This window comes from Brevibacillus massiliensis, assembly GCF_000311785.1.
Taxonomy (GTDB): domain Bacteria; phylum Bacillota; class Bacilli; order Brevibacillales; family Brevibacillaceae; genus Brevibacillus_C; species Brevibacillus_C massiliensis.
In genome coordinates, this window is the sequence record NZ_HE978542.1 from 140,178 (window position 1) to 197,848 (window position 57,671).

Consider the following 57,671-nt stretch of genomic DNA (forward strand, 5'->3'; position numbering starts at 1 on the left):
AGTCTAAAGGCCGGGGTTTTTCTTACTGTCTACAAAATGGGGTCTTGACCAGTCCAGATGCAGGGTTGTACTCATAGATGCCCTAGTCACGATCACGCTGCAGGATCATAAACGTCCCCGTCGCGTGGACGATCAACTGCTCCTGATCGTCGAATACCTTTCCCTCGCAGATGACAAGTGTCCGGCCGCGATGAATGATCGTCGCTTCCGAACGGAGCGCCTTTCCCTTGCCTGGGCGTATGTAGTTTACCTTCAATTCAGTCGTGACCGCATATTCCCCCTGCGGCAGCGAGAGATTGACCAGAGATCCGATTGTACAGTCGACGAGGGTCGCGGAAATCCCGCCATGGACGATTCCCAATTCATTCAACATGTAGGGTGTGATCGGAACGATAAACTGGTATGTCCGCTCGTCCACAAACCTGCCGTCAAGACCGAGAAATCCCGACGGATACGCCCTGCCCGATTCGCGTCTTTGCCGGATGGCCTGCATCGCAAGCCGCAGAATCTCTTGCTCCTCTTCCGTGCTGTTGGTTAAAATCTCTTGCAAATCCGCTAACACTTTTGTTTCCTCCATTCGTTATCCATTTGCAGCATGCACTTAGCGTTTTTGCCGCATCAGCCGATTGACCGTCTCGCGGCGAACCCCAATCAATTGGCCGATCTCCTCCTGCGTCAGCAGCTGGTTGATCGACATTCCCTGGAAATACTGGTCAAACCACTGCTGCAGCAGGTCCAGCCGCTTCTTGGGCGACGGAGGGGTCAATTGGTCGATCCGCCGCTGCATCATCCTCAATTTTCCCTGCAGCGACAAGGCCACTTCCCGATAGCGTTCCGGATGTTCGGCCAGTTCCTGGTACCATGCTTCTGCGGGAATGACTTCTACTTCTGTCGTCATCAAAGCGACAGCCGTACCGTGATACTCCTTGGGCGTAATCAGTGAATGGTGGGGAATCAACTCACCGGGAAGCAGCAGATTAAAGAGAAAGGGCATTCCGTCTTCCTGAAGCCGAACCACTTTCAATAGGCCGCTCTTCACCTCGTACAGCGGGCCGTTTTCCCCCTGACGAAACAGTACCTCACCTTTATGCAAAATCACTTGATCCACCTCTTTGCCAGACGTAACGATTCGCATGACAGGACTGCCCTGTGTTCCATAGTATCAAATATCGTGAGGTTGCAACAATGGAAACGGCACAGACTCGATCACGTCAGGCTGTCTCATCCGCTGCAGCCAAGGGGCGAAAGCGGCGCATACCCTCTCTCCATTCGCTGAAAAAACAGCAACCGGGCCCCTCCATCGAGACGGCCCGGTCTGTTTTTACTACTGCAGCATTTCCATTTCGCTAAAGGGATAGTAGCGGAACACAGCCTTGCCGATAATCTCGCTCTCATCGACAAACGGTGTCGGCCACAGATGGGAATCGTAACTGTTGTTCCGGTTGTCCCCCAAGAAGAAAAATTTCCCTTCCGGCACCGTAATCGGGCCGTAATCATAGTTCATCGGTTCTTCAATGTAGGGCTCGTCTATTTTCTCGCCATTGCGGTAGAGCGCGCCGTCGCGAATTTCTATCGTGTCCCCTCCCACGCCGATCAGGCGCTTGATCAATCGATCGTATTCGCTTTTAAACGGCGGCTTGAAGACGACGATATCCCCGTCACGCAAATCGCTCGGGTCAATCATTTTTTCGATAAACAGCCGATCGTTAATCTGAAGTGTCGGGATCATCGAACCGGAGGGAATTTTTGCCGCCTCCCCGACAAACGAGCGGAAAGACAGGCTTAGCACGAAAGCAATCGCAATCGGCGGAATCCACTCCCCTATCACTTTCAACAGCCTTCTCATCGCACTCCTCCTTCTCTCTCTACTTTCTTTTACGAGCCAACGCAGGAAAAGATTTCAGGAAAAACAGACCATTCCCGTTCTTTTTTGTGACAACTCATAAAAAAACGGCTGGAAATATAATTTTCTTTGCGTTGCCGGGTGATGGAACGGTATTATTAATAGTGTAGAATGTTTCGAAGGGAGCCAACAATATGACGAGACGAAGAAGTGACATGATCAAGAAAGGGATGGACCGGGCCCCGCACCGCAGTCTGCTGCGTGCTGCAGGTGTCAAAGAAGAGGATTTTGACAAACCGTTTATCGCCATCTGCAACTCATACATCGACATCATTCCAGGCCATGTTCACCTGCAGGAGTTTGGCAAGCTGGTGAAAGAAGCAGTACGGGCCGCCGGGGGCGTTCCTTTTGAATTCAATACAATCGGTGTTGACGACGGGATTGCCATGGGCCACATCGGCATGCGCTACTCCCTGCCAAGCCGGGAAATTATCGCTGACAGCCTGGAAACGGTCGTGTCGGCACACTGGTTTGACGGTCTCATCTGTATTCCGAACTGTGACAAAATTACGCCAGGGATGATGATGGGCGCTCTTCGGGTCAATATCCCGACAATTTTCATCACCGGCGGACCGATGGCTGCCGGAAAGACAAAAGACGGCCGCAGCATTTCGCTTTCTTCCGTCTTTGAAGGGGTGGGCGCCCGCCAGGCCGGTCTCATCGACGACGATCAACTGAAAGAGTTGGAACAGTTCGGCTGCCCGACCTGCGGATCCTGCTCCGGCATGTTTACCGCCAACTCGATGAACTGCCTGGCCGAGGTACTGGGCCTCGCTCTTCCCGGAAACGGCACCATCCTTGCAACTTCGCCAGAGCGCAGGGAACTGGTAAAATCGACCGCGGCTTACCTCATGGAACTGATCGAGCGCGACATCAAACCTCGCGATATCATCACGCTTGAGGCGCTGGACGATGCCTTTGCCCTCGACATGGCGATGGGCGGATCCACCAACACCGTGCTTCATACGCTGGCGCTCGCCCATGAAGCGGGAGTGGAATATCCGATCGAAAGAATCAACCAAATAGCGGAACGCATCCCGCACCTCTGCAAGCTGGCTCCGGCTTCCGACTACCACATCGAAGACTGCCACCGCGCCGGCGGCGTCTCCGCCATCCTGAAAGAGCTGTCCAAAAAGGAAGGGGCGCTGCACCTCGACCGAATTACGGTTACCGGCAAAACCCTCGGAGAAAATATCGCCGATGCGGAAATCACCGATGAAGCCGTGATCCGCCGTCTGGATAATCCGTACAGCGAACGGGGCGGTCTGGCCGTTCTGTTCGGCAACCTCGCTCCGCAGGGCTCGATCATTAAAGCAGGGGCAGTCGACGGGTCGATCAAAAAGCACGAGGGTCCGGCCATCTGCTTTGATTCACAAGAAGAAGCGCTGGCGGGCATCGCGAACGGCAAAGTAAAAGAAGGACATGTTGTCGTCATTCGTTACGAGGGGCCAAAAGGCGGTCCGGGCATGCCTGAAATGCTGGCTCCGACCTCCCAAATTGTCGGGATGGGACTGGGAACCAAAGTTGCTCTGGTAACGGACGGACGATTCTCCGGCGCTTCCCGCGGCATCAGCGTGGGACACATCTCCCCGGAAGCGGCCGAAGGAGGTCCGCTGGCATTCGTGCAGGACGGCGATATCATCACCATCGACATCGAGGAGCGCAGCATCCATTTGAACGTGTCGGCGGACGAGCTGGAAAAACGCAAAGCAGCTTGGCAAGGTTTTGAGCCGAAAGTAAAAACCGGCTACCTGGCCCGCTATTCACAACTGGTCACCAATGCAAGCATGGGCGGCATCATGAAGATTTAACCCTTCGGGCAAACGGAAACCCCAGAGAGCGAAGCACTCTCTGGGGTTTCTCTCGCGGCTATCGATCAGGTCGTCATAACTCCTGTTTTTTGTATGGCATGTTCCCAACTCGGATAGTAGTAGAGGGCGTTTTTCATCAATTCCGGGTGCGACTTTTTTACATACTTTTTGCTGAGTGATTCTCCGTTGCCATGCAACCGTTTAATTTGAGCAATGACTTCCTCCGAACTCATACTCATTTCCACTTTTCATCACTCCTTTTCGAACTTATTCTTAGTTATCTCCAGCCTCGTCATATCTAAACGTGAAAAAACAACTCTTCTTTGAAAGAGGAGTTGTTTTTTCATAGAGAGGTACATCAATTGTTTTTTGTCCAGATCTGCACGTTTTTCGTCTTCGCGTCCCACTCCACTTTCGCTTTTCCTTCTGTAGCGAGACTGATAAAATCGTGGGCGACAAAGGTCGTCCCCGCAATCACTCTGGGCTTATCCGACAGCGTGACCGGGCGGCCATTGATTTCAGCCGACGGGGTATCTGTCGACAGCCGGACGGTTTGCTTGTCGCGCCGCATGGTAACCACTCTGGTCCCGTCATCCCACTCTACCTTCCAGCCCATCTTCTCGAAGATGGCTTTCAGCGGAACGAATACCTTATCGCCTGCGTCAATCGGCAATCGACTGAGATACATGCCGCGATTGTCCAGGAAGACTTGTATTTCCTTCTTGCCCAGTGATATCAACCCAAGATCTTCCGTCAAGCAGTACATATTCCCGTTATGGCCGATCACGATGGATGAAGAAGTAAACAGATCATTATCTCTTACCAGTACGAAGCGCTCTTTCCCGTACTTGTCAAGGGAGTACAGATTGCCCGCGGTATTGCTGAAGTAGACGTTTCCCTGCCGGTCCGAGCTTACGTCATAGAGATCCAACTGATTTTTAGGACCCGTACGGTACTCCCACTTCACACGGCCGGACTTGTCTACGTCGAGAATGCCATTCGTATCAAAATTCAGGTAGATGCCGCCCTCCCCGTCATTGGGAATGCCCAGATCATCGATTTTTTGCTGGTCGAGCCAATCATTATTGTCTTGGACGGTGCCGTCACGGCCGTCCAGCAGCCTCGCCCCCGAAGAAGAAAGCAAGACGATCATGCCCGACTTGGCCACGTAAAAATCCTGATAGTCGTTCACCAATTTTTTCTGCCACAAGAGTTTGCCCCCGCGGTCAATTCCGTAAATATGGTGGTCCTTGGTGGTGACGTAGCTGTTTCCCTGGTTGTCTCTCCTGATCTTGAGGATGTTATTCTCCGTAATAATCGAATCGCGGTACTTGGTCAGGACGGATTTGGCGATCTGCTTGTTCGTCCACCGGATCTCCCCCGCGGGTGAAATGCCGATGATCCCGCCGTCGGTCAGCGCGGTCACACTGCCGAACTCGTCCACGTCGAAGTAGACGTCGGCGATGCTGACAAGATTGGGCACCTCCAGCTTCCACTGCTGCTTTCCTTCTCGGCTCAGAGCCACGATGCCGGGCTTGTTGGCCTGCAAGCGAGAGTCCTGCTCTCTTTCGACCCCCTCGATTAAAACGTAAAGAACGCCGTCCTTCCCCATATACAGCTCCGGGAAACCGCGCAATCCCGTAGTTTCGAGATTGTACGTCCATTTCTCTTCGCCATTTTCAAATATAGCGTGTACTACATTGTTTATGTCGACAAAGTACATGTCTCCAGCCTGATCGGCAACCAGGTTGGACACTTGATCCATTTCTACTCTCCACTTTATTTCGAAGTGTTCAGCTCCGCGGAGCGCCGGCTGTTTGCGCTTCACACCGTCATTTCCGGGAAGCTTGATATCCAGGGGCTGATCCTTGCCGACAGGCAGGTGAACGCCGCCCGCTTGTGCACTTTGGTCTGCTGCGTATGTAATTCCAGGCTGTACGATGAGTAACGCCGTTGCCAGAAAGCCTATCTTCCATTTCCACAACATCAACTTCCCACTGGTCCTCCCTTCCATTTTTTGTGCATGACAGCGAGATCAAGTCACTATCTTTTCTATATTACTAAAAACAGGAAAAAGATTCAATTGTGATCGAGTTGAAAAAGATGAGACTTTTGATTAAAGTAGGAATGGTATTCTCTTTTTGCTCATACACAAGGAGGTTTCTATGCGTTTACGCAATATACCGGGGGCGGAAGAAGCGCTTCGCCAGTACCCCACATTCGTCGAATACCCCGCTTCTTACAAAGGCCGCTGGCATGAGCGCTTCGGCAACCGCCATCCGATTCATCTGGAGATCGGCTGCGGAAAAGGAAGATTCATCACGACGCTTGCCGAACAAAACCCGGACATCAATTACATCGCACTGGAAGTGCAGGCAGAAGTCATCTATCGCGCTGCCCAGCGGACAGAGCAGCGAGACATCCCTAATCTGGCGCTTGTCCAGTACAACGCCAAGATGCTCACGGATTTGTTTGCGCCGGGCGAGATCAGCCGAATCTACCTGAACTTTAGCGATCCGTGGCCCAAGAAAAGACATGCAAAACGGCGCCTGACTGCTTCGGCTTTTCTCAGGATGTACAAACAGGTGCTTCCGGAAAACGGCGAAATTCACGTAAAGACGGACAACGAAGGCTTGTTTGAATTCTCGCTCAATCAGTTTGCGGCAGAGCGCTTCCAATTGCAAAACATCACCTTTGATCTGCATCATTCAGAATGGGCGGCCGGAAACGTGATGACGGAGTACGAGCAGCGCTTCTCCGAACGCGGACAGCGGATTTACCGGCTGGAAGCGATTGTTCAACCATAATCTGCCTCGATCAGACAAGCCGAGCCAGGCAGAACAGATCGTGTGATGCCACATCTGAAATCCCCGATCTCCCGGTAAAAATATTGAGGCGGCTGCACCCTGCCGAAGCAGGGAAGCAGCCGCTCATCATCGTATGATCCCATGCATCACCGCCTGTTTGAGGACTGATCTTTTCTTCTCCAGGCTTTCTGTCATGGGTTATTCTTCCAATTGGCTCAACTTCTCTTCCGCGTACCAGTTATCTAAAACTTTTCCCTGCAGAACTTTCCCCTCGATAAACTCTACCTGCCGTTCGGTGAATTGCGACTTCCAGTCGATTTCCAATTCTTTCGCCAGCTTTACAACCGTGAGCAGTTCAGACCAGGCGACATAACGCTTATACCAGAAAAACTGGGGCTGTTCGTTCATGTAGGGGTACAGGTCATCAAAATCAGTGTGTTTACAGTCAAGGGCGCGTTCAAACAAAACTTTGGCTTGTTGTAGTTTTTCCTCAAAAAACAGTTCCAGTGATTGCCGTTCAACGTTTGTCATCAATTATCCCCTCCTGTTCCTCATGGAACCAACCGGCCCCAGCATCAAATGAAATATCGGTCTTACCGTTCATTGTAACACGCCAGCCGCGGCTGTGGAAATAGTCCAACAATTGACAAAGCAAAAATTCCTGGGACAGCGAGATTAAAATCGATCGCCACCGCACGGGGCGATGACGATCGACATGGCATCAATTCCAAGGATCAGCGCTAGGGCTGGGTGCCTTCAGGTGGCGGAGGGGGCAGTACGATTCCGCCGGATTGGTTTCCAGGCCCGTTGGACTGGTTTCCTCCCCATTCCGGAATATCGGGCGGCGGGTTGCCATTTCCATTGTTCCCGCCAGTGCCATCGTAACCGCCATTCCCGCCGTTTCCGGAATCCCTTCCTGTACCGGAAGAGCTGTCCCCGCTTTGAACTGGCGGGAGCTGCTGGTTGCCACCATTCTGATCGCCCGGGAAATGATTATTTCCTTGCCCGCCGTTGTTAACTCCGTCTCCGGAATGATCCCCCTCAAGCTGATCACCGTCATTCAACAGCTGCTCAAGCTGTGACATATCCACTTCCGCGATGTTGGACGGCGGCCCTTCATTTCCGTCGGCATCGCGTGGAACCACGATGTACTTGTAAAGAACCGGCTCAATGATCGGATCTACATAAGTGTTGTCCTTGATACCGGAGGCAATCAGTTCTTTTGCTTCCGGATTGTCCTTGAATCGGTACAGGTCATACGTCAGGTCCAGACCTTCGTTCCCGATCCAGTTGATGACCACTTTTGGCTTCTGGTTCTCCATCGCCAACACTGCGGCCAGCTTCGGCGCAGTCATTTCCACTTTCTGTTTCTCGTGCTTGATTGCGCCCTCAGGAGGCGTAAACTGACCGGCTCTCGTGCCTTTCAGCCCCTGGTCGAAAACAGCCTTAAACAGATCGGCGGTTTTGCCGCTTCCGTCGGCCATCACGTTTTGCTTGTCTTCGCGGTCAAACCCCATCCAGACAGCGGCCACGTATTGCGGTGTATAACCTACAAACCAGGCGTCCTTATTGTACTTTGTACTATTTGCAAACACTTCGGACTGGGTCGTTCCCGTCTTGCCGGCTACCGGACGGCCGCCGCTCAAGCGGGCTCTGGAGCCGATCCCGTCGGTTACGACGCCCTCGAGCATGCTGTGCATTTCCCAGGCAGCCTGCGGCGAGATTACGTCGGTTCGCTGGGGTTCCACAGTGGCGACAGTGCTCCCCCGGTCATCGACTATTTTGGTGATCGCGTAGGCATGTACCATCGTCCCTTTGTTCACGAAGGCCGTGTACGCCTGGGCCATCTGCAGCGGAGATACGCCGTTCGTCAAACCGCCCAGTGCAATCGCCAGGTTGCGGTCCTGCGGGTCGAGCTGAATGCCGAATTTTTTAATGTAATCCAATCCTGTTTCCACACCGATCTGGTCTAACAGCCAGACCGCCGGAATATTTAGCGACTGGTTGACGGCCGTGTACATGTCGACAGTATCGCTGTACTTGTTGTTCCAGTTCCTCGGAGAGTACCCGTTGAAGCTCTGCTTCTGGTTGCTGAGCCGCGAGTACATGTTCCATTTGCCGGTATCCAGCGCCGGCGCGTAAACCGCCAGCGGCTTAAACGTCGACCCCGGCTGGCGCCGCATGTCGGTCGCCAGGTTAAACCCTTTGGCTACGTAGTCTCGCCCGCCCATCATGCCGGCGATGCCGCCGGTGTTCGGATCGATGACGATCATGCTGGACAGCACCTTTTGCGTTTGGCCGTCTTTCGGGAACAGCTTGTCGTTGCTGTAGGCATCTACCATCGCATCCTGCATCTTCGGATCGAGCGAGGTGTAGATCTTCCATCCTCCCCGGTACAGCATGTCTTCGCTGATGCCGTACAGCTTTTCCGCTTCCTGCATGACGTAGTCGACGTATGCCTGATATCCTTTTTTCATGCCTTGCTGCGCCGATTCATGCGGTTCTTTTGGCAGCGGTTCGGCTTGGGCCTTTTCCTTTTCTTCCGGCGTAATATAGCCTTGTTCCGCCATCAGCCGCAAAATCGTGTCCCGCCGTTCCTTGGCCCGGTCGGGATGGGCAAACGGCGAGTAATACGCCGGAGCCTTGGGGATCGCCGCCAGTGTAGCCATTTCCGCAGTCGTCAACGTGGACAAATCGTCTTTGCCGAAATAGTATTTGGCCGCGTCCTTGACTCCAAATATCCCGTGGTTGAGATAAATCTTGTTCAGGTACATTTCCATGATCTCGTCTTTGGAAAATTTGCGTTCGAGATTAATCGCGATGCTTGCTTCCTTCGTCTTCCGCCAGAACGTCTTTTCGTGGGAGAGGAATACGTTTTTGGCGAGCTGCTGGGTAATCGTGCTGCCGCCCTCAACAGCGCCGCCTGATTTAATGTCTTTGATGATAGCTCCGGCGACCCTGACGAAGTCGATTCCATTGTGATCAAAGAAGCGTTTGTCTTCTACAGCAATAAAAGCGTCGACGAGCTTCTCCGGTATCTCATTGAACTTGACGTAATCGCGGGTTCCTTCTTTGTTCAATTCGATGATCGGCTGCCCGTCTTTGTCCAGCAGAACTGTCGGATCCAGCTTCAAATCCTCCAGCTTCTGCATGTCTATCATCTTCTCTCCGGCGAAGAGAAGCGAGAAATACCCCCCAAATACACTTAAAATCAGAAAAACGATAAATGAAGCGGCAAACATCAGCCATCTGTTTTTCTTTACGATCTTCTTCTTGGCCTTTGCCATGCAATACCTCCTGGTCTCTTACCTCTCCATCACTTTAGACGATTGAACCGTGAAAAAGTTTCTGCAAATAGGTCCAGGCTCCCGCCGATCAGCGATTCAAAGGGACTGAAATAGGAGCTTTTCTTATATTTTCACAGGCATCTCGAAATGTCCATGGAAAAAAGGCACAAAAAAGCCTATCCCTCACAGGTCTGGGACAGGCTGTCGATGAACTGGAAAATTCCCGTTTATTTCAGCAGCTTTTCTGCTGTTTCCACCACATTTTCCACTGTAAATCCGTATTCGCTCATGATTTTTTCACCAGGAGCCGAGGCGCCGAATTGATTGATGGCAATCACGGAACCGCCATCGCCGGTGTAACGTTCCCAGCCAAGCGGCGACGCCATTTCCACGGCGACACGGGCTTTTACCCCCTGGCGGAATCACTTCGTCGCGGTAGGCTTGCGGCTGGCGTTCGAACAGCTCCCAACTCGGCATGCTGACAACCCGTGCCGCCACGCCGCGCTCGGTCAAGACTTCCCACGCCTTGAGACAAAGGGATACTTCCGACCCTGTTGCCAGCAAAAGCAGTTCCGGGCTGCCATTCTTCGCATCGGCTACCACATAGGCGCCCTTGGCCACCCCATCAGCGGCACGAGCGGCATTCTCCGCCAGTACCGGCAGGTTTTGCCGCGACAGAACCAGTGCGACCGGTTCATCCACGGAAGAAATGGCATAACGCCAAGCAGCGTTCGTTTCATAAGCATCTGCCGGGCGCAGTACCGTCAGACCTGGCATGGCCCGCAGCGAAGCCAGCTGCTCGATCGGTTCGTGGGTCGGACCGTCCTCGCCGACGGCAATCGAATCGTGCGTGAACACGTACGTCACCGGCAGCTTCATCAAGGCAGACAGGCGGACCGCCGGACGAACGTAATCGGAGAAGACGAAGAACGTGCCTCCGTACACTTTTAGACCGCCGTGCAGGGCCATTCCGTTCAGGGCAGCGCCCATGGCAAATTCGCGGACGCCAAACCAGATGTTGCGCCCTTCGTAACTGCCGGGGAGAAAATTGCCTTCCCCTTTCATCAGCGTGTTGTTGGAGCCTGCCAGGTCGGCCGATCCGCCAAACAGATTCGGCAGCTTGCCAGCCAGCGCGTTGATCACTTTTCCGGAGGCTGCCCGCGTCGCCAGTTTGCTGCCGGCCTCGTAGCCCGGCAGTTCACTGTCCCATCCTGCCGGCAGTTTTCCGTTCATCGCCAGGGTCAACTGTTCGGCCAGTTCGGGATATGCCTTGGCGTATTCGGCAAAGCGGCTCTGCCACTCGCTCTCTTGCTTGGCGCCCGCCTCAGCCACTTTCGCGTAGAAGCTGGCCACTTCTTCCGGAACGTAGAACTCGCGGTCTGCCGCCCATTGGTAAGCTTGCTTCGTCAAAGCCGCCTCTTCCTTGCCCAGCGGAGCACCGTGGGAGGCGGAGGAGCCTGCCTTGTTGGGACTGCCGTAGCCGATGGTCGTCTTCACTTCGATCAGCGTCGGCCGATCCGATTCAGCCCGCGCCTGTTCGATGGCCGCTTCGATGGCAGCCAGATCGTTGCCGTCTTCTACGCGCAGATACTGCCAGCCGTACGACTGGTAGCGCATGGCCACGTTTTCCGAAAAGGACAGGCTGAGCTCCCCGTCCAGTGAAATATCGTTGGAATCGTACAGGACGATCAATTTCCCCAGTTTCAGATGGCCGGCGAGAGAACTAGCTTCGCCCGACACGCCTTCCATCAGGTCACCGTCGCCGCAGATGACATAGGTGTAGTGGTTGATCAGATCGTATTGCTCGCGGTTGTACACAGCAGCAAGGTGTTTTTCGGCCATCGCCATTCCGACTGCCATGGCAATTCCTTGTCCAAGGGGACCTGTCGTCGCGTCGACGCCCGGCGTGTGCCCGTACTCAGGGTGTCCAGGAGTGCGGCTTCCCCACTGCCGGAAGTTTCGCAAATCTTCTATGGATACGTCGTACTTCATCAAGTGGAGCATCGCGTAGAGCAGCATGGAACCGTGTCCGGCGGACAGGACGAAGCGGTCCCGGTTGATCCAGCCGGGATTTTGCGGGTTTACCTTCATAAAGCGGCTCCACAGGACGTGAGCCATGGGTGCTGCGCCCATCGGCATACCCGGATGTCCCGAGTTGGCCTTTTCAATGGCGTCAATCGCAAGCGTCCGCAAAGTATTGATCGCTAATAGATCTACAGATGATTGCTGTGTAGTCATTCCACATTTTCCCCCCTGCGAATTGTTGGCAGTGTGATTATATCACAGCTTGACTGGCTTTCCTATCGCGGAGTCGCTCATTCTTTTTTCAACCGCTGGCGAACGGCTATCATCGCCTGCATGTACTCTTCGTTGTCGATCAGCCCAAACTGTTTCAACTCGCGAATCTCCTCCTCGATGAGCAGGCAGTCTCCCTCGGGATCTCCCGTATAGATGAAGATGCTAAAACGGCGCAGAAGCTCATCCAGGGAAAAATCAGACTGTTTCCCGTTCACGCCCGGTTCCCCCACTCTGCCTCCATCTGAGCCAAAACGGCTTCATAGTCAAAGTCGAAGCTGTACCCGCTGTTCACCACGACCTTTGCCGTGGGATAGCGTTCCCGCCAGCCGTCCGCCTCTGTCTCCTTTACGCCTACCAGATAGAGCGGCTCGCGGGAGAGCTGCGGGTCATTGGTGACCTGCTGCAGGAATTTGTCAGTCTCCTGTGGATCAGCAGCGGGATTTACCACGAAGACCGCCTGCTCCACTTCGCCTGCCTGCCGCTGCTCCTTGATAGCCTGATATGATTTCGCAGTAGGGACCAGCGCATTCACGGCCGGAAAGTAATCGAGCAGCTCGTCCAGCCAGTTATCCTCCTGCCAGGATATGTAGTATACCATCTGTTTTGCCATGTATGGGTTCACTCCCGTGCCCTAAACTGCTTTCGTCCGGATTCACTTATTATACCACGCCGGGATGCTCTTTGCTCTCTCCCCCCGTACTTGACTTCACGATATTGGTAACGTAAGGTAAAACCAGACATATATACCCTGACATTTACATAGGAGAGAGGTTTTTTCAGGTGCACAAAAAGCAGCTCCCCCTGTTGTTTGCCATCATGTTCTTCATTATGCTCGGGTTTGGCATCATCATCCCGGTCATGCCGTTTTTTGCGGAAAAACTGGGGGCAAATTCATTCCAGCTGGCCCTGCTTTTTTCCATTTACAATATCATGCAGTTTTTGTTCGCCCCGATCTGGGGAAGATTATCCGATCGGATCGGGCGCAAGCCGCTCATCCTTTTTGGCTTGTTGGGCTTCGCGATTACGTTTGTCTTGTTTGGACTGTCTGCATCTTATACGGAATTGCTGATCTACCGGCTCTTGGGCGGGATCGTCTCCGCCGCGGCGATACCGACGGTCAGTGCGATCGTCGCCGACCTGTTTCCGCCGGAGGAGAGGGCGAAGGGCATGGGCGTGATCGGTGCCGGCGTCGGCCTCAGCTTCGTGTTTGGCCCGGTCATCGGCGGAGTGCTCAGCAAATGGAGCTTCTCTTACCCGTTTTACGTTTCTGCCGCCTTTTCCCTGCTCACTCTTTTGTTTGTCATCTTCGCCCTGCCCGAGAGCCTGCCGCGTGAGAAGCGCAGCAACCCCGCCCATGAGCCAAAATCAAGTCGGTTTCACTTTTTGACAGCTGTCACGGGTCCGCTTGCCCTTTTGTACAATCTGGTCTTCATCGTCTCCTTCGCCTTTTCCGGGTTGGAGACTACCTTCGGGTATTACATCCTGGATCTGTTCGGGATGGACTCGAAAGACCTCGGCTACATGTTTTTGGTCATGGGAATCATCGCTGCCGTCATCCAAGGCGGGATGATCGGCCCGATGGTAAAAAGATGGGGGGAAGCAAAGGTGCTGTCGCTCGGGCTGCTCTTGTACACCATCGGGTTCGTGTTGATCCTGTTTGCCCAAGGGTTCTGGAGCCTCGCCTTGTTCCTTTCCCTGTTCGGCGCTGGTCAGGGGATGATCCGGGCTACATCGAACGCAATGCTCACCCAGCGCACTACCGTAGGACAGGGTGTAACGGCCGGCACGATCAGTTCGATGGACACCCTCGGCCGCATTCTCGGCCCGCTGGTCGCAGGCGGCCTGTACGGATGGCATTACGCCAGCCCCTATATCCTTGGCGCCGTCCTCGTCGGCATGCTGCTGCTCTTGTTCCAGCTGCGCTACCGCAGCTTGCCCGAACCAACCGGAAGGACGAAATAAAGGAGGACCGAACGTCCTCCTTTATCGCTCTTTTCGGCAAACATGGCCCCCGTAAAGATACCTCCGTTAATCCCGGCGGTGTTGCTTTGATCATAGCCGCCTGCAAGGAAACGTTGCTCGCTTACGGCGATTTAAAGCTCCGCTTATTCCGATACCCGATCCCGGACAAAAAGCGGCGAGTGACGGCACGGCTTTGTAACCTACCGTGCTCCTCTGTGCCCATCGAGCTAATCATGTACTGTTTTCCGTACTATTGGGCAATCGCGATGCGAACTGTCAAACGGACACATGGAGGCTTGCAGCTTACGTTCGTTCCGTTTTCATTTCCGGCATCTTCAGGATCATAAAGCAGCCTGCAGCGCTCACAACCAGCAAAATACAGCCGAGGATTCGGAAATGCGCGGCGGTGATTTCTTTTCCAAAAACCAGTCCAAGAGCGACCGCGGACAATATGGAGCCCATGTATCTTGAAGCCTGAAACAATCCTGAAGTTGTGCCGATCATTCCCGGCGGTGTTGCTTTGATCATAGCCGCCTGCAAGGAAACGTTGTTCAAACCGTAACTGATGCCTACAATGGTTAAGACCCCAGCCATGATCGGAACCGAAGCGCCGACAAAAAGCGTCGTAAGCAGACAGGCCCCCACCAGCATCAGCCCTGTCCCTGCCATCAGCGGAGGTCTAAACCCCGATCGATCAACCCATTTCCCGGCCACCGGCGAGATCAGCATTGAAAAACCGGATAAAAATAACATGAGGAGGCCGCTCGTTTTGACGTCGAGGTGCAGTTCGTGTTGGAAGTAGCTGGGCAGCCCAAAAAACAGGGAATAGTTTTGAAGACTCCCGCCACCTCCGCTTTGCTTAGAGGTGGGGGATTCAAATGTTTCCTGTCTTATGCGACAAGAATACGTTTCGGATGCTTCAAACACCCATTATCCCTTGCCGATTGGATCAGCGCAGGACTACCTTTCCCACCCAGGTACTTTCGCAAGATATTGAGACTCCCGTTTACATCTGCATTGATCTTGAACCCTGAGTTGGACACAAAAAGGCCGCGGTGAATGCGTCGCTTGGATGCATATGCTTTTTTCGAAATCTTCTCCTCATCCAGCGCAGAACAACCGCTGGTGTACGCTTCATTCTGCTTGACTACTGTGATCCCAAGGAGTTTGGCCTTATAGGTGATGAGATCCACAAAACGGGCATAGGGAATCTGTACGTGATGTTTCAGCGCCAGATCCACGATCTTCCGGCTCGCTTGATGCAGGAAGTTCTGGACATAGCGATTCCGTTTTCCTTGCAGGGAACGAATCCGGTGTGTGCGAACAAAGTCCTCACGCTTGCCGGTTTGTTTCATGGCGATGGAAGTGAGCCGCGCGATCTCTTTGTTATAGTAACTGTTTTTGCTCTTTAAAGGCCTTCCGTTGATCAAATAGCTGTCATCACCCTCCAGGAATGTGACGGCGGCCAGATTATTGACGCCAAGATCAATGGACATCAGGTTGGTAAAGGTCGCAGGAAGTTCCTGTTCTGCTTTTTTGTAGATCATCACCATCTCCCACGTGCGGATCCTATTGCGCCATTGGAGGCGGATCTGCTGAAGAGCGCTTACGTCAATCGGCAGATTGTCAGGGTCCATGACAATCGAAAAACAGTCAACCTGATGACGTTCCTGCATCTTCTTGGACAACGAGAGCTTGAGCACATTCTCCTGGACTCGGATGGCAAGATTGGTGAAAATGATTTCGTTTTTGCGGCGGGCAACATGCTTATATCCGGGAGGTTGAGGTGTCCCTCTGTATTTCTGCGGATTCTTCTTGAAGTCTTTGGTTGCGGCAAAGTAGCTCTTCCCATTTTGTTCCACCAACTTGAGACAATGCTGATAGGTATGAGAGTGGAGGTACTCCCGGTGCCAATTGGACTTCAGTTCCTTTTCCAGTCTCACATAGGAACGAAATCCTTCTTCCCGGCACAGGTGATTGGCGATGTTGTAGAGTTTGGTCGTATGAAACGCCAAATCCTCCAGAAGCGCAAGCTGCTGTGCCGACCAACGAGGAATCCACTTGTAGACCAGTTTCATTCGTTTCACCTCCTTACCCTTATTTTACCACAGAGAGGGAAACGTATGTTCTAAAAAGTGGTGCAAAAGCAAAAAAATCGCATTCGTCTCACCACCTATAGAGGCGGGAGTCTTCTGCAAAATTAGATAAATGTTCAGAGCGGTAAACTGAAGCAAGACCGATGTAAGGGCGCCGCTTGCCCTGAACATTCGGACATCGATAAACGCTTCTTCTGCTCTTGATTCCCACCAAATAAAAGCGGCCAAAAACAGAACTCCGAGAATCCCCGAGAACGGATGTACCTTCGTTCCCAGCGAGAGCAAGAACCACAATAATGACGACATTCCAAAAGCAAACAACAAAATGCCGGGGATATCGAGCTTTCTCAACATGTGCTGAAACGAATGCTTCCTCTTCTTAACATCCCGGGGAAAGGAGCTCCACCCCAACAGGAAGCTGACGAGCAGGAAAGGAAAGTTGACCGTAAAGATGGCGGGCCAGTCCCCCCAAGCGATCAATAGTCCCCCGATCGTCGGCCCAAGCGCGGCCGTAGCGGAAGTAAAAAGGAAAATAACGGCCAAGGCCGAAGCCTGTTTTTCACGGACATGCTCGTGCACCATAGAGATGGCCGAAGGGTAAATGGCACTGCTTCCGATGGATTGGAACAAACGCATCAGAAGCAGCAAAAGGAAGGTTGGAGCCCAAAGCCCTCCGACAGCAGAAACGGCTACCAGCAGCAATCCCGCCAGAAACGTTGTCTTTCTGCCGAATTGATCCGCCAGTTTGCCCATAATTGGCTGAGCGATTACACTGGAAAGGTAAAATGAGGATATCAGCCATGACACCGTTGAAAAAGAAAGATGAAAATGACTTTGAATTCGCGGCAAGGCGAGCGAGATGATCGACGAGTTCAAAGGGTTCAACATTGCACCGGAAGCGGCGGCGGACAAGAAAAGGAGCCGCCCGTATCTGCCTTTCTTCATGCGATTTCGTTCACTTCCGAAAGAAATTGCTGAACGGTTCTCACCTTTCCAATTCTCGGGAAAATGTATTTGCAGGTCGCTTCATGCTCCTCCCGGCTGTAGGTCATCATCGCATCCGTAATAAATATCTGATGATAACCGAGTTGAAAGGCTTCGCGCGCCGTGCTTTCAACCCCGATGTTAGTGGCAATCCCGCACAGCACGATCGTATCGATGCCCCGGCGGCGAAGCTGCAGATCCAAATCCGTACCGAAAAAAGCTCCCCACTGACGCTTCGTGACAATATAATCTTCATCCCCCACACCAAGCTCCGGGACGAATTCGGCCCAATCGGCGGGAAGTTGAACGGCGTTAACCGGTTGGTCCGTCTTCGGATTTAGGCGATCTTGACCGTCGTGAAAATCAACTCTCACAAAAGAGATAAACCCGGCTTTTTCACGAAAAAGCTTTACAAGTCGGGCAGCTTTCTCGGCAATCTCTTGTCCGTTCGGCTGTTTCACAATTCCTTTTTGCAAATCAATAAGGACTAGCGCTGTTTTTTGAAAATCGATGTGCAGCGAATTCATTGGATTCCCTCCGTTTTGTCATGAATGTTATTGCAGTCGTTTGCGTCGTTCAATGGATCGATTCAATCTGGATAACAGCTTCGAAAAGATGTGCAGTTCGTCTTCCGTCCAATCGTCCAGCAGTTCCGAATAGGCTTCCAGACGCAATGCTTTGGCGGTATTGATCGCTTCTTGTCCGGATTTCGTAATCCCGACCATGCTGACCCTTGCATCTTCCGGATGCGAATAACGGCGAACCCACCCCTTCGCATCCAACGCGGCAATCTGTCTGCTGACAGTGGAATTATCCAATTGGAACGCTTCCGAGATGACGCCGACGGCCGACGGGCCTTCACGATCCAGCCATTTCAGTAAGAGGTACGCCGACCGGTCCATCGTGCGGGCCGATCCGTCCAGCGTCCGTTTGTAGTCCGCCCGTCTGAGAAGCATGGTCACTTCATGTTCAATTTGTTCATAGTAAGACTTTCTCATGTGTTTCCCCTTTTCCATTGTTTGATGCTCTGTACTGAGGATCATCAAATATCTGTATTATACAGCTATTTATTTGTATTGTACAGATATTTATCGAAGTATGGGGCAATTCATACAATCCCTGAAAAAATCGAACGAAAAAAAGCGAGGGTTGATACCCCCGCTTACACAATCTACATGACGCTTTTGCCGTTGATCTTCTTCGTGCCTTTGATCACGTTCGCTTCGCAAGGAAACGAGGCTGCCTTTTGCACGAATACTGCGGCCGGACGGGCGTGCATCCCGGTCGGGTTTTGAATGGTGTTTTACTCGACTGCATCTTTTTTCAACAATTTCAGCATCAGTGCCGTAATAATAGTGCCGGCAAGAATGGAAACGATGTAAAGTCCCGCGTTGCCAACAACCGGCAGAACGAATAATCCGCCATGAGGGGCAGGCAGTGTGCACCCGAACAGCATCGACAATCCGCCGGCAACCGCAGAACCGACCATAAGGGAAGGAATGACGCGCGTTGGATCGGCCGCTGCAAACGGGATCGCCCCCTCCGTGATGAAGGATGCCCCCAGGATGTAAGCGGTCTTGCCCGCCTGACGCTCTTCCGCGGTAAATTTCTTTTTGAACAGCGTAGTCGCCAAAGCGATTCCGAGCGGCGGAGTCATTCCTGCTGCCATAATGGCTGCGTGCGGCGTATAGTTGCCCTCTGCAATCATCGCAATCCCAAACGTAAAGGCCGCTTTGTTGACAGGACCACCCATGTCAAAGGCCATCATGGCACCCAAAATCACGCCGAGGACGACGGCGTTTCCTGTGCCCATGTGTTTCAGCCAGTTACCCAGAGCCGTATTCGCTGCCGCTACTGGATCGGAGACGACGTACACCATGACAAAGCCGGTAATCAAAATCCCAAGCAGCGGGTACAGCAGCATCGGCTTAATGCCTTCCAATGATTCCGGCAATCCCGCAAACAATTTTTTCAAACCAACCACCGTATACCCTGCCAAGAAGCCGGCGATGATCCCGCCGAGGAAACCGGATCCGGAAGCAGCCGCCAATAGGCCGCCCACCATGCCGGGAGCAAAACCAGGACGGTCGGCGATACTCAGGGCAATAAACCCTGCCAGTACCGGAATCATCAGTTTGAACGCGGTTTCTCCGCCAATGTCCATCAGGACTTTGGCCAGCGGATGGAAGGACGGATCATTGGGATCAGACGCCTTGATCCCAAACATAAAGCTCAGCGCGATGATAATCCCGCCGCCGACGACAAACGGAAGCATGTTGGACACGCCATTCATCAAGTGCTTGTAAAAAGCTGGCTGCTTCGACTTTTTCTCCGTCTTTGCTGCTTGAATCCTTTGCTGGTAACTGGTCGCGCCCCCGCCGTAGACGTTTCCCTGTTGATTTACCGCGCGCTGCAGCAGCTCTTCGGCATTGCGAATCCCTTCCGCCACCGGCACTTCAATGACGACCTTGCCGCGAAAACGCTCCATCTCCACCTGCTTGTCGGCAGCCACAATAACAGCTGCCGCTTCTTCAATGTCCTGCGAAGTAAGCTTGTTTTTCACACCCCCGGAACCGTTTGTCTCCACCTTGATGGATATCCCGAGTTCTGCTGCCTTTTTCTTCAGCGCATCTGCTGCCATGTACGTATGGGCGATGCCTGTCGGGCAAGCAGTTACCGCTACTACTTTTGTCAACGTCTGTTCCATTTCCTGCGCATCGCTTTCCTTTTCACCCTGGATTTCTTTTTCTTTACGGGTGACGATATCCAGTACTTGTTCCTTCGTCTCTGCTTTCATCAGCTCCTGGCGAAACGATTCGTCCATGAGCATTTGGGAGAGCAGCGCCAGCGTTTCCAGATGAGCCTGATTTGCGTCTTCCGTCGCGGCAATCATGAAGAACAGATGCGCTTTTTGCTTGTCCAACGAGTCAAAATCAATGCCCTCTTTGGAAAAACCGTACGCGATGCCAGGTGTTTTGACCGCTGCTGTCTTGGCATGCGGGATGGCGATTCCTTCCCCGATACCGGTGGAGCCCTGTGCCTCGCGGGCGAGGATCGCCTGCTTCATTCCTTCCTTGCTGTTCAGTCGTCCGGCTTCGTCCAATTTGGCAATGAGTTCATCCAGTACCGCTTCTTTTGTGGAAGCTGACAAATGAAGAACAATGGTGTCGGATTTTAGCAAATCGGCAATGCGAATCTCGTTTTTCATCGTTGCCCCCCCTTTATGAAATGTCTGTTATGGTAATTTCCGAAAGAAATGCTTTTATCTTTTCATGTGTACAGAAGCCTTCCGACAGGGCGGTCGTGCTCCCTGCCGCTACGGCGAAGCGAAACGCTGTTTTTGTATCCATGCCCTGCGTATGGCCGTACAGGAATCCCGCAACCATCGAATCTCCGGCACCGATCGAGTTGACCGGTTTGCGCGGCGGAATGTGGGCGACATAGGCCGCTTCTCGGTTGACAAAAACGGCACCCTGACCTGCCATCGACACGATTACGTTCTGTGGGCCCATTTGCAGCGCCCTGCGCCCCCATTCGACCGCCTCTGCGGGGGTCGCAATCGTCACGCCGAACAGCTCACCCAACTCCTGGTGATTGGGCTTGATGAGAAACGGTTCTTCTGACAAACCGCACTCCAGCGCCGGCCCTTTCGCGTCGAGGAAGATTCGGACCCCCTTGCCGCGCAGTTGTTTCATGATCGTACGGTAAATATCGGACGGCAAGCTTTTTGGTACGCTTCCCGCCAGGACCAGATAATCGCCGCTTTGCAATCGGCTGATCTGTTGAATTAACTGCTTGAGAGCGTCTCCCGGAATGTCCGGAGAGACTCCGCTGATATCCGTTTCGGTTTGCGCCTTTATCTTTACGTTGATTCTTGAATCCTGGCCAATTTGGATAAACTGATGGGAAATGCCGACTTGCTCGATCTGCTGCTGAATAAACGCTCCTGTAAACCCGCCGACAAATCCTAAAGTGGTACTGTTTACCCCGAGGATGCGAAGAACCTTCGAGACATTGATGCCTTTCCCACCTGCGACCTTCCACTCTTTTTGCGCCTCGTGAATCATTCCTTGCGACAGGGCCGGGATCCAAATATGGTAGTCGATCGAGGGATTCAGGGTAACTGTGTATATCATGCTTTCACCACTTTGAGAGTTGATAATCTGTCGTAAGCCTGCCTTTCCTCTTGGCTCAATCCGTCATCCGTAATGACCGTGATTCCTTGCAGGTCTCCCACTTTGGCAAAGGTGACACGGGAAAACTTGTCAGAGTCGCACAAGACATACCGTTCATCGGAAAACTGCAGAGCCAGCTGTTTGACGTACGCCTCATCCGGATCCGGTGTGGTCAGACCGTGATGCATGTCAATTCCGTTCATGCCGAGAAAGCATTTATCGAACCGGTATTGGCTGAGCGAATTGATCGCATCGCGCCCCACCAGCGACAGTGTAGCCGCTTTCAATTCGCCACCCAAGAGGATCGTCCTAATGTTTCGCTTGATTAACTGAAGGGCAATGTCCACCCCGTTTGTGACGACCATGATGTTGTTATCCGGAAGATAAGGCAGCATCTGATACGTCGTGGTTCCCGCGTCGATAAAAATGGAGTCGCGTTCCTTTACCAAACCGGCGGCAAATTTGCCGATGGCGATCTTTTCGCGTTCACGTTTGACCGATTTTTCCAGAATCGTCGGCTCTTCGATCTTGCTTTGCAGCACAGACGCCCCACCGTGGACGCGTTTCAGCAATCGCTGTTCTTCCAATTCGCTTAAATCTCGGCGGATCGTCGATTCGGATGCCCCTGTCGCTTCCACAAGTTCATGAATGCGCACGAAGTCTTTTTCTTTCACCAAAGCCACGATCAGTCGATGACGTTCAGGGGTTAACATCGTACCCTCCCTTCTTGCAATGCCAATCGGATCGATTTTGATTATACACTCATTTTCGATCAAAAACAATCATAAACGATCAAATTCATTCAAGTTCGCTGACGGAAATTTTTCTTGGTACGAAAAAAGCCCTCCAAACAACAGGAAGGCATTCACAGTCTGCTCGCAAAATTTCATTTTCGATCTCCCACGCCGGATTCCAGGCTATTTCCCACAAATGGCCATCCGGATCCAGGAAGTGGCCGGAATATCCTCCCCAAAAGGCATCGTGCGCGGGGTCCGTTCTGATGGCTCCTGCCTTTCGGGCTTGTTCCATGATCTGATCCACTTCTGCTTTGCTCCCGACATTGTGGCCAATCGTCATTTAGTCATTGGTTTTGCTGCTTATCGTAGATGATCGCACATAATCGAACCAAGAATATGCGATGATGCCAGTGGAGTTGTCGAAAGATCATTGGAGAATCAATAGCACGTATTCCAAAAACGGAAAGGAAATTCGTGTTTCGATGTCCAGAACGAGCGGTAAAGAGACATTGATCGCGAGTAAAAATGAGGACTTCAAACGGGAAAGAATTGATGTAAAGGGAGTAGAAATGTTGTACACGGACTTCGTTACAGGGAAAAATATTCAATGGATCTACGACGTTCCGGGCAGTACGCAAACGATCCTCTACCATATCGAAGCCGGCAACCCAATAAGCAAAGAAGAGTTGATTGAACTGGCCGAATCGTACTTGCAGCAGTAGCAGCACCGCACCTCCCCTGCTCGGGGAGGCTGCTTGCGTTTTCCTTCTCATGAAGCGGGGAGTATGCGGTTACGGCGGAAGACCCTGTCCATTCCGTGAAGGAAGTCAAGTATAGGACTCCACCTTCTCTTCCCTGCGAACGAGCCGTTCCAGCAAAAGGCAGGTGCCGACTCCCATCAGGAGGCCGTTGCTGATCAATGGGCTCAGGAAGGGCGGAACCGCCAGGAAAAAGGAAGCGGGCAAAAACATGCAGCCGATTCCGATCATGAGTGAAATTCCTACGATATACACCTGCCGCTCGCCCAACCCGCCCCGGCCAATCTCGCGCAATCCCATGCCAAGCATGTTGACAAAGGAAAGAAAGACGCTGGCGTACCCGACGGATACCGGGATGGATGCAAACAGGCCAGTCACAGCGGGAAAGAAACTGATTACTACCAAGAAAACGTTCCCTAAAAGGAACGGCAGCTTTTCCTTCATTCGCGTCGTCATGATAAACCCGGCCGTATAGGACAGCGGAACGAAGCCGACGGTAGCGAATATGGCCGACAAGGCCTGACTGGCGCCCATGATCAATCCCGAGCGCTTTTCATTTCCCCCGTCTGTACGGCCGATCACTTGGCCTACCGCCTCCATGCTGGCAATCATGTTGCTGAGCAAGAGCACGGTTACAATCGCGGATGTGAACAGAATGCCTCCATTCCACTCCGGCCAGCCAAAGGACCAGATGCCCGGCAAGGTAAACAGAGCATCCCATGCTCCGCCCGTCTGCTGATTGAGTCCGCACAGTTGAAACAGCGACCAGCCGAAAATGATCGCAACCAATACGGAGTAATTCCGCAAGAGGGGCTTGCTGCTGCGCGCCAGGCCAAGAGACAAGACAAGGGTGGCAATCGAAATGGCCGCCCCCCTCCAGTCAAAGGGGCTCGCTTTTGTACCCAGGATGCCGTTGATAAAAGGGCCGCTCATCTGTGCGACCAACAGCAAAAAATAAGTGCCGATCACCGCGGGTGTAAACAATCGGCGGATCACGGTTGTCCATCCGCAAATACTCATCATCCCAAACAGGATGCCGCTGAATATGAGCCCCAATCCAAGTGCGGGCAGGATGGAACGGGGTTCTTGTCCCAAGGCTGGAGCCATTGTTCCGAACAGAAGGAACACTCCCCACCACAGGACGGCTGGCCCCTCCATGATCGGCAGGCGATGCCCCCACCATGTCTGCATCAGCGCCACGATTCCCATCACAAACAGCGTGCGCTGCACAAATTCGCCGATTTCCTGGGCAGACATGCCGTATGCCTGACCGATCGCCAACGGGGCCACGACACTTCCCGCAAGCGCAAACATGGCCCATTGCAATGCAGAGAGCGCCAATCTCATCCTAGAGAACCCCGAATTGTTCATCGCGCAGATTGGTGATGAACATGTGCCCCGGAGCATGGGTAATCATGATTTCCGGCTTGGACTGCATGGCCACGGCTTGCGGTGTCACACCACAGGCCCAAAAGACAGGAACCTCTCCGCCCTGAATCGGCACCGGGTCGCCAAAATCAGGCCGGTCGATCGCCTGAATCCCGATTGCCCCCGGGTCTCCGATATGAACAGGAGCGCCGTGAACCGCCGGGAAACGCGAGGTCACCTGAACGGCGCGCACGACTTGTTCCTGGGGAACAGGCCGCATGCTCACCACCATCGGTCCGGCAAACCGGCCCGCGCTCTTGCATTCGATGTTGGTGACGTACATGGGGACATTGCAGTCCTGCTCGATGTGCCGCACCGGAATCCCGTTTTCCAGTAACGCCTTCTCAAAAGTGAAGCTGCAGCCGAGCAAAAAAGCAACCATGTCCTCCCGCCACAGATGCTCGATGCTGGTTACTTCCTCCGTTAATTCCCCGTGCCTGTACACGCGGTATTTTGGCAGGTCGGTGAGCAGGCTCGCATCAGGGGCAACGAGCGACGGTACGGGCGACCCGGGATCCGTTACGTCCAGGACCGGACACGGTTTGGGATTCCGCTGGCAGAACAATAAGAAGTCAAATGCGAGCGACCGGGGCAAAATGGCCAGGTTCGCCTGGGTGTATCCCTTGGCCATTCCAGCCGTCGGTTTTTGCCAGCGCTGTTCTCTCATCCATTGGCGAGCTTCTTGCGGTTTCAGTTCTGCGATGGAAGTCATATGTGGTATCCTCCCTTTTGTTCATCGAATCGATAAGGCCGCAGGACGACTTGACGCGGCCCTGCGGCCGGTTCAAGCCATCCACCATTACAGCATCAATTTGGGCAATTCATTGATCAGCGTATAGATGCTCATACAAGCCATGGCGGCGACGACGATCCCGCCGAAAACCGCCATCCAAAGCGGGTGCTGGTAATCCCCGACAATCTTTTTCCGATAGGCGGCAATCAACATGACTCCGAGTGTAATCGGCAGAATCAGTCCATTCAGGGCACCTACCAGGACGAGGATCTTGACCGGGCGGCCGACAATGAGAAAGACAAGTGTAGAAATGGCAATAAAACCGATGATGATCCATTTGTGAGCCTGTTCGATTTTCGGATGGAAGGTGCGAATGAATGAAACGGACGTGTAGGCACAGCCGACGACGGATGTAACGGCAGCGGCCCACATCACAATCCCGAAAATCTTGTACCCGATGCTGCCCGCAGCCAGTTGGAAAACCGAAGCCGGCGGGTTGGCCGGGTCCAGCACCAGTCCTTGCGCAACAACGCCCAAAGCAGCCAAAAACAGGAATATCCGCATCACGGAAGCGATGGCGATCCCGGAAACAGAGCTTCTGGTTACTTCCGGCAGAGAAGCGGCTCCCTTCACTCCCGCATCCAACAGGCGGTGGCCCCCCGCAAACGTAATGTATCCGCCAACCGTTCCGCCGACCAGTGTGACGATCGCCAAAATGTCGATGGAGTCCGGCACAAACGTTTTGATCACCGCTTCCCCTACCGGCGGCCCTGATGTAATCGCGACGTATAAAGTAAGGAGAATCATGACAAAGCCCATGAGCTGCGCAAAGCGGTCCATCAGTTTCCCCGCTTCCCGAACGAGAAAAATGCAGATCGCGATAATCGCACTGGCCAGCGCACCCGTTTCCGCGGAGATGCCGAACAGCACATTGAGTCCAAGGCCGGCTCCAGCCACATTTCCAATGTTAAAGGCAAGACCGCCCATCACGACCAAAAGCGCAACCAGATAGCCCATGCCGGGCAGCACCATGTTGGCGATATCCTGGGCCCTTTTTTCCGAGACGGCGATAATGCGCCATACGTTCATTTGCGCCCCGATATCCAGCAGGATGGACATGAGGATGACAAAGCCGAAACTGGCGGCCAATTTTTCCGTAAAAACGGTCGTCTGTGTAAGAAAGCCCGGACCGATCGCTGATGTCGCCATCAGGAAGGCGGCCCCCAAAAGTATGCTCCACCGTGATTGTTTCATATGACTTCCCCTTTGTCTTTACGTTAAAGTGACATGGCTCTTACTTCGATTCCGGCCGTTTCAAGAGTCTCCCGAATGCGCCGCGCAAAAGCCAAAGCGTGCACCCCGTCACCGTGTATGCAGACCGTCTCCGCTTTAATCGTAAAGTCGCTTCCCTGTCGCGTAGACACCTTGCCTTCTTTGATCATCCGGATCACCTGCCCCGCAGCTTCCTCATCGCTGGTAATCAGCGCATCCGGCCGGCTTCGCGGCGTGAGCGTGCCGTCTTGCTGGTACGTGCGATCTGCGAATACTTCGCTTTTCGTCCTCAGTCCGATTTTTTCCGCCTGTTCGATCAGCTGACTGCCGGCGAGTCCCACCAGATACAATTCCGGATTGACCCGGTATACCGCTTCCGCGATCGCGCGAGCCAGCTCAGCCTTGGCGGCTGCCATGTTGTACAAGGCCCCATGCGGTTTTACATGCTGCATCACCCCTCCTTCCGATTGGACAAAACCTTGCAAGGCCCCTACTTGATATACGACCAAATCGTATGCCTCCTCGGCAGAAACAGCCATGTTTCGCCTGCCAAAACCCTGCAGGTCGGGAAGGCCGGGGTGAGCGCCGATTTTCACATCGTTTGCAAGTGCCAGCTTGACAGTCTTCCGCATGGTGGCTGGATCACCTGCGTGGAAACCGCAGGCGATATTGGCGGATGTGACGTATGCCAGAATTGCCTCATCATTTCCCAGCCGATACACACCAAAGCTTTCTCCCATGTCGCAATTCAAATCGACGTGATACATGTTTGTCCCTCCTATGTGTATTTGAGCAAAATGCCTGTTTTCAACTGGCGAATCTCGTTTTCCCTCGCCATCAGAAGCCGTTCCGCTTCTTCACGGCTGATTTCCGCAAAGCGGAGGGTTTCGCCCGGCTTTGTCTGCGCCATCAACGGCAAATCGACAGTGGCGACCTGGGCGATTTTCGGATAGCCGCCCGTAGTCTGCCTGTCAGCCAAGAGCACGATCGGCTTTCCCTCAGGCGGGACTTGTACCGTGCCGAAAGCGACGGCTTCCGAGATCAACTCTTTCTGCTCGATCAGCTCCAGCAACGGACCGTCCAGCCGATAGCCCATGCGGTCGGACTGCGGTGTAACGCGATACGGTTCGGATAAAAAGGAACGGCGGCTTTCCTCCGTAAACCAGTCCCACTGATTGCCCCGCATGACGCGAACGCAGGGACTCACAGAATAAGGCGGGAGCATTTCGCCTGTCACTCCCCAATCAGCCGTTGCGAACGCAGCCCCGTGTAACCGGCCGGCCAATTGATCGGCAATAAGTCCTCCCAGCCAAGTTGGCTCCCCTGAGGCAAGCTCGTCTCCCGCCCGCAGGCCGCGCCCCTGGAAACCGCCAATGCCGGCACGCAAATAAGTAGACCGGCTGTCCATCACCCGGGGAACACTCCACCCCCCTGCGATGGCGAGGTAGGCTCTCGCACCCGATCGGCAATAGCCAAAATGAAGGATGCTCCCTTTTTTGAGGTAAATCGGCTTCCACAAGGGCACCGGGATTCCTTCGACAGACGGGGACAAATCGCCTCCACAGATGGAGATCAGCGCAGCTTCCCGAAATTCCATGATCGCCCCTTTCAGCGTCATTTCCAAAGTGGCCTCGGTCTCTTCGTTGCCAACGAGCAAATTGGCAGTGCGGTGGGCGAACGGATCCATCGCCCCGCTCGCAATCACTCCATACTTTTGAAATCCAAAGCGGCCACTATCCTGTACAGAAGTTAACAATCCCGGATGAATGACACGAATGCTTATGATGATCCCTCCTTGAAGCAGCGGAATTCCTCAATGGAAATCGGCACAAAGCGAACCCGATCTCCCGCTCGCAGCAGGCTGGGCGGATTGTCCTCAGGCCGGAACAGCCGCAGCGGGGTCCTGCCGATAATTTGCCAGCCGCCCGGCGTCTCCATGGGATAGATCCCGGTCTGGTTTCCCGCGATCCCGACAGAGCCGGCGGGAATGGACAAGCGGGGAGATTTTCGGCGCGGAGTGGCAATCCGTTCCGACATGCCGCCAATATAAGGAAAACCGGGGGCAAATCCGATCATGTAGATCAGGTAATCTCCCCCTGCATGAATCTCGATCACTTCCTGTTCGCTCAGTTGATGCAGCCGGGCCACTTCTCCCAGGTCAGGACCCAGTTCTCCGCCGTAACAAACCGGAATGTCAACGGTCCGTCCCGCTTCCTCGCTTTCAAGTACTGCCTGGTCCAGTCGATCTTGAATCAGGTGGCAGCAGACTTGATAGGGGGAGCAGGAGTCTTGTTCCAGATCCGCGGGTCCAAAACTCTTGTACCAGTCGTACAACTCCATCGGGTTATAAAAGATCGTAATGGTCGTATAGGCCGGGATGTATTCTACCATCCCTGGCAGGGACTGCCTGTCCAGCATCGCGGAAACCCGCCTTACTTGCCGGTATGCTTCCAGACTCATCGCCGTGCCGAACTGCACGACTACTGCCTGATCGCCCAATGGTTGAAACGTGGCCTCCATCATGCCCCTCTCCTTTCTCCGCGTGACCACCCCAGCTTCTCCGAGATTTCTTTGGCTGCGGCTACTGTTTTTTCGATGTAAAAAGGCAATTTCTCGTCGCAAAAACGATTTTCCGGTCCCACGATGCTCAGACCTGCGACAACGCGTCCGGAGTGGTCGAAAATAGGCGCCCCCACTGCCGACGTGAAGTTGTAAAGTTCAGAGTGGCTGACCGTATAGCCGTTTGCCCGATCCTCCGCGATCTTTCTGCGCAATTGCTCAAGATCCGTAATCGTATTGTCAGCAATGGGCTCCAATTTTACCTGGCTCAGGTAGGCTTTTAACTCTTCTTCCGGCATGTAGGTCAATAAAATGCGCGGGCACGCCCCTCCGTACAGGGGAGCACGCCGTCCAATGGCCGTGTAGACGCGCACCGGTTCAGTCGTATCCACTTTCTCCACGTAGATCGCCTCATTGCCGTCTCTGACGATCAGGTTGACGGCTTCCCCGATCTCTTTTCCAAGCCGCTGCATGACAGGCAGTGATACCTTCCGAATATCCAATCGTTCGGAAAGAGCGTGTGCAAATTGTAAAAAGACCAATCCCAATTCATAGGCGCCGTCCGCAGTCCTCCGAACAAATCCTGTCTCTTCCAGGGAACAGAGCATCCGATACGCCGATGTCTTCGGTTGACCGGACAACTTGACGATCTGCGGCAAGGAAAGATTGGGATGTGAGAGAAACAGCCGCAATAATTCCGCTGCTTTCATCACCGTACTGTTTGTTTCAGACACCGCACCATCCTCCGTTCCGATGTTCGGAACTACTGTTCCGTTTTGTTTGTTCTTTCCCTGATTATAAATCTCTTTCGAATAAAACGACAATACTAAATTTTCCCTCCCCCGCATAGAAGCCCCTGCCGGGCAGATGTAGAAAAAGGCACAGGCTGTTGAAAAAGTCGACAGCCTGTGCCTTGATCGGCATGTTTACGTTGATTCAGCCAGGATCAGGTGATGGATGCTTCATAAATGGACTTAACGGATTGGGACAGCACCGTGTTAAATTCTTCGTCTGTTTGCTGGGCAGTCAACCCCTCTGACAAGGCACGTGAAAAGCTGGCGATTAAGCCGTGATTACGGGCCAGTTTTTCGTTTGCTTCGTTTCGGTCATATCCGCCGGACAGAGCTACAACCCTTAGGACATGCGGATCGTCCATCAAATCGCGATAAAAATCATCCTCTGTGGGAATGGAAAGCTTCAGCATGATTTTTTCGTCCTGATCCAGAGTGGACAGCTGTTTGAATATCTCATCTTTTAATATTTGCTCCGATTGCTTCTTGTCCGTACTATAAATATCGACCTCAGGCTCGATAATCGGAACGAGCCCCATCGCCAAGATTTGTTTGCCAACTTCGAACTGCTGCTCCACTACTTTCCGAATTCCTTCCGGGTTGGCTTCTTTAATCACCGAGCGCATTTTTGTCCCAAAAATATTTTTTTCAATCGCCCGCTTCAACAGGCTGTTCAAATCAGGAATCGGCTTCATGAGTTGAACGCCGTTTTCGAGCTCGGCGAGCCCTTTGTCCACCTTTAAAAAAGGCACAATGCCCTTCTTCTCCCAAAGATAATCAGCGGTAAAATGCTGATCAATCGTGCGGTCCATGGTGTTTTCAAATAAGATGGCGCCCAAGATATACTGCGCATCAAATGCCGGACTCGTGATGATCCGCTTTCTCATTTCGTGAATCAATTCGAACATCTCTTCGTCATTGGAGTAGCTGTCTTCCTTGATGCCGTACTGCCGAAGCGCCTTTGGCGTGCTTCCGCCGCTCTGGTCCAACGCTGCGATAAAACCCTTTCCCGTATGAATTCGATCCATTTGTTCCTTTTTCAATGATAGTTCTCCTTCCTCGTCGTGGAATGAATGATCTCAAACCCGGTACCGCTTTGAACCAACCACTTGCTTACGGATTCCAACTGAAACCATCCGTGACGCTACCTTTATTGTACAATAATGACACTGTCTAAGCACTGTTCATTCAGGAGAAATCTCTTACTGCGCCACCTTGGCGTTCAAGACAGAAAAAACTCACGAACCAGTCAGATTCCCAACCTTTCGATAATTTCCTCCAGCTTAATCTCAACATAGCACATGGACGTGTCGGCCGCCCCGTAGTAGATTTTGACCTTGTCCTCTTCATATAGCGCTCCGCAGCTAAAGATGACATTGCCAAAAAAACCTTCCACCTCATAGTCCGCTTCCGGTTTCATAATCGGCTGCTCGCAGCGCGCTACCACACGCCAGGGCTGATCCGTATCCAGCAAAACGGCTCCCAGACAATACCGGTTTTGATGATCGGAGCCGTGATAGATTTCCAACCACCCCTGATCCAGCTTGATCGGAACACAGCTGGCCCCGATTCTTGCTTCGTCCCACATCCCTTCCCGGCATCCCATCACGATCCGGTGGTTCCCCCAACACAACAAGTCGGGGGATTCCGCCAGCCAAATGCTCGGCTTGCCGAATGAAGAGCTTGACGGGCGATGGAGGGCGTAGTACTTTCCATGGATCTTTTGCGGGAAGATCGTGATGTTTTTACTATCCGGTTGGAAGATTACGCCTTCCCGATGAATCGATACAAAATCCTTTGTCGACGCCAAACAGGTCGTAATCCCGAGATTGGACACCGCTGAATAATTGATGTAGTACGTATCGTCTATGCGGGTGATCCGGCAGTCTTCGATCCCGTAAATTTCATATTGATTCTCTGGAAACAGTGCAGGTCGGTCATCAATCGTAAAGTGAATCCCGTCTTTGCTCCGGGCGATTCTCAGATACGAAATGGAGGTCAGAAGAGAGCCGGTAGGAGTGCCTACCCCCCTCGCATCAGAAAAGTCGTATCCGGGCAGTCCTTTTTCCAATCGATTGACATCAACTGCGTCTTTTTGCAGATTGTAGAAGGGAGTCAGACAGTATCTCGGGTCATCCTGCGGCGGCCTTTCGGCAACCCGCAGCAGCAGCAGGATCTCATCGCCGTACCGCATCACGCCTGCATTGAAAACTCCGATGACTTCGTAATCCTTAATATACGGCGGTATGTCAGACGGCTTGATAATCGGGTTCCGATCAGATCGATAAACTGCCATGTTACCCTCTCCATTCAATCAATGAATAGTAGGTTCTGACGATTTTCAGATGCGTCCACGCTAGGATACCGTAAGTTGGCAGGGTGCCGGGAACAAGTACCGCATCCCCCCGTTGAACCGCAACAGCCGGCCTTCCTTGGCCGTAATCAATACATCCTTCCCCTTCCAGAATCACCAGAACATCCGGATTCCCCGCTCTTCCCAAAGAGCAGGTAAAGCGGCTGTTGTTCTCCATTTTTATTCGTTCTACGGTAAAAAAAGGACAGGATAACAAATGGTCGTGTGAAACGCCGTCTCTTCGGGAAATAGGGGTTATCCGGCAAAGCGGTTCCCTCTCCCCTGATCGATAATCGATCACATCGGCGGCTTGTCTGATATGTAGCTCCCGGCGGGTTCCGTTCTGATCCAGACGATCCCAGTCGTACACCCGGTATGTCACATCGGACGTTTGCTGGATTTCCAGCAGCATTGTACCTTTGAGAATCGCATGAACCGTCCCTGCCGGAACATAAACAAGCTGATCCCGCTCAATTTTTTTTCGCTCCAAAAAAGGCTGAATGCTTTTTGCTTGCACGCTTTGCAAAAAATGATCTCGATCTTTGAAACGGTGGCCGTAGATGATCTCCGCCCCCGGGCCGGGATCTACGATATACCAGGCTTCCGTTTTTCCATAATCGTTTTCCGTCCGTTTGGCATAGTCGTCGTTCGGGTGCACCTGAACGGACAAATCATCCTGTGCCTCGATCATCTTGATCAGCAGCGGGAAGCGTTTCTGCGGCGAACGGCCGAGGTAGGCTTCAGGGAACAGCTCTGTCAATTCCGGCAAGCTCTTTCCCCGCAGCGCCCCGTTTTGCACCACGCTGACTCCGACCGGATGGGAGGATACCAGCCAATACTCCCCGATTGGCTGATCATCCCGTACGGAAAACCATTCTTTTAGTTGATGCCCTCCCCATATCCTCTTCAAAGGCAGGGGGGTAAACTTCACTGGATACGCGTCTGTCGCTGCATCGAATTCTTTACTGGGAACTTTGGGTACTGTCGAATATATATTCATGCGAATCAACCCCTGTAAAAGCTGATATGATCACATCAATGGATATTCGAAGTCTCTTCAGTTCAGTTAAGAATTTCTGATCACCATGCCACCCGAAGCTCTCTGGAAGCGGCTGTTAATGCACGCTCCACTTCCGATTTGATCCTCGCAAGCCCCGCTTCTGTCTCCGCTTCCGCCCGCAAGACCAGGATCGGCTGTGTATTGGAACTGCGGACCAGTCCCCACCCATCGGGGAACAGTACGCGCACCCCGTCCACATCGACGATCTCATGGCTGCCTGCAAAATACGCCTTGACCTTGGAGATAATCTCAGCCTTCTCCCGTTCGTCGCAGGACACCCTCGTTTCCGGGGTGGAGAAATAGCGGGGCACGTCGGCAAACAGCGCAGACAATTCTTTTTCTGTCCGGCTCAATATTCGCAGCAGCCGACCGGCCGCGTACAGCGCATCATCAAAGCCGTAGTACTCGTCACGGAAGAACAGATGTCCCGACATTTCTCCTGTAAACGGACAACCCCGACTGCGCATCGTGGCCTTGATGTAGGAGTGTCCCGTCCGGTGAAAAATCGGTCTCCCGCCTAATTTCTCGATTTCCTCGATGAGCGCTTTTGAGCATTTCACCTCTACCAATGCCTCACAGCCCGGATACCGGGGCAGGATTTCCCGCCAGAACAAGATCATTAACTGGTCGCCCCAGCGGATATTCCCTTGTTCGTCGACTACGCCCAATCTGTCGCCGTCTCCGTCAAAAGCGATTCCGATGTCCGCCTGCTCCGCTTTGACTTTCTCGATCAGATCCGCCACATTTTTGGGATCCACCGGATCCGGATGATGATGCGGAAAGCGCGGATCTGACTCACAGTACAGCTCCACTACCTGACAACCCCAAGCCCTCAAGGCCTTGGGAGCAAAGGAGGAGGCCGTGCCGTTTCCGCAATCTACGACCACTTTTAGGTTTCTCGGCCCAAGCTGGATCTTCTCCTTGAGCATCTGCAAATAGGGACGTTCCACGTCTTCGCGACGAACGCTGCTTAGGCTGCCCTGGTGCTGACCGTCGGACCTGTCTTCTTCGTCCATCATGCGGTACATCCTCTCTCGCAGGTCCTGTATCTGTCTTCCGTAGATGGTCGAATAGTCGAGCGCAACCTTGAACCCGTTATCTTCACCGGGGTTATGGCTGGCCGTGATCATCACTCCCGACGGGGTTTGAAAATGCTCCAAGGCGTAATAAAACATCGGGGTTGTCACTTCTCCGATATCAATCACATCGCACCCCGACTGCAGCAGCCCGGAAATGGCGGCCTGATGCAGCTGCGGGGATGACAAGCGATTGTCGTGGCCCACGATCACTGTTCTTGACCCGGCTTCGGCGCTCTTCTCTCCGAAAGCCCTGCCGAGCAGGCGGGAAAACGAGGGAGTGATCTCCTCTCCCGCTCGCCCGCGAATGTCATATTCCCGGAACACGTGAGCCGGAATACTCTTTTCCTTGTTTGCAAGAAGACTCATCTCCATATTCCCCCTTTACTCATCGCGTGACTTTCACGTACATCGCTTCCGTCAACAAAAACGAGATGGTTGATTCCGCCCCTTGATTGCCGTTCACGGAGCGCTCGCATAACGCATCGTAACAGCTGCCTTCCGCTTCGTTTACCATCGGAAGCCCCGCGTCATTTTCCCCGAAAAACCAGGCATGACATCTTTCCACAACCTGCCTGTATTCGGAAGAGCCCAGCACTTCATATGCTTTGGCCGCTGCCAGCGCAAGCTTCATCACGTCGATCGGCTGCTGGTCCCACATCGCCCGGTACTCCGCTGTGCACCATCCATGATTGCCCACAGGCCGGATCTGCTGCCGTTCATTCGTCATCACGCTGATCAAAAAGTCGAGACTCTCCTTGGCGATCGCAAGCAGATCGTCACGCTTCGTCACCTCATAGGCGCAAAACATCCCCCAGGGCATGACCCCGTTGCCATAGGCGATGATCGGTTCAAACCAGTACCAGCCTGGCCGGCTGTGCATTCGGTACATATCCGCCATGTTCTGTGCCAATCTATTCACCACAGGCCCCAGATCCTCGCCAATTTGATGGCGGATCAGCAGGCTGCCAGCTGCCAGCGCGTACGCAAAGCCGCGGGGGTAGCGCAGCCGGCTGAGCTGTGGAAGCAATTTGTCGAGCATGCTTTTCACCGCAAGTTGGCGATCCGGATGCGGCAACTTCACCAGGCTGAGGGCACATGCCCAAAAACAGCGGCCCAAACAGTCGTCAGAAGCGATTTCCTGCTCTTTGCTCCGGTCATAGGCGATATTATTGTGAAAATGCCCCTCGTCCGTCTGTACCCAAAGCAAAAACGCCAAATACGTATCGATCAGTGGAAGCAGCTGCTTTGCTTCCTCCTTGTCGACCAGGTCCAACCATTCGATGCACGCCCACAAAGCCCTTGCCTGATCGTCTGTGCTGTACCCTTCTTTGCGGCGCGGGATCGATCCCACGCTGTGTTCCAAGATCCCCGTATCGTCGGTCATGCGCAGCAAATGGTGAAAGCTAACGGAGGACGATCGCATTGTCCTTTACCTCTGCAAACAGCGTAGCGTGCTGCCTGCCTACTTTTTGCCAGTGCAGTTCCCGGCCCAACTCCTCCATCCGTCCTTCCCATTTCGACAGTTCCTGTTCGTTGGCCAGCAAAGAGACAATCTTTTCGGCCCAAGCTTCATCATCACTGTAGCGAATCAGCAGTTCCGGATAACGGGAGAACAGATCTTGTGCATAGGAGTACGGAGTAGTCAGGACAGGACGACCCAGCCCTACGGCGTAAGCGAGCGTACCGCTTGTGATTTGCTGCATGCCCGGATACGGTGTAATGTACAGGTCACAGGCGGTGATGTGTTTGACAAGATTCCTTTCATCCATGTACTCATCAATCATCACGACGTGATCATCCAAATGGTTGGCGTTGATTTGAGCCAATAATTCTTCGCGGTATTTCTCTCCCTCCCATTTCCTGACTTCCGGATGGGTTTGTCCGACAATCGCGTACAGCACGTCAGGCACCCGTTTTACGATGTCGGGAAGTGTTTTGATAATCAGCTCAATCCCCTTGCCCCGATTTAACAAGCCAAACGTCATCATCACTTTCCGGCTGCTCCACCCGAGCTCTTGTCGATACTGTTCTCTTTCCGCGTGCTGCGGCACGGGCGCGCCATGCGGGATAAAACAGATTTTTTCCACCGGAATTCCGAACGACTGGTGCAAAAAAGGAATTGCCTTCCGATTCATAACGATTATTTTTGTGCTTTTTTCGGCAATCTCCCGCTGAATCGAAGCGTACGGCGGCTGCGGATCTTCAAAGACGGTATGGAACGTCGTCACCAGAGGCTTTCTCAGATTCCTGACAAACTCCAGAATATACGCCCCGGCTTCTCCTCCAAATATCCCGAATTCGTGCTGCAGCGATACCACGTCCACCTCGGAGCGATTCAGCCTTCTCGCCATTTTGGCATACTCTTCCTTGCTGTTGCGTGCAAGCGGCAAAAGCGAGGGATCCGGGCTGCCCACATCCTCTTCACCGCTCGAGATGACAACCACTTTGTCTGTGCCGCTCCATTGATTCTCCTGGCTTAGTGCCTGCCGCAGATGAAACGTATAGGTGGCCAGGCCGCATTTCTTTGGGACATACGTACTTACATAAGCAACCCGTGTCAAGCCTGCATCACATCCGTTCGATTCACGACAGCCTCATGCAGAATCTGCTTGGAGCCGAGTTCCAAATCGTAGCCGAAAATGCAGTTTTTTAATTGCGTGGCGTCGTTCACCATGCAGCGGTTCCACATGATCGTCTCCGAGCAGCGGACACTGCTGCCGATCTTGCAGTCGTCTCCAATGACAGCGAACGGCCCGATGACAGAACGGTCTCCGATCTGTACGCCGTCGCCAATCAACACGGGAGGCACGAACAAAACCCCTTTGCCAATGCGGCAGCGTTCCCCCATCCAGATCCCTGATCCGGTTTCTCTTCCCGGGATCCCGAGCCGCAGGTGCCGGTTCAAAATATCCCAGTGAATCTTTCGGTATCTGTCTTTGGTTCCCATATCAGCCCAGTAACCGCTGATCACCTGTCCGTATATCCCCACTTCCTGCTCGATCAACAGCGGAAAAGTCTCCCGTTCAATCGATACCTCCCGATGATCGGGGATATAGCGCAAAACTTCTTTTTCCATCACGTAGATGCCCGCGTTGATCCTGCGCGAAGGCGCTTCTTCCAAACGGGGTTTTTCTACAAAACAAAGGATGCGGCCGCTCATATCCTGATTCACCACACCGTATTGAGTGGGATCCTCCACCTCTGTCAGGCCGATGGTCACCCCCCCGCCATGCTGCAAATGGAATTCGACCAGCTTCGGAAGGTCGATTTCATGTATGATATCGGCATTCACCACAATAAACCTGTCATCGAGAAGCGCTTCGGCGTTTTTAATCGCCCCTGCAGTCCCCCGGGGCGTATCCTCCACGGCGTATTCGATATGGACTCCCCATTTTCGTCCATCGCCAAAATAATGTCGAATCAGTTCGGAATAGTGCTTTACGGCAATCACGAAACGATCCATTCCCTGCCGTTTCATGTGAATGATGAGATGTTCCAGCCAAGGCCGGTTGGCCACAAGAGCCATTGGTTTCGGAAGATTCTCCGTCAAAGGCCGCAATCTTGTACCTAATCCTCCAGCTAGCAACAGGGCATTCATAATTCTCCTTCTCCTCCCTTAATGCAAAATTGAATGAAAAAAAGAAGCACTGTTCCAACTTAAGACTCTCATCCAAAGTAAGTTCAATCCTTCTGTTTCATAAAATTTTCATTTTCAGGAAATAGAAAGTGAAATTAGGAATGAACCTGCCCATCACTCTCCTTCAGCCTATGTATTAGCACTCAAATATGATTGCTGCTAAAAAATACTATAAATAAAATTGTCCCAACAATCAAGTAATAAACTGTAAACAATATAAACAAAGCCAGCATTGCACGGCGAACCCCGGCCGGCGATGGCTGGCTTCATCAGTTATTTGACAGCTGACGGCACTTTTTCGGCAAACAGCGGCCCTCCGGTATCCGCATCCACAAAGACTACAGTGGCGTACGGCACAAGTTCGGCTCTGCCGACCAGATAGGGGTAGCTGATCACCTGCGGGTACATCATGCCCGGCTGCGGTTTGGTCAGCCTGACGTAGACGAACAACTGCTCCCAGCTTTGGTCCTGCCTGACAATCTCCAGTCCGTACCCAGGGTGGGGAACCTCCCCGCGGGCGATTACATAGAGCCCTCCCTTTTTATGAACGCCCTTCTCCCGTTTCACCTGTTCCACGAAAGCCCGTTCTTCATCCGTGAGGGATTCGGGGGAAACGGTGAAAAAACCCTTCGACTGTGCTGGTGCGGCGATGGATATCGCAGCATTCGCGGCGTCCCATTTTACCTGATAGGCGAGCCGCTCCAGCGTCCAGCGCAGCGGCAGGTACACCAGCCCGTCCTTGGTCACGGCCCCCTGGTCAATCGGGGTCCAGTCGGAGCCGGTTCGCACCTGGCCCTCGTCCGGTTTAAACTGGATCGTCTGTCCGCCTCCCGCTGTCAGGCGAAGAATCCCCTGCTCTGTGGCAGTACTGCCATTCACCAAAACAGCCAGATCATCGGCGGCGATCATGGTCCGATCTTGCAGCATGGCAAGCTCATGTTTCACTGCGAACGGCTGGTTGTCTACCCGGATGGTCACATTGGCTGCCTGTACGGCAGCGGCAGAAGCTGTCATCAAGCCAAGCCCGAGGATGAGCGCCATGAACGATCGTCTCTTCATTTCGTCTGCCCCTTTCGCAGGTTTCGTCTGTTATCCCTATAGACTCTTCCCCTGCGAAAAATGTTTCATCCATCCGGCTTATTGATAGAGATGGCAGGCGGCAAAATGCTGCGGCGCCACCTCCAGCCAGTCCGGTTTCCGTTCGGAGCAGACCGGTTTGGCGACCGGACACCGCGTCCGAAATACACAGCCGCTTGGCGGAATGACCGGGCTTGGCACATCGCCCTGGATGATGATCCGCTCACGCTCCCGTTCAAGATCAGGGTCGGGAACCGGAATGGCCGACAGCAGCGCCTGGGTATACGGGTGCTTGGGGTCTTGATAGAGCCGCTCACTGGTGGTCAGCTCTACCAGATTGCCCAGATACATCACGCCGATCCGGTCGCTGATGTGTTTCACCATGGCCAAGTCGTGGGCAATGAACAAGTAGGTCAGGTTCTGTTCCCGCTGAAGTTGTTTCATCAGATTTACGACCTGTGCCTGAACCGATACGTCGAGCGCCGAGATCGGTTCGTCGGCGATGATAAATTCGGGCTCGACGGCCAGAGCGCGGGCGATCCCGATCCGCTGCCGCTGGCCGCCGCTAAATTCGTGGGGAAAGCGGTTGGCGTGCTCCTTGCGCAATCCGACCAGCTCCAGCATGTCGTAGACCCGCTGCAGCCGCTGCCTGCCCTTGTACATGTCGTTCAGATACAGCCCTTCGGCGATGATGTCGGCCACGGTCATCCGCGGGTTTAACGAGGCATACGGGTCCTGGAAGATCATCTGCATCCTTCGCATCAAGGACTTGCCTTCCCTTGATTTGTCCGTATGCACATTGTGGCCGTCGTAGAGCACTTCGCCCGAGGTTGGCTGATAAAGGCCGATAATCGTGCGTCCCGTCGTAGATTTGCCGCAGCCCGATTCCCCGACAAGCCCGAATGTCTCCCCCTGGTAAATGTCAAAGGAGATGTCATTCGCTGCCCGCAAAAGAAGCCCTTTGCCGATCGTAAAGTGTTTGTGCAGCCGTTTTACCTCTACCAGCTTTTTTCTTTCCACGGGCAAATACCCCCAAACGTCAATTCATGTCGGCCCACTTCAGATCCATGTAGCCGAGCGGATGTCTGACCACGCCTGTCACATTGTCCTGCTGCAGGTACGCTTTCGTATAGAAGTACAGCGGCATGAACGGCGATTCATCCAGCAGGATCTTTTCCGCCTCGTGCATCATCTGGAAGCGCTTTGCGACATCCGGTTCGTTGTAAGCATCTTTGATCAGCTTGTCGTACTGTGCGTTGCTCCAGCCAGTGCGGTTCATCCCGTTGCCGGTCTGGTAGCCGTCGAGCGCGTTGATCGGATCGCCGAAGTCAGGCAGGAACGAGGAGCGGGACATCATCAATTTGCCTGCCTTCTGATCAGCCTGCAGCACTTTCCATTCCATGTTGTGCAGCTTTACTTCAACGCCCAGGTTTTCCTTGATCATTTCCTGCAGCGCCTGTGCCACCCGTTGGTGGCTGGTGCCGTCGTTGTAGGTGATCGTCACCTCGGGCAAAGTGGTCCAGCCTTCTTCACTCATGCCTTTTTCCAGCAGTTTTTTCGCTTCCGCCGGGTCAAACTTGATCAGATCGCCGCCAACGGTGCGGAAGTCGCCGCCGGCTGGGTCGGCATAACCGTATGAGACAAACCCGTAAGCCGGCTTTTCATGTGTCTTCGTCACGTAATCGACCAGCTTTTGCCGGTCAATCGCCATGTTGAATGCCTTGCGGATGTTGGCGTTGGTAAACGGCTTCATGTTGACGTTGTAGCGGTAGTAGTAAATGCCGCCGCGGTCTTCCACCTTTATCTTCCCTTCGGCAAACAACTGTTCGCTCACGTCGGCGGGAACTTCGGATGTCGCGCTCAATTCGCCGTTTTGGTACATCTGGTACTCCGTGTTGGCGTCTTTCACCATTTTCCAGACGATACCGTCCAGCTTCACGTTGGCGGCATCCCAGTAGTTCTCGTTTTTCTCCATTTTCAGCTCGCTGTCGTGGGCCCAGGAAGTGATTTTAAACGGACCGTTGGACAGGATCGTAGCGGCTTCTCCCGCCCAATTGGGGTTGCTCTCCACAGTGGCTTTGTGCACCGGGAAAAACGCCGGATTGGCTGCCATCTGGATCAGCCAGGAGGCGGGCTGTTTCAGCTGTACAACGAGTGTTTTGTCGTCTTTGGCCGTCACCTTGACGTCTTCGATTTTGCCCTTTCCGGAGTTGAACTCTTCGGCGCCTTCGATGACGTACGCCAATGAAGCGGCGGGCGAGGAGACGGCCGGGTCGACCAGGCGCTTCCAGGCGTACTCAAAATCATGGGCCGTTACCGGATCGCCGTTGGACCACTTGGCATCGTCGCGAATGTTGAACGTGTAAGTCTTCTGGTCATCGGAAATGGTCCAATCCTTGGCCATGCCCGGGATGGGATTGTGATCCTGCCCGAGGCGGGTCAGGCCTTCCATCGAGTTGGTCAGAATGTTGTAGGAGTAGTCGTCAAAACCGATCGGCGGATCAAGCGAAGTAGGTTCATCCCCGTTGTTATAGACAAAAATCTTGGGGCCCTTCTGCTCTTCCTTCGGCTGTTCCGCCGCCGGCTGCCCCGTTCCCTGGTCTTGCGGCTGCGGTTGGCTGGAGGACGTACAGCCCGCCAGCATCATGGAAACAGCCAAAGCACTGCTAAACAAGACAGACGCCATCTTTTTCATGAATATTCCCCCTTGAATGATGGTAGTAAATACTCAGACTTCCCTTTCCCTCACCACCCTCTTTCACGAACATCTCAGCCCTATAATCCGGTGGCCGCCCTGAGCGTGTACTTGACTGTCTTGGCTCGCGGATCTTGCAGCCAGCAGGCCACCGTGTGCTGATCGTCAAACGCACTTGCCGCAGGCTGATGATGGCGGCAAACCTCCAGCGCCCAGTCGCAGCGGGCGACGAAAGCACACCCCGCAGGCGGTGAAAACAGGTCGGGCGGCGTCCCCGGGATCGGCGTAAGCGGCATGTTGCGGTCGCTGTCCAGCCTGGGCATCGAGGCGAGCAGCCCCTTCGTGTAAGGATGCTGCGGATTGTAGAAAATCTCGCGAACCGGTGCGGATTCCACCACTTTGCCGGCGTACATCACGCTTACCCGGTCGGCGATTTTGGCGACGACGCCGAGATCGTGCGTGATGATGATGATCGACACGCCCGTCTTTTTTTGAATCTGTTTGAACAGGTCGACGATTTGCGCCTGTATCGTCACATCCAGCGCAGTCGTCGGCTCGTCGGCAATCAGAATTGCCGGCTTGCAGACCAGGGCAATCGCAATCATGATGCGCTGCCTCATCCCGCCGCTGAATTGGTGCAGGTACTGCTTCAACCGGCTCTCCGGATTGGCGATCCCCACGAGGGTGAGGATCTCGATCGCCTGCTCCCGCGCCTCTCTGCGGGATATTCCCTGATGTCGGATGATGCCTTCCATGATCTGCTCGCCGATCGTGATCGTCGGATTGAGTGCGGTCATGGCGTCCTGAAAGATCATCGAAATCTCTTTTCCCCTGATCTTGCGCATCTCCTGTTCGGTGAGAGTGGTCAGCTCCCGTCCCTTCAACCGGATGCTTCCCGATTTGATCTTGCCGATGTGTTCGGGGACGAGCCGCATGATGCTCTTCGCCGTCACGCTCTTGCCGCAGCCAGACTCGCCGACGATCGCCAGCGTCTCCCCCTCGCTCAAGGCGAGGCTCACCCCCCGTACCGCCTTCACTTCGCCGCCGTGAGTCTGGAAGGTCACGTGCAGATCTTCTACCTCCAGCAGTTTCCCCATTCTTCTCTACCTCCTTTGCTTCGGATCAAATGCGTCTTGGAGTCCGTCACCTAGCACGTTGAAGGCAAGCATCGTGATCGAGATAAAGAAAGCCGGGAAAAACAGCCGCCACCAGTGTCCGGAGAGGATCGTCGGCAGCCCGTCGTTGGCCATGACTCCCCAACTGGCCAGCGGCGCCTGAACGCCGAGACCCAGAAAGCTCAAGAAGGCCTCGGCAAAAATAGCCGTAGGTACGGTAAACGTAATCTGCACGATGATGATGCTGAGCGTGTTGGGCAGCAGATGGCGCCTGATAATGTACCCCGCCTTCGCTCCCATGATCCGCGCCGCCAGGACGTACTCGGAGTTCTTCAACTGCAGCACCTGACCGCGCACGATTCGCGCCATGCCGAGCCAGCCTGTCGCGCTGAGCGCCACGATGATCGTCAAGAGCCCCGGGCCCATCACCACCATCAACAGGATGACGACCAGCAAGTACGGAACCCCGTAGAGGATGTCGACAATCCGCATCATGATATTGTCAGCCCGGCCGCCGAGGTAGCCGGAGAAACCGCCGTAGACGACGCCGATCCCGAAGTCGATCAACGCCGCTGTCACGCCGATAAAGAGCGAGATGCGGGCGCCAAACCAGATCCGCGAAAACACGTCCCGGCCCAGTTCGTCGGTTCCGAACCAATGCTCCCCCGAGGGTGGCTGATTGCCGTTGATGAGCGACTGATCAGAATAGCTGTAGGGCGAGATGACGGAGCCGAGGATCGCCATGATCATCATCAGGAGAATGATGAACAGTCCCGCCATCGCCAGCTTGTTTTTGCGCAGCCGTATCCAGGCTTCCTGCCAAAAGGAGAGCCTTGGCCTGACGATCTCTTCGCTGTTTAGATTTTCTTTTTTCATCGGGATAAACAGTTCGTTCGGCACACTGCTCATGCGGCTATCCCTCCTTGGCGTGGAACTTGATTCGCGGATCGATGATTCCGTAGACGATATCGACCAGGAACATCATAAAAATTAAAAGTGCGCTGTAAAAGACGGTGGTTCCCATAATTACGGCGTAGTCGCGGTTGTTGATGCTGTCCACGAAGTACTTGCCCATGCCGGGGATGGCGAAGATTTTTTCGATGACGAAGCTGCCGGTGAGCACGTTGGCCACCATCGCCCCCAAGAGCGTGACCACGGGCAGTATCGCGTTCCGAAGCGCGTGCTTGATGACGATGGCCGCGGGAGACAGCCCCTTTGCCCGCGCTGTTTCGATGTAGTCCTGATTCAGCACCTCCAGCATGTTGGAACGGGTCATCCGGGTGATGATCGCCAGCGGTCCGGCACCCAGTGCCGCTGCAGGCAGAATCACGTGTTTCCACGTGCCCCACGTCGCCGTAGGCAAAAGTCCCCACTTCACCGCAAAGTACTTGATCAACAGCGTCGCAACGACAAAATTGGGCACGGCGATGCCGATCACGGCAAACACGGTCGCCGCGTAATCAATCAGCCTGTTGTGGCGCAGCGCCGCCACGACGCCAAGGGCGATGCCGCCGACAATCGCGAAGATCAGGGAGACGATGCCCAGCTGGAAAGAGACGGGAAAGCCGCGCGCCAATATGCTGTTGACCGTGTCTTGCGGCCGCTTGATCGACGGCCCCAGGTCAAATTCAGCCAGAGATTTCAAGTAATTGCCATACTGCACGAGCAGCGGCTTATCCAGATTGTAGTGGGCCATCAGATTCTTCTGGACGGTTTCATTCATACCCTGTCCATCGCGGTCAAACGGCGAACCCGGGACGTAGTGCATCAGAAAGAACGTAACGGTAATAATGAGCCAAAGAGTAACGATCATTGCAACAAAACGGCGCAGAATAAACGACAACACATGACTCACCCCTTTATGATTGCGGCTTGGCGCATATTTTTCTGCGCAACTCTTTGCAATTGCCAGAACAAAATGATAAAAAAATAACCCAGAAAATGACACCAAGTTGCAATGATATCATTTGCTGGGTTTTATTTACGTGTATGTCTTCCATACGAATAAATAAAGCAGCTATTTTGCAGTCGAAGCGAGAAACTCCTTTCTCGTCTTCAGAGCAAGCTTATATTTTTTTTGTGCGTCCTTTAAGGCGACGATCAGCGCCTTCTGAGACGAGCCGAAGTAGCGCATGCGTATCAGTGTTTCCAATTCTTCCGTCGCCAAAATGGAGCGCCCGACAAAGATCGACTTGACGAAATCGGAAGTAAGCTGGATTGTCGCGGAACAGCCGGCGTCGACGATCTTGTCATTGGTTGGGTCGACGACCAAAGCGACAAAGAAGGCGGCAAACTGCTGTGTAATCGGATTGTTGCTCGGAGACTGTGCGTCGCCGATAATGTAAATCGTGTCCTGATCGTACAAAACGGGTAACCTCTCCCTGCCAAAGTATCATACGAAGCGGCAATCCGGTCTGTTTCGCGAGTGAGCCGCAAAACTCCCGAATCCCAGTATAACACTATACATATTACGTATGCCTATTTTAGCAGAATGATATTTATTTTGTAAATAATCCAAACGAAGAATGCCGCATTTATTTTTCCTGCAGAACGGAAAATTGCTCTTCTTCTGTGGAACCCGTGAGCGCGGTCGTCGAGGAAGTGCCTCCGGATATCACCTGTGCCACTTCGTCAAAGTAGCCTGTTCCCACTTCGCGTTGATGGCGGGTGGCTGTATAGCCGTAGGCTTCGCTGGCGAATTCCGCCTGCTGCAGTTCGGAGTAGGCGGCCATCCCGCGGTCCTTGTAGCCGTGCGCCAGCGTAAACATGCTGTGATTCAGCGCGTGGAACCCTGCCAGGGTGACGAACTGGAATTTGTAGCCCATCTTCCCCAGCTCCCGCTGGAAGTTGGCGATCGTCTGTTCATCCAACTTTTTCTTCCAGTTAAAGGAAGGCGAGCAGTTGTATGCGAGCAGCTTCCCTGGATGCTTTTGATGGATGGCTTCGGCAAAGCGACGGGCTTCCTCGAGGTTGGGCTCAGCGGTTTCACACCAGATGAGATCGGCATACGGCGCGTAGGCAAGCCCCCTGGCGATAGCCGCGTCAAGGCCGCCGCGCATCCGGTAAAAGCCTTCTACTGTCCGCTCGCCCGTCAGGAATTCGCGATCCCGCTCGTCGATGTCGCTGGTGATCAGATGCGCGCCATTGGCGTCTGTACGGGCAATCAGCACGGTCGGAACGCCCATCACGTCAGCAGCCAGCCGTGCCGCGACCAGATTGCGCACTGCCGACTGTGTGGGGATGAGCACCTTCCCGCCCATGTGGCCGCATTTTTTCTCCGAAGCCAACTGGTCTTCAAAGTGAACGCCGGCAGCCCCGGCTTCGATCATCGCCTTCATCAGCTCGAACACGTTGAGCGGTCCGCCAAACCCGGCTTCGGCATCGGCGACGATCGGGGCAAACCAGTTGATCTCCCCCTCTCCCTCCGCGTGCTGGATCTGATCGGCGCGCTGCAGTGCTTGATTGATCCGCTTCACGACATTTGGCACGCTATTGACCGGGTACAAGCTTTGGTCGGGGTACATCTGACCGGACAGGTTGGCGTCCGCCGCTACCTGCCAGCCGCTCAGATAGATCGCCTTGAGACCCGCTTTCACCTGCTGCACCGCCTGGTTGCCAGTCAAGGCGCCCAGTGCGCCTACATACGGTTCCTCATGGAGCAAATCCCACAGCCGCCGGGCCCCCATATCCGCGAGCGTATGCTCGATTTTCACGGAACCGCGCAGCCGCAGCACGTCTGCTGCCGAATACGGCCGCTCCACTCCCCGCCAGCGCTCCTCTTGCCAGCTTTGCTCCAACACTTGTTCCTCTGCCCTGTTTTTCATCCAGTACCAGTCCTCTCCATTTTAAATGATGAGATATGTTCATACCCCCGGAAGGGTAAGAAACCCGGAGAACAAACCTTCGTCAGGGTATCCTGATATAAAACAATAGAAAGTATTTTTATCTATTGTAGTACAGCAGGTGCAAAAAAAATGAAGCCTCCCTGGTTAATCGACTGCGCCTCGCCCTCCGCAAGTGCTGCAGCAGACTTCTCCCCGGCCTGAGCAGCTGCGGCACGCCTGGCCGAATTCGTCGCTGCCCGCTCCCAGACACTCCGGACAGCTGTTTTCCCCGTTTCCTTCACACCGATAGCAATTCATCTTCGTTTCCCTCCAGTCAGATTCTTTTCCAAAATACATGGGTTGATGATCTGTTTTAAAACAACTGTATCAGTTGAATGTTATTATATAACAGAACATTTCGAGTTTTCAATACCCCGATTTTGATTTTTCCGAAAAAAAGAAAAAAAGCTGCCCCCACGTAGGGAAAACAGCTTTTTCAACCGGCAGCTGCCGGGCCCGACATGCGGGCACGCTACGGATGCTGCTGTAGAATATACGACCCCATCATGACCACCGCCGGGATCGTCAGCATCGCAAACAGAGTGGAAAAGACAGTCGTGATCGCACCAAACTCCTCATCCGAGGCATAGCGCGCAAACAGGATGGAAGCCAAGGTAAGCGACGGCATCGCCGACTGCACCAGGACGATTCTGGCGAGATCCGGCTGCAGTTGGACACATGTCAAAAACCCGATGGTGACGAGCGGAACCGGTTCCACTTCGATGTACCAACCTCTCGCCTCTTACAGTATCAATAGGAGTTTGTCGCTTCGTCTACGACATCGGCTGTTGTTCGATTTCAAACCAGACGAGACCTTCCGGCTCCCCTCTGTCACACGTCCGCAGGATATCTCCGCAGACGGGAACGGCTTGTTCCAGCGGGACACGCCAAACGTCGGGGAGCAGCGTCTGCTCGCCTTCCACGGTCAGCGTGCCTCCGGCTGCAGAAGGGGTCAGCGTCTGCAGCACAAAATGCCGCAAAGACGGCTCGTACTCCTTCCACTGCACCAATACGAAGCCGTCGTCCCCTCCGGCTACCACAAGATCGACGTGATCTCCGTAGGCGGCGTGCACCAGTGTATGGGTCGTTCCGTTCAGGGCTGCTATTTCCCGCAGCACCTCATGCCAGGCGACATGGGTCCGCTCTTCCCCTGCCGCATCGGTGTACATGCGCCAATCGTTCAATGTCGTTCGCTCCTTGATTACTCTTTCGTATACTCTACGACCACTTCTGTGCCCAATCCGCCGCGGGCGTTCCAGTTGGCCTCGATCCGCATGTACAGCGGGTCGCAGCAGGCCACCAGATCGTTTAAGATGCGGTTGGTCGCGTGTTCCTGGTAGATTCCCACATTCCGGTAAGAAGTGAGGTAGTATTTTAACGACTTCATTTCAATCAGTTTTTCGTTCGGTACGAGGTAAATTTTCAGTTCGGCAAAATCGGGCAGACCCGACCACGGGCAGACCGAGGTAAACTCGTTTGTCGGCAGCATCACTTCCGTACGTTTTCCCACGTATTCGTAAGGGATCGTCTCCAGTATGTCTACCATAATAGCCGATTCATCCTGGGTATCAAAACGGATGTTGTTATACTTGCTGTGATTGTGCTCTACTTGCGCCATCTTGCAATCTTCCTTTCCCCTAGTTTTGTTTTGCGAGAGGCGGGGGTTCCGAACTCTCGGCTTGATTGCTTCCCGCTTTGCCAGTTTATCAGATAGACACCCTATTGAGAAGGGAAACTTGACATCTGCTCCGCTGACAATAGGATCAAACACTTGTACAGTTCACATCGGGTTACTTAGGCATTCCACCATGCGAAAACTTTTTGCCGTCACTGCCGTCGCTTCCGTGCCGGTTCTGGCTTTTGGCCGGATGCGGCACGCAAAATACCGGCAGCGGGGCCCCTTGCAGGCGAACAGGCGGCAGTACAAAAGGAACAGAAAGCGGAAAGTCCGGCAGCAGGTTCTTTTCCTGAAAAAACTGGACTTGTTCCGTATTTGGCGATAACATAAATATGTTTGCAAATTCGAATCACCGGATCAGATTGAGAAAAAGGAGCTTTATTTGATATGGACTATCAAGCTTTCAAAGAGATCGTACACGGACGGCGAAGCATTCGCAAATTTACCGAGCAAGACGTCCCGATTGAGGAAATTAACGAGATTTTCGATTGTGCACGATACGCACCGAGCGACACCAATTCCCAAACATGGGAGTTTATTGTAATCAAAAACAAAGAGACGATCAAAAAAATTGAACAGCTGACCTGGGATGCGCTGCACGAAAAAGCAGCCGAGGCAGAGAGCCGGGGATTCGGCAAAGAAGCGCGGCTGCTTACCCGTTCCTTCGGCCCATACGCTACGGCATTTTCCGATGCGCCCGTGTTGATCGTCTGCCTGGCTACTCCTTATCAGTCCAAGTTTCGGGAAAAGATATTTGAACCGATCCAGCTGGTAGCGGAATCCGTCTGGGAGGAAGAAGGGATCAAAAGCAGTTGTCTGGCCGCCCAGAATCTGATGCTGGCGGCACATGCCAAGGGATTGGGAACCTGCCCGATGACGGGACCTGTGCTTTTGGCCGCGGACAGGCTGCGCGAACTTCTGCAGATCGAACCGGAAAAACAAATCAACATGGTCATCGCTCTCGGTTACCCGCAGGAGCAGCCGAAAAAACTGCCGCGCAAGGAAGTAAGTGAAATCGTCCGGTATGTACTTTAGCATAAGCAGAAAAAAGGTTGTTGATCGACTCAACAACCCCTGGGTTCCGCCATTCAAGGCGGAACTTTTTCGCTCTTCCACCTAGTTTTCGAAGAAGAGCAAGAATATGACGATCAGAATGATAATGATTAAAAAAGGGTTGTCATCAAAGAAGAAACCCACTTCGCTTCCCCCTTTCGCGCAGAGTGGCGGCAGCCTATCGCCCTCCATCATCCTATACCGCTATCACTATTACTGTATGGAGCCAACCCGTTTGCCGCTTGGACGATGGTTTATCCCAAGGAAAATGGGCGTTTCCTGCAAACAAAAAAAGACAGCGTTCCCGCCGGCCCGTCCGGCTCGGAGAAGCTATCTTTCGCGGATTACCCTTCCGCAGGTGAAGGCGGTATCTCGACGCCCTCCCGCAAATAGTGGCGAAGTTCTTCGTAAAAAGTGGGATTGCAAGCCATGACACTGCTCTTTCTGTCGAACGGCAGCGGCTCTCCGGTCATCTGCTTAACGATGCCGCCTGCTTCCTCCACAATAATCCTGCCTGCGCCAAAATCCCAGGGGTTGAGCGACAGGCTGACGTAGCCGTCGAGCCGTCCAGCCGCCACGTACGCCAGCTCCAGCGCCGCACTCCCCAACAGGCGCATGCCGCGGACTTTTCCGGCCAGCTTTTTGACGATCTGGTCGATCCCCATTTGTTCGGCCCGCTTGTTCCAAAACACACTGGTGCAAAGCAGCGCCTCCTCCAGCTTGACTTGCCGCTCCAAGCGGAGCCGACGATCGCCCAGAAAGGCGCCCCCGCCTTTTACCGCGTAAAACAGCTCGTCGCGGGACGGATCGTACACCACCCCTACTTGTCCGACTCCTTGCTGGTACACGGCTATCGAGACGGAGAAGTTAATCTGCTGGTGGACGAAATTGGTGGTGCCGTCGATCGGATCGATCACCCACAGCGTCTCATAATCTTCCGCTCTGCCCTCAAACGTGCTCTCCTCGCCGAGAATCCCGTGTTCGGGGAATTGTTCCAGGATCGTCTGCACTACTTTGCGTTCTACTTCCCTATCCACTGCCGTCACCAGGTCGGACGGCGAGGTTTTATACTCAATCTGAAAAGGTTGTTGTAAGCGTTCCAAACTGAGCTCGCCCGCCGCCCGCGCACACTGGATCGCAAGTTGTTTTACCCTCTCTAGCGGAAACGGTTGCAATGTCATCGCCACCCATCCCATTTTTTTCTTTAGTGTACCATACTTATGCAGGCTCTACACACCTGTAAAATGAAAAGGAGGCTCAGAACGAGCCTCCCTCTTCCCTCCAATCAACAGCAGCGGGTGACGCCGCCCTTTTCGTAGCGATGGCGCAGTGCGTACAGGTAGTACTCCTTTTCCGTCATCGGAAAGATTCCCGGCTTCGCGTGGTTCTCCATCCAGTGCTTCAGATAGCGATCGTAATCCGGCATTCCGAATACGGTCTTGATCGTCGATTCAACCTTGCGCAGGAACAGACGAATCGATCGTATCCTCTGTCTCATGCGATGACATGCCCTCCCGAGTCGTAGAGGTTATCCCCTTTGGATTGGACGTAAGGAGATTCGTGCAGTTGGTACTTCCGGCCGCGCAGGACGTTAATCCAGACGCGCAGGGCGTCGATGATAATGCCGATCGTCACCACCATGAACACAGCGCAGACGATCGTGTCGACCTGGTCGTTGAAGATCATCTTCTGCGCGTCTTCAATCGACTTCACCCCGGCGGGCAGATTGCCGGAGGCCAGGATTTCCTTGAACTTCACTGCGTGTGACCAGAAGCCGATGGTAATGTCCTGCGAGAAGATCTTCTGCCATCCCGCCACCAGCGTAGCGGAGGTCAGCCATGCCATCGGCACCAGCGTCACCCAGGCGTAGCGGGCTTTGCCCATCTTGAAGATAATTGTCGTACCGACGGCGAATGCGATGGCAGCCAGCATCTGATTGGCGATTCCGAACATCGGCCAGAGCGTCTTGATCCCGCCCAGCGGATCGACTACCCCCTGGTAGAGGAAGTATCCCCATCCGGCCGTAATAATCGCGGAACCGATCAGGTTGCCCGGCAGCCAGTCGACCTGCTTCATCTTGGGGAACACGTTGCCGAGCAAATCCTGCACCATGAAACGGCCAACGCGCGTCCCGGCGTCAATCGTCGTCAAAATGAAAACGGCTTCAAACAGGATCGCGAAATGATACCAGAAGGCCATCATCGCTTTTCCGCCAAAGATATTGGCAAAAATCGTCGCCATCCCGATCGCCAGCGAAGGAGCTCCGCCGGTCCGCGACAGGATCGTCTTTTCGCCGACGTCATTGGCCATCCCGGTAATCGCGTCAGGTGTGATCACAAAGCCCCACTCCGAGATCGTCTTCGCCGCCGCAGCCGCGTCTACGCCGATGGCAGAGGCCGGCGCGTTAATGGCAAAGTACATCCCGGGCGTCAGCACGCAAGCGGCGATCATCGCCATGATCGCCACGGCCGACTCCATCAGCATGCCGCCGTATCCGATCAGCGGGGCGTGGGATTCCTTGGCGATCATCTTCGGAGTCGTGCCGGAAGAAACCAGTGCGTGGAACCCGGATATCGCCCCGCACGCGATGGTAATAAACAGGAAGGGGAACAGTTTTCCCGTAAAGACAGGTCCGGATCCGTCGACAAACCGCGTAATCGCCGGCATGTGCATCGGCGGCAGCGTCAGGATGATGCCCACCGCCAGGATGGCGATCGTCCCGATCTTTAAAAACGAACTAAGGTAGTCCCGCGGCGCCAGCAAAAGCCAGACGGGAAGCACGGAAGCGACAAACCCGTAGATGATGATCATCCAGGCCAATTGCGTTCCGGTAAAGGTAAAGGCTGGCCCCCAGGTTGGTGAAGCGGCTACGGCCTGCCCCCAGTAAAGCGAGAGCAAGAGCAGCACCAGCCCGATCAGCGACGCTTCCAGAACGCGTCCCGGACGGATGTAGCGCATGTAGATGCCCATTAACAGCGCGATCGGCAGCGTCATGAAGATGGTGAACGTCCCCCAAGGCGAGCCTGTGAGAGCGTTTACAACAACAAGCGCGAGAACGGCGATTAAAATAATCATGATAGCAAGTATCCCGAATAGCGCCAATACCCCGCCCACCGGGCCGATCTCCTCTTTCGCGATCTGCCCCAAGGTTTTTCCGTTTCGCCGCATCGAGCCAAACAGGATGATGAAATCCTGCACCGCCCCGCCCAGGACGACCCCGACGATGATCCACAGCGTCCCCGGCAGGTAGCCCATCTGAGCCGCCAAGGTCGGCCCGACGAGCGGCCCCGCGCCGGCGATTGCCGCAAAATGGTGTCCAAACAGCACCCATTTATTCGTCGGAACAAAGTCCTTGCCGTCGTTGTTCACTTCTGCCGGAGTGGCCCGCTTGTTGTCCAGTCCCATGATTTTTCGGGAGATGTAGCGGCTGTAAAAGCGATAAGCAACAGCATAAGTGCAAATCGCCGCTGTCAACAACCAGAACGAGTTAACCGACTCACCGCGGGAGAGTGCCAGCACCCCGAATCCAAGCGCCCCCAGAATCGAGACGGCTGCCCAGATCAGCACCGACCAAATGCCTCTCTTCATTCATTTTCCTCCTTTGCTTCCTTATTTGAGTAAAACAAACTTACCCCTAACGATATGACAAATGGACTAGAAAGAAAATTCAAAATGTCTAAAAAGCAAAAAAACAGGCGCGAACGGCAATATGCCTGCATGAATGAAAAGTAGGCATTTCCGAACTTGTTACAGTATTTTCCCTGTAATAATATGGACAAGATTGGTTTTGTTTATCAGCACTACATTGTCTTTAGGGGGAGTGTATGAAATATCTTCGTTGCTACTTGTTGTTTTTCTGCTTGACGGCAGGATTTTTAGTCGGCTTTTCCTCGCCGGAGACCCCGAAGAAGGCCACATGGATCTGGCAGACGGAGTTGATCGAAACAAAGAAAGCGGAGATTCTGACGTTTGCCGAAGAAAACGGGGTGAACCTGATCTACCTGCGAATTGATCCGCAAAGAGCGTACAGCTACTATCAGCCCTTCATCCGGGAGGCCAATGCGGCGGGCATCGAGATCCACGCCCTGGGCGGCCATCCTCTCTGGGCACTTCAGGCGCATCGGGAGCGCATTCTCCATCTGCTTGACTGGGTCAAAAACTACAACAAGACTGCAGGCAGCGATGAGCAGATAATAGGCGTTCATCTGGATATCAAACCCTATCTGCTGCCGGAGTGGAACGAGGACAAGCCCTCTGTCCTGTCCCAGTGGATGGGCAACATCGAGGCCGTCACGGCAGCGGCCCGCAAGGATGCGCAGTTGGAAGTAAGCGCCGATCTTCCCGTGTGGCTCGATGATACTTTTGTCCCAGATGATCCAGATGCGACTATCAGCAAATGGATGATAAGCAAATTGGACCACATTACCTTACTGGCCTACCGGAATGCCCTTGACGGTCCCAACGGCATCGCGGCGCTCGTAGAAAATGAGCTCCGGGAAGCAGACGAGCTGGGAAAGCCGGTGATCATCGCCGTCAATACAAAGGAAAGCCCGGGGGAGAGGCACACTTCGTTTTTTGACGCAGGCGCAGAAGAAATGGAACGTCAACTCGCCCTTTTGCCTGAGCGCCTGGGCAGCAGCCATCCTTCCTACGCGGGCAATGCCGTACACGACTATGTCAATTGGAAAAAACTAGCTCCTGGTAAAAAGAAACTCAAAAGAGGTACCTACATCTGGCAGGCCGAACTGGTTATTTCGGAACCGGAGAAGATTCTTGCCTTTGCCAAAAGCCATGCAATCAACCTGCTCTATGTACGGCTCGATCTGCAGCAGCCGTACGAGGCATACTCGGAGTTTGTCGGCAAGGCGGCCGCGGCGGGGATCGAAGTCCACGCTCTGGGCGGCCATCCGGGCTGGGCGCTGGAAGAAAACCGGGACCGCATGTTGAAGCTGGTCCATTACGTCCAGGCTTACAACCACAGTGTGGCGAAAAACCAGCAGTTTCGCGGCATCCATCTGGACATTGAGCCATACGTTCTGCCCGACTGGTATGAAGACACCGACTCCGTCCTGCGCCAGTGGATGGACAACATCGAGGCCTTCGTCGCCGAAGCAAAGCAAGAGGGTGATTTGGAGGTGAGCTGCGATCTTGCCTTTTGGCTGGACGGAACCAGTGTTCCCGGCGATCCAGACATGTCCTTTTCCAAATGGATCATCAAGCAGCTGGACCATGTCACGATCATGGCCTTCAGGAATTACGCAGGGGGGCGCGGCGGCATCGTCCACCTCGTTGAAGAAGAGATCGGCTACGCCAATGAATTGGGCAAAGAACTGATCGTTGCCGTGGAGATGAAGCAGAGCCATGAAGGCGAATTCGTCTCGTTTTACGAATACGGCAAGGCGGAGATGGAGCGCCAGCTTGCGATCGTCACCGAACAGCTCAGCAAGCAGCCCTCGTACGGCGGAAACGTGGTCCACGCCTACGACTATTGGAAAAACGCGAAGGAGTAAGCCAAAAAAGCGGGCCCGCTCTTCTTCCGAGCGAGTCCGCTGACTGCTTTTCCTTAAAACCGGGTCGAGACCTTGTATTCTGCCCGCTTTTCCAAATAGCGGTACAAGATGACGGCCGTCTCGGCCCTGTTCAGCTTCGCTTTCGGGTTATACTGCTGCCCCTCTCCGGCGATCAAACCGATGTCGCCTGCGATCGCCACAAATCCTTTATACCGGATCTCATCCCGGTCGACAAACGGCAGTTGGTAAAGCTTCTCATGCTCCGCCAGCTTTTGGTACCCCAGCGCGGTAACGAGCAGCTTGGCCGCTTCTTCGCGAGTGATGGGACGATCCGGTTCAAAGGTCTTATCGGACGGATCCAGCAGGTTATCCCTGACAGCCAGTTCTACTGCACTAAAATAAGGACTATCTTTGTCGACATCGTCAAAACTGGGTTTGATATCGCCAAAGCTGTCTCTGTACATAGTGGGATCGCCATACGTGCCGGCTGCGGTCAGAAACATATTCAAAAACTCGCCCCGGCTGACAATCTGGTCGGGGTGAACAAGGCCGTCCTGCGGTCGGATCGCCTTTAGTTTTACCATGTAGGATAATTCGTTTTCCGCATCGTGCCCTTTTATGTCGGACGGTTCGCTGTCAGACTCGGTCTGCTTCGGCTTTGCGTCCGCTCCCGACCAATCCTTCATCTCGCCTGTCTCGGCGTCGATGTACGCCAGTCCGGTCCAGGGCAGCTGCAGTTCGTAGACCAGCTTTGCCTCCGTCGGCTGGCTGCCGGACCGTTTTAGGTAAGGGTCGCTTGTGAGAATGTACCTCAGTTGGTACTCGGCACCTTTCAGGTACGTTTCTTTCGCCTGGAGCGCATCGATTGTCCCTTTTACCTCGGGGAATGCTGCCTCCTCATTCCAACGCAGCGCGTACTCGACTACCGTTCCGTCTTCGGCCGATACACCAACCTGAACATATTGAGCCGACACAGGCACCCCGTTTACCCTGCGTTCAAACTGGAAGCTGTAGACAGGCTCGTCAGATCTCCGCTTGTCCAGCTGCTCGGATGACCAGAAAAGCTGATCCAGCTTGTCAGCATTTTGCTCCTTGACAAAGGCAAGGGCAGTCTCCTTCGCTTTTTCTTCGCTGACCGGAAACTTCGAAGCTTCCTTGCCTTCCTCCGCGTCTCTGCGGTATTTCTCGTACAGGTAGGGCGAAACTCTGAACTCCAACACCTTGCCCGTCTCCGCTTCGATCACGGCGCCGGGCCACCCGGTGCTGGAGTTGGCTGTGCTGTACTCCATCTGAACCTGCCAGACCGGCTTGTCCGTATTCCACCAGCCCTCTGATTTTCTGATGTTCGACAACTCGACTTCCTCGGGGATGCGATACTCCCGCTTGAGGATGTCCAGCACTTCTTTTTCTGTCACCGGCGCATTTCGCTTAGGCGATGTGCTGGCCTGCTTCTCTCCCAAAGGCTGGTCGGACGGTTCTGGAAGCGTCACCGTTCGTCCCAGATAATCGACCGCCGTCCCCGTTTTCGCATCAAAGATGCTATTCCAAATAGCCGGAATATATCCCAAGCGGATTTCTTCTTTTGGCTTTTCACCAGGGGCGGAGGCGATACCCGGGTTATCCGGTCTGATCGTGACATACGCCAGCTTCATCCGCATCTGCTCGTCTACTTTTTGGTGAAAATCCCCCTGCGGAATCACACCGGAGGGGTCCTGGTACTGTATGTTTTGTCCGGAGTCACTGTTCAAGTAGACGAGCTCGCCGTTCCCGTTAATTTGGACCTGCACTCCCTGCGACATGACGGGTACCCCGTTTACCAGCCGCCGGAAAGAGACGTGATAGCTGTCACTCGGCCCCCGCACCACTTTGCCCCATTCGCCGCCATCTTCCGCGTACTCGAACGCTGCCTTGGAGCCAAACAGCTTGCCCACCTGGTCCTGGGCAATTTTGACCGCTTCTTCATACGTCACCTTAGGCGGAAAAGGGGCGGACATGTCCGATGCATCCCACCGGTTAAACTCCAACAGCTCACCTGTCATCGCATCGATTGTGACTCTAACATTCCGAAAATCTCTCCCGCTCGACCTCCAGCTTACCTCCCAGGTAGGATGTTCATTGCCACCTCGCCAGGATCGTTGAAACGTAGCTTCCGGACCTTCGAAGCCGGACGGCGGCGTCATCACTTTTTCAGCGATGGCAATCGCTTCTTCCCGGGAGATTTTCGCATCTGCCTGTGACAACAGCTTGCTCGTCAGCAAACCGGCAGCCGCGGCTCCCGCTGAAGGTACTGCTCCCAACACCAGCGATGCGGCAATCGCACACTGCAGCACAGCCCTGCTCTTTGAGAACTTGATCTGGTTCATTCCGCTCCCCCTTTAAAAAGGTAATCTCTTCCATCATACAAAAGAGCAGGTGAAAAAGAAAGACACTTAAAAACCGAGCAGCCGTTTTACTTCCTTGACGGAGCTGCGGCTTACGGGAATCTCACTCTTCCGGCGATCCTGCATGATCAGGTGCACACAACCGTGAAACCAGGGAACCAGCTCGGCCGTTTTCGTCAAATTGACCAAATAGGCCCGATGCGTCCGGTAAAACTGCTGCCCCGGCAGTTTGCACTCCAGTTCCTGCAGGGTAAACGAGGTGGCAAAGTTGTCCGATTCCGTGTAGATCATCGCGTATCTGCCTTCGACTGTCGCGAAGTATATCTCGTCCGGGGAAATCAGCAGAATCTTGCCGTTTCGCTCGACGGGAATTCGCTTGGGCTGCTGCAGAGGTTCGCCCAGCACATTTTGCAGCAGGGAAGCGATCCGCCGTTCAACGGCTGCAGACTCCTGTTTGTTCAACAGTTTTCTAAGCCGATTGATGGTTTTCTCCAGTCGCTGTTCGCTAAACGGCTTGACGATGTAATCTACTGCCTCCGTCTCAAATG

At 53.8% G+C, this 57,671-nt stretch carries 55 protein-coding genes and 2 pseudogenes (1 of these 57 only partly in view); 6 read left to right on the top strand and 51 right to left on the bottom strand.

What is annotated here, in order from left to right:
* Positions 1-82: 82 nt before the first annotated feature.
* The 3 genes from HGBM_RS16220 to lepB all read right to left on the bottom strand — a co-directional run bounded on the left by HGBM_RS16220 (position 83) and on the right by lepB (position 1,846).
* Positions 83-562 (bottom strand): PaaI family thioesterase, encoded by a 480-nt coding sequence (locus HGBM_RS16220; protein ID WP_019122147.1) that lies wholly within the window; start codon positions 560-562, stop codon positions 83-85.
* A 39-nt stretch (positions 563-601) separates the two neighbouring features.
* Complete coding sequence (locus HGBM_RS16225; RefSeq protein ID WP_019122148.1) at positions 602-1,099, bottom strand: Crp/Fnr family transcriptional regulator; 498 nt, start codon at positions 1,097-1,099, stop codon at positions 602-604.
* Between the two features lie 225 nt (positions 1,100-1,324).
* Positions 1,325-1,846 (bottom strand): signal peptidase I, encoded by a 522-nt coding sequence (gene lepB, locus HGBM_RS16230; protein ID WP_019122149.1) that lies wholly within the window; start codon positions 1,844-1,846, stop codon positions 1,325-1,327.
* 191 nt (positions 1,847-2,037) lie between these two features.
* Between lepB and ilvD the strand changes: the two genes are divergently transcribed.
* Entirely contained in the window at positions 2,038-3,714 is a 1,677-nt protein-coding gene (gene ilvD, locus HGBM_RS16235; RefSeq protein ID WP_026074467.1) for a dihydroxy-acid dehydratase, read from the top strand.
* A gap of 65 nt (positions 3,715-3,779) precedes the next feature.
* Here the strand turns inward: ilvD and HGBM_RS30980 are convergent, their stop codons facing one another.
* Together HGBM_RS30980 and HGBM_RS16245 are read right to left on the bottom strand one after the other, a co-directional pair.
* Positions 3,780-3,959, bottom strand: a complete 180-nt coding sequence (locus tag HGBM_RS30980; protein ID WP_019122151.1) for a hypothetical protein — start codon at positions 3,957-3,959, stop codon at positions 3,780-3,782.
* 113 nt (positions 3,960-4,072) lie between these two features.
* Entirely contained in the window at positions 4,073-5,701 is a 1,629-nt protein-coding gene (locus tag HGBM_RS16245) for a stalk domain-containing protein (protein ID WP_019122152.1), read from the bottom strand.
* Positions 5,702-5,879: 178 nt separating this feature from the next.
* On the opposite strand from HGBM_RS16245, the gene trmB reads away from it, so the two are divergent.
* The gene (trmB, locus tag HGBM_RS16250) at positions 5,880-6,521 is read left to right on the top strand and encodes a tRNA (guanosine(46)-N7)-methyltransferase TrmB (RefSeq protein WP_019122153.1); all 642 of its coding nucleotides are present in this window, start codon (positions 5,880-5,882) and stop codon (positions 6,519-6,521) included.
* Positions 6,522-6,719: 198 nt separating this feature from the next.
* Here trmB and HGBM_RS16255 read toward each other — a convergent pair whose 3' ends face one another.
* From HGBM_RS16255 to HGBM_RS16275, 5 genes and pseudogenes are all read right to left on the bottom strand, one after another.
* Positions 6,720-7,052, bottom strand: coding sequence for a hypothetical protein (locus tag HGBM_RS16255; protein WP_019122154.1), 333 nt, complete (start codon positions 7,050-7,052; stop codon positions 6,720-6,722).
* Between the two features lie 209 nt (positions 7,053-7,261).
* The gene (locus HGBM_RS16260; protein WP_019122155.1) at positions 7,262-9,808 is read right to left on the bottom strand and encodes a transglycosylase domain-containing protein; all 2,547 of its coding nucleotides are present in this window, start codon (positions 9,806-9,808) and stop codon (positions 7,262-7,264) included.
* Positions 9,809-10,035: 227 nt separating this feature from the next.
* A pseudogene (gene tkt, locus HGBM_RS27725) lies at positions 10,036-12,046 on the bottom strand (transketolase).
* A 77-nt stretch (positions 12,047-12,123) separates the two neighbouring features.
* On the bottom strand, positions 12,124-12,321 hold the full coding sequence (locus HGBM_RS16270) for a YqgQ family protein (protein ID WP_019122157.1): 198 nt from the start codon (positions 12,319-12,321) through the stop codon (positions 12,124-12,126).
* Positions 12,318-12,716, bottom strand: coding sequence for a hypothetical protein (locus HGBM_RS16275; RefSeq protein ID WP_019122158.1), 399 nt, complete (start codon positions 12,714-12,716; stop codon positions 12,318-12,320). The genes HGBM_RS16270 and HGBM_RS16275 overlap by 4 nt, the downstream gene beginning before the upstream one ends.
* Positions 12,717-12,886: 170 nt before the next feature.
* Between HGBM_RS16275 and HGBM_RS16280 the strand changes: the two genes are divergently transcribed.
* Positions 12,887-14,068 carry an MFS transporter gene (locus tag HGBM_RS16280; protein WP_019122159.1) on the top strand — a complete coding sequence of 394 codons (1,182 nt, stop codon included), beginning with the start codon at positions 12,887-12,889 and terminating at the stop codon, positions 14,066-14,068.
* A gap of 303 nt (positions 14,069-14,371) precedes the next feature.
* Here HGBM_RS16280 and HGBM_RS16285 read toward each other — a convergent pair whose 3' ends face one another.
* The 10 genes and pseudogenes from HGBM_RS16285 to HGBM_RS27735 all read right to left on the bottom strand — a co-directional run.
* Positions 14,372-14,995: an MFS transporter gene (locus tag HGBM_RS16285; RefSeq protein ID WP_026074468.1), complete on the bottom strand. Its 624-nt coding sequence runs from the start codon at positions 14,993-14,995 to the stop codon at positions 14,372-14,374.
* A complete protein-coding gene (locus HGBM_RS16290; RefSeq protein WP_026074469.1) occupies positions 14,959-16,146 on the bottom strand; it encodes an RNA-guided endonuclease InsQ/TnpB family protein in 1,188 nt (395 codons plus the stop codon). Before HGBM_RS16290 ends, HGBM_RS16285 begins: the two co-directional genes overlap by 37 nt.
* A 24-nt stretch (positions 16,147-16,170) precedes the next feature.
* Positions 16,171-17,109, bottom strand: coding sequence for an MFS transporter (locus tag HGBM_RS27730; protein WP_051029697.1), 939 nt, complete (start codon positions 17,107-17,109; stop codon positions 16,171-16,173).
* Positions 17,106-17,675 carry an isochorismatase family protein gene (locus HGBM_RS16300; protein WP_019122160.1) on the bottom strand — a complete coding sequence of 190 codons (570 nt, stop codon included), beginning with the start codon at positions 17,673-17,675 and terminating at the stop codon, positions 17,106-17,108. Before HGBM_RS16300 ends, HGBM_RS27730 begins: the two co-directional genes overlap by 4 nt.
* A 27-nt stretch (positions 17,676-17,702) precedes the next feature.
* Complete coding sequence (locus HGBM_RS16305; protein ID WP_019122161.1) at positions 17,703-18,146, bottom strand: MarR family winged helix-turn-helix transcriptional regulator; 444 nt, start codon at positions 18,144-18,146, stop codon at positions 17,703-17,705.
* Between the two features lie 173 nt (positions 18,147-18,319).
* Positions 18,320-18,445 (bottom strand): HPr family phosphocarrier protein, encoded by a 126-nt coding sequence (locus tag HGBM_RS29715; RefSeq protein ID WP_261798163.1) that lies wholly within the window; start codon positions 18,443-18,445, stop codon positions 18,320-18,322.
* A gap of 6 nt (positions 18,446-18,451) precedes the next feature.
* Positions 18,452-20,356, bottom strand: coding sequence for a PTS fructose transporter subunit IIABC (locus HGBM_RS16315; RefSeq protein ID WP_019122163.1), 1,905 nt, complete (start codon positions 20,354-20,356; stop codon positions 18,452-18,454).
* 13 nt (positions 20,357-20,369) lie between these two features.
* On the bottom strand, positions 20,370-21,284 hold the full coding sequence (gene pfkB, locus HGBM_RS16320) for a 1-phosphofructokinase (RefSeq protein WP_019122164.1): 915 nt from the start codon (positions 21,282-21,284) through the stop codon (positions 20,370-20,372).
* A complete protein-coding gene (locus tag HGBM_RS16325) occupies positions 21,281-22,036 on the bottom strand; it encodes a DeoR/GlpR family DNA-binding transcription regulator (RefSeq protein ID WP_019122165.1) in 756 nt (251 codons plus the stop codon). Before HGBM_RS16325 ends, pfkB begins: the two co-directional genes overlap by 4 nt.
* A 178-nt stretch (positions 22,037-22,214) precedes the next feature.
* Positions 22,215-22,397: pseudogene (locus tag HGBM_RS27735) on the bottom strand (VOC family protein); the annotation flags it as partial.
* Between the two features lie 67 nt (positions 22,398-22,464).
* Here HGBM_RS27735 and HGBM_RS16335 point away from each other — a divergent pair.
* Entirely contained in the window at positions 22,465-22,782 is a 318-nt protein-coding gene (locus tag HGBM_RS16335) for a DUF4367 domain-containing protein (RefSeq protein WP_019122167.1), read from the top strand.
* Positions 22,783-22,887: 105 nt separating this feature from the next.
* Here the strand turns inward: HGBM_RS16335 and HGBM_RS16340 are convergent, their stop codons facing one another.
* The 26 genes from HGBM_RS16340 to queF all read right to left on the bottom strand — a co-directional run bounded on the left by HGBM_RS16340 (position 22,888) and on the right by queF (position 48,119).
* Positions 22,888-24,165, bottom strand: coding sequence for a purine/pyrimidine permease (locus HGBM_RS16340; RefSeq protein ID WP_019122168.1), 1,278 nt, complete (start codon positions 24,163-24,165; stop codon positions 22,888-22,890).
* A 1-nt stretch (position 24,166) separates the two neighbouring features.
* The gene (locus tag HGBM_RS16345) at positions 24,167-24,958 is read right to left on the bottom strand and encodes a putative hydro-lyase (protein WP_019122169.1); all 792 of its coding nucleotides are present in this window, start codon (positions 24,956-24,958) and stop codon (positions 24,167-24,169) included.
* Between the two features lie 87 nt (positions 24,959-25,045).
* The gene (locus HGBM_RS16350; RefSeq protein ID WP_019122170.1) at positions 25,046-26,233 is read right to left on the bottom strand and encodes an NRAMP family divalent metal transporter; all 1,188 of its coding nucleotides are present in this window, start codon (positions 26,231-26,233) and stop codon (positions 25,046-25,048) included.
* A 23-nt stretch (positions 26,234-26,256) separates the two neighbouring features.
* Complete coding sequence (locus tag HGBM_RS16355; protein ID WP_019122171.1) at positions 26,257-27,018, bottom strand: LamB/YcsF family protein; 762 nt, start codon at positions 27,016-27,018, stop codon at positions 26,257-26,259.
* An 11-nt stretch (positions 27,019-27,029) separates the two neighbouring features.
* Entirely contained in the window at positions 27,030-28,034 is a 1,005-nt protein-coding gene (locus tag HGBM_RS16360; protein WP_026074472.1) for a 5-oxoprolinase subunit C family protein, read from the bottom strand.
* A complete protein-coding gene (gene pxpB / locus HGBM_RS16365; RefSeq protein WP_019122173.1) occupies positions 28,031-28,771 on the bottom strand; it encodes a 5-oxoprolinase subunit PxpB in 741 nt (246 codons plus the stop codon). The genes HGBM_RS16360 and pxpB overlap by 4 nt, the downstream gene beginning before the upstream one ends.
* Complete coding sequence (locus HGBM_RS16370) at positions 28,771-29,544, bottom strand: IclR family transcriptional regulator (RefSeq protein WP_026074473.1); 774 nt, start codon at positions 29,542-29,544, stop codon at positions 28,771-28,773. Before HGBM_RS16370 ends, pxpB begins: the two co-directional genes overlap by 1 nt.
* 212 nt (positions 29,545-29,756) lie before the next feature.
* Entirely contained in the window at positions 29,757-30,644 is an 888-nt protein-coding gene (locus HGBM_RS16375) for a fructose bisphosphate aldolase (protein WP_019122175.1), read from the bottom strand.
* Between the two features lie 206 nt (positions 30,645-30,850).
* Positions 30,851-31,897: a glycoside hydrolase family 130 protein gene (locus tag HGBM_RS16380; RefSeq protein WP_019122176.1), complete on the bottom strand. Its 1,047-nt coding sequence runs from the start codon at positions 31,895-31,897 to the stop codon at positions 30,851-30,853.
* A gap of 1 nt (position 31,898) precedes the next feature.
* Positions 31,899-32,954 carry a type I phosphomannose isomerase catalytic subunit gene (locus HGBM_RS27740; protein ID WP_019122177.1) on the bottom strand — a complete coding sequence of 352 codons (1,056 nt, stop codon included), beginning with the start codon at positions 32,952-32,954 and terminating at the stop codon, positions 31,899-31,901.
* An 80-nt stretch (positions 32,955-33,034) separates the two neighbouring features.
* Positions 33,035-34,459 carry a phosphomannomutase/phosphoglucomutase gene (locus tag HGBM_RS16390; RefSeq protein WP_019122178.1) on the bottom strand — a complete coding sequence of 475 codons (1,425 nt, stop codon included), beginning with the start codon at positions 34,457-34,459 and terminating at the stop codon, positions 33,035-33,037.
* A 19-nt stretch (positions 34,460-34,478) separates the two neighbouring features.
* Positions 34,479-35,516: a glycoside hydrolase family protein gene (locus HGBM_RS16395; RefSeq protein ID WP_019122179.1), complete on the bottom strand. Its 1,038-nt coding sequence runs from the start codon at positions 35,514-35,516 to the stop codon at positions 34,479-34,481.
* On the bottom strand, positions 35,497-36,654 hold the full coding sequence (locus HGBM_RS16400) for a glycosyltransferase family 4 protein (protein WP_026074474.1): 1,158 nt from the start codon (positions 36,652-36,654) through the stop codon (positions 35,497-35,499). The genes HGBM_RS16395 and HGBM_RS16400 overlap by 20 nt, the downstream gene beginning before the upstream one ends.
* On the bottom strand, positions 36,651-37,691 hold the full coding sequence (locus HGBM_RS16405; RefSeq protein WP_019122181.1) for a nucleotidyltransferase family protein: 1,041 nt from the start codon (positions 37,689-37,691) through the stop codon (positions 36,651-36,653). The genes HGBM_RS16400 and HGBM_RS16405 overlap by 4 nt, the downstream gene beginning before the upstream one ends.
* Positions 37,692-38,003: 312 nt before the next feature.
* Complete coding sequence (locus tag HGBM_RS16410) at positions 38,004-38,789, bottom strand: protease complex subunit PrcB family protein (protein WP_026074475.1); 786 nt, start codon at positions 38,787-38,789, stop codon at positions 38,004-38,006.
* Between the two features lie 78 nt (positions 38,790-38,867).
* Positions 38,868-39,827: an ABC transporter ATP-binding protein gene (locus HGBM_RS16415; protein WP_019122183.1), complete on the bottom strand. Its 960-nt coding sequence runs from the start codon at positions 39,825-39,827 to the stop codon at positions 38,868-38,870.
* Between the two features lie 19 nt (positions 39,828-39,846).
* Positions 39,847-41,502, bottom strand: a complete 1,656-nt coding sequence (locus HGBM_RS16420) for a peptide ABC transporter substrate-binding protein (protein WP_019122184.1) — start codon at positions 41,500-41,502, stop codon at positions 39,847-39,849.
* An 80-nt stretch (positions 41,503-41,582) separates the two neighbouring features.
* Positions 41,583-42,599, bottom strand: coding sequence for an ABC transporter ATP-binding protein (locus HGBM_RS16425; protein ID WP_019122185.1), 1,017 nt, complete (start codon positions 42,597-42,599; stop codon positions 41,583-41,585).
* A 6-nt stretch (positions 42,600-42,605) separates the two neighbouring features.
* Positions 42,606-43,493, bottom strand: a complete 888-nt coding sequence (locus HGBM_RS16430) for an ABC transporter permease (RefSeq protein WP_390620991.1) — start codon at positions 43,491-43,493, stop codon at positions 42,606-42,608.
* A 37-nt stretch (positions 43,494-43,530) separates the two neighbouring features.
* On the bottom strand, positions 43,531-44,463 hold the full coding sequence (locus HGBM_RS16435) for an ABC transporter permease (RefSeq protein ID WP_019122187.1): 933 nt from the start codon (positions 44,461-44,463) through the stop codon (positions 43,531-43,533).
* Between the two features lie 171 nt (positions 44,464-44,634).
* Positions 44,635-44,982, bottom strand: a complete 348-nt coding sequence (locus HGBM_RS16440) for a DUF3870 domain-containing protein (RefSeq protein WP_019122188.1) — start codon at positions 44,980-44,982, stop codon at positions 44,635-44,637.
* Positions 44,983-45,151: 169 nt separating this feature from the next.
* The gene (gene aceA, locus HGBM_RS16445; protein WP_019122189.1) at positions 45,152-46,441 is read right to left on the bottom strand and encodes an isocitrate lyase; all 1,290 of its coding nucleotides are present in this window, start codon (positions 46,439-46,441) and stop codon (positions 45,152-45,154) included.
* A 165-nt stretch (positions 46,442-46,606) separates the two neighbouring features.
* On the bottom strand, positions 46,607-46,759 hold the full coding sequence (locus tag HGBM_RS16450) for a hypothetical protein (RefSeq protein WP_154653330.1): 153 nt from the start codon (positions 46,757-46,759) through the stop codon (positions 46,607-46,609).
* A 214-nt stretch (positions 46,760-46,973) separates the two neighbouring features.
* Positions 46,974-47,219, bottom strand: a complete 246-nt coding sequence (locus tag HGBM_RS30985) for an AEC family transporter (RefSeq protein ID WP_019122191.1) — start codon at positions 47,217-47,219, stop codon at positions 46,974-46,976.
* Between the two features lie 55 nt (positions 47,220-47,274).
* Complete coding sequence (locus tag HGBM_RS16460; RefSeq protein WP_019122192.1) at positions 47,275-47,685, bottom strand: hypothetical protein; 411 nt, start codon at positions 47,683-47,685, stop codon at positions 47,275-47,277.
* A 17-nt stretch (positions 47,686-47,702) separates the two neighbouring features.
* Positions 47,703-48,119: a preQ(1) synthase gene (gene queF, locus HGBM_RS16465; protein ID WP_019122193.1), complete on the bottom strand. Its 417-nt coding sequence runs from the start codon at positions 48,117-48,119 to the stop codon at positions 47,703-47,705.
* A gap of 447 nt (positions 48,120-48,566) precedes the next feature.
* Here queF and HGBM_RS16475 point away from each other — a divergent pair, with 447 nt between their 5' ends.
* Entirely contained in the window at positions 48,567-49,214 is a 648-nt protein-coding gene (locus HGBM_RS16475) for a nitroreductase family protein (protein ID WP_019122195.1), read from the top strand.
* Between the two features lie 362 nt (positions 49,215-49,576).
* Here the strand turns inward: HGBM_RS16475 and HGBM_RS16485 are convergent, their stop codons facing one another.
* The 3 genes from HGBM_RS16485 to HGBM_RS16495 all read right to left on the bottom strand — a co-directional run bounded on the left by HGBM_RS16485 (position 49,577) and on the right by HGBM_RS16495 (position 52,820).
* Positions 49,577-50,413, bottom strand: coding sequence for an inositol monophosphatase family protein (locus HGBM_RS16485; protein ID WP_019122196.1), 837 nt, complete (start codon positions 50,411-50,413; stop codon positions 49,577-49,579).
* Between the two features lie 104 nt (positions 50,414-50,517).
* Positions 50,518-50,730, bottom strand: coding sequence for a CstA-like transporter-associated (seleno)protein (locus HGBM_RS16490; protein WP_019122197.1), 213 nt, complete (start codon positions 50,728-50,730; stop codon positions 50,518-50,520).
* Positions 50,727-52,820, bottom strand: a complete 2,094-nt coding sequence (locus HGBM_RS16495) for a carbon starvation CstA family protein (RefSeq protein ID WP_019122198.1) — start codon at positions 52,818-52,820, stop codon at positions 50,727-50,729. The genes HGBM_RS16490 and HGBM_RS16495 overlap by 4 nt, the downstream gene beginning before the upstream one ends.
* Before the next feature lie 236 nt (positions 52,821-53,056).
* Between HGBM_RS16495 and HGBM_RS16500 the strand changes: the two genes are divergently transcribed.
* Entirely contained in the window at positions 53,057-54,742 is a 1,686-nt protein-coding gene (locus tag HGBM_RS16500) for a hypothetical protein (RefSeq protein ID WP_019122199.1), read from the top strand.
* A gap of 53 nt (positions 54,743-54,795) precedes the next feature.
* Here the strand turns inward: HGBM_RS16500 and HGBM_RS16505 are convergent, their stop codons facing one another.
* Both HGBM_RS16505 and HGBM_RS16510 read right to left on the bottom strand, forming a co-directional pair.
* Positions 54,796-57,105: a YcdB/YcdC domain-containing protein gene (locus HGBM_RS16505; RefSeq protein ID WP_019122200.1), complete on the bottom strand. Its 2,310-nt coding sequence runs from the start codon at positions 57,103-57,105 to the stop codon at positions 54,796-54,798.
* A 66-nt stretch (positions 57,106-57,171) separates the two neighbouring features.
* A protein-coding gene (locus HGBM_RS16510) for a LytR/AlgR family response regulator transcription factor (protein WP_019122201.1) crosses the window boundary here: on the bottom strand, positions 57,172-57,671 show its 3' portion. 274 nt of this gene lie beyond the right edge of the window; only the last 500 of its 774 coding nucleotides appear in the window; its start codon lies beyond the right edge, outside the window; the stop codon is at positions 57,172-57,174.

Excerpts from the sequence above, each read along its gene's own strand:
- lepB (WP_019122149.1), bottom strand. The coding sequence starts at position 1,846 with ATGAGAAGGCTGTTGAAAGTGATAGGGGAGTGGATTCCGCCGATTGCG.
- ilvD (WP_026074467.1), top strand. The coding sequence starts at position 2,038 with ATGACGAGACGAAGAAGTGACATGATCAAGAAAGGGATGGACCGGGCC.
- HGBM_RS16245 (WP_019122152.1), bottom strand. The coding sequence starts at position 5,701 with ATGTTGTGGAAATGGAAGATAGGCTTTCTGGCAACGGCGTTACTCATC.
- trmB (WP_019122153.1), top strand. The coding sequence starts at position 5,880 with ATGCGTTTACGCAATATACCGGGGGCGGAAGAAGCGCTTCGCCAGTAC.
- HGBM_RS16255 (WP_019122154.1), bottom strand. The coding sequence starts at position 7,052 with ATGACAAACGTTGAACGGCAATCACTGGAACTGTTTTTTGAGGAAAAA.
- HGBM_RS16260 (WP_019122155.1), bottom strand. The coding sequence starts at position 9,808 with ATGGCAAAGGCCAAGAAGAAGATCGTAAAGAAAAACAGATGGCTGATG.
- HGBM_RS16275 (WP_019122158.1), bottom strand. The coding sequence starts at position 12,716 with ATGGCAAAACAGATGGTATACTACATATCCTGGCAGGAGGATAACTGG.
- HGBM_RS16290 (WP_026074469.1), bottom strand. The coding sequence starts at position 16,146 with ATGAAACTGGTCTACAAGTGGATTCCTCGTTGGTCGGCACAGCAGCTT.
- HGBM_RS27730 (WP_051029697.1), bottom strand. The coding sequence starts at position 17,109 with ATGAAGAAAGGCAGATACGGGCGGCTCCTTTTCTTGTCCGCCGCCGCT.
- HGBM_RS16300 (WP_019122160.1), bottom strand. The coding sequence starts at position 17,675 with ATGAATTCGCTGCACATCGATTTTCAAAAAACAGCGCTAGTCCTTATT.
- HGBM_RS16305 (WP_019122161.1), bottom strand. The coding sequence starts at position 18,146 with ATGAGAAAGTCTTACTATGAACAAATTGAACATGAAGTGACCATGCTT.
- HGBM_RS16315 (WP_019122163.1), bottom strand. The coding sequence starts at position 20,356 with ATGAAAAACGAGATTCGCATTGCCGATTTGCTAAAATCCGACACCATT.
- pfkB (WP_019122164.1), bottom strand. The coding sequence starts at position 21,284 with ATGATATACACAGTTACCCTGAATCCCTCGATCGACTACCATATTTGG.
- HGBM_RS16325 (WP_019122165.1), bottom strand. The coding sequence starts at position 22,036 with ATGTTAACCCCTGAACGTCATCGACTGATCGTGGCTTTGGTGAAAGAA.
- HGBM_RS16335 (WP_019122167.1), top strand. The coding sequence starts at position 22,465 with ATGCCAGTGGAGTTGTCGAAAGATCATTGGAGAATCAATAGCACGTAT.
- HGBM_RS16340 (WP_019122168.1), bottom strand. The coding sequence starts at position 24,165 with ATGAGATTGGCGCTCTCTGCATTGCAATGGGCCATGTTTGCGCTTGCG.
- HGBM_RS16345 (WP_019122169.1), bottom strand. The coding sequence starts at position 24,958 with ATGACTTCCATCGCAGAACTGAAACCGCAAGAAGCTCGCCAATGGATG.
- HGBM_RS16350 (WP_019122170.1), bottom strand. The coding sequence starts at position 26,233 with ATGAAACAATCACGGTGGAGCATACTTTTGGGGGCCGCCTTCCTGATG.
- HGBM_RS16355 (WP_019122171.1), bottom strand. The coding sequence starts at position 27,018 with ATGTATCACGTCGATTTGAATTGCGACATGGGAGAAAGCTTTGGTGTG.
- pxpB (WP_019122173.1), bottom strand. The coding sequence starts at position 28,771 with ATGGAGGCCACGTTTCAACCATTGGGCGATCAGGCAGTAGTCGTGCAG.
- HGBM_RS16380 (WP_019122176.1), bottom strand. The coding sequence starts at position 31,897 with ATGGCAGTTTATCGATCTGATCGGAACCCGATTATCAAGCCGTCTGAC.
- HGBM_RS27740 (WP_019122177.1), bottom strand. The coding sequence starts at position 32,954 with ATGAATATATATTCGACAGTACCCAAAGTTCCCAGTAAAGAATTCGAT.
- HGBM_RS16390 (WP_019122178.1), bottom strand. The coding sequence starts at position 34,459 with ATGAGTCTTCTTGCAAACAAGGAAAAGAGTATTCCGGCTCACGTGTTC.
- HGBM_RS16395 (WP_019122179.1), bottom strand. The coding sequence starts at position 35,516 with ATGCGATCGTCCTCCGTTAGCTTTCACCATTTGCTGCGCATGACCGAC.
- HGBM_RS16405 (WP_019122181.1), bottom strand. The coding sequence starts at position 37,691 with ATGAATGCCCTGTTGCTAGCTGGAGGATTAGGTACAAGATTGCGGCCT.
- HGBM_RS16410 (WP_026074475.1), bottom strand. The coding sequence starts at position 38,789 with ATGAAGAGACGATCGTTCATGGCGCTCATCCTCGGGCTTGGCTTGATG.
- HGBM_RS16420 (WP_019122184.1), bottom strand. The coding sequence starts at position 41,502 with ATGAAAAAGATGGCGTCTGTCTTGTTTAGCAGTGCTTTGGCTGTTTCC.
- HGBM_RS16425 (WP_019122185.1), bottom strand. The coding sequence starts at position 42,599 with ATGGGGAAACTGCTGGAGGTAGAAGATCTGCACGTGACCTTCCAGACT.
- HGBM_RS16430 (WP_390620991.1), bottom strand. The coding sequence starts at position 43,493 with ATGAAAAAAGAAAATCTAAACAGCGAAGAGATCGTCAGGCCAAGGCTC.
- aceA (WP_019122189.1), bottom strand. The coding sequence starts at position 46,441 with ATGAAAAACAGGGCAGAGGAACAAGTGTTGGAGCAAAGCTGGCAAGAG.
- HGBM_RS16450 (WP_154653330.1), bottom strand. The coding sequence starts at position 46,759 with ATGAATTGCTATCGGTGTGAAGGAAACGGGGAAAACAGCTGTCCGGAG.
- queF (WP_019122193.1), bottom strand. The coding sequence starts at position 48,119 with ATGGCGCAAGTAGAGCACAATCACAGCAAGTATAACAACATCCGTTTT.
- HGBM_RS16475 (WP_019122195.1), top strand. The coding sequence starts at position 48,567 with ATGGACTATCAAGCTTTCAAAGAGATCGTACACGGACGGCGAAGCATT.
- HGBM_RS16485 (WP_019122196.1), bottom strand. The coding sequence starts at position 50,413 with ATGACATTGCAACCGTTTCCGCTAGAGAGGGTAAAACAACTTGCGATC.
- HGBM_RS16490 (WP_019122197.1), bottom strand. The coding sequence starts at position 50,730 with ATGAGACAGAGGATACGATCGATTCGTCTGTTCCTGCGCAAGGTTGAA.
- HGBM_RS16495 (WP_019122198.1), bottom strand. The coding sequence starts at position 52,820 with ATGAAGAGAGGCATTTGGTCGGTGCTGATCTGGGCAGCCGTCTCGATT.
- HGBM_RS16500 (WP_019122199.1), top strand. The coding sequence starts at position 53,057 with ATGAAATATCTTCGTTGCTACTTGTTGTTTTTCTGCTTGACGGCAGGA.
- HGBM_RS16505 (WP_019122200.1), bottom strand. The coding sequence starts at position 57,105 with ATGAACCAGATCAAGTTCTCAAAGAGCAGGGCTGTGCTGCAGTGTGCG.